The sequence below is a fragment of the Lysobacter sp. 05T417 genome (assembly GCF_056396405.1).
Window position 1 is genome coordinate 344,994 of the sequence record NZ_JBFTLK010000004.1, and the last position, 57,671, is coordinate 402,664.

At 68.4% G+C, this 57,671-nt stretch carries 45 protein-coding genes, 1 pseudogene and 1 riboswitch (1 of these 47 only partly in view); of the genes and pseudogenes, 19 read left to right on the forward strand and 27 right to left on the reverse strand.

Annotated features, from left to right (window positions below; translation table 11 throughout):
• Positions 1–399, forward strand: partial view of an O-antigen ligase family protein gene (locus AC1DER_RS09395; protein WP_477246528.1) — the 3' portion only. Its footprint begins 903 nt before the window's first position; the window shows 399 of its 1,302 coding nt (coding positions 904–1,302); its start codon lies off the left edge, out of view; it ends in the stop codon at positions 397–399.
• 165 nt (positions 400–564) lie between these two features.
• Complete coding sequence (locus AC1DER_RS09400) at positions 565–1,488, forward strand: MBL fold metallo-hydrolase (protein ID WP_477246530.1); 924 nt, start codon at positions 565–567, stop codon at positions 1,486–1,488.
• Positions 1,489–1,512: 24 nt separating this feature from the next.
• Here the strand turns inward: AC1DER_RS09400 and lpxL are convergent, their stop codons facing one another.
• On the reverse strand, positions 1,513–2,448 hold the full coding sequence (lpxL, locus tag AC1DER_RS09405) for an LpxL/LpxP family Kdo(2)-lipid IV(A) lauroyl/palmitoleoyl acyltransferase (protein ID WP_477246532.1): 936 nt from the start codon (positions 2,446–2,448) through the stop codon (positions 1,513–1,515).
• 79 nt (positions 2,449–2,527) lie between these two features.
• Here lpxL and waaA point away from each other — a divergent pair, with 79 nt between their 5' ends.
• Positions 2,528–3,823, forward strand: coding sequence for a lipid IV(A) 3-deoxy-D-manno-octulosonic acid transferase (waaA, locus tag AC1DER_RS09410; RefSeq protein ID WP_477246534.1), 1,296 nt, complete (start codon positions 2,528–2,530; stop codon positions 3,821–3,823).
• A 179-nt stretch (positions 3,824–4,002) separates the two neighbouring features.
• On the opposite strand, the gene AC1DER_RS09415 is transcribed toward waaA, so the two are convergent.
• The 3 genes from AC1DER_RS09415 to AC1DER_RS09425 all read right to left on the reverse strand — a co-directional run bounded on the left by AC1DER_RS09415 (position 4,003) and on the right by AC1DER_RS09425 (position 7,032).
• Positions 4,003–5,427 carry a TolC family outer membrane protein gene (locus tag AC1DER_RS09415; protein ID WP_441816633.1) on the reverse strand — a complete coding sequence of 475 codons (1,425 nt, stop codon included), beginning with the start codon at positions 5,425–5,427 and terminating at the stop codon, positions 4,003–4,005.
• Positions 5,428–5,489: 62 nt separating this feature from the next.
• Positions 5,490–6,137 (reverse strand): protein-L-isoaspartate O-methyltransferase family protein, encoded by a 648-nt coding sequence (locus AC1DER_RS09420; protein WP_477246536.1) that lies wholly within the window; start codon positions 6,135–6,137, stop codon positions 5,490–5,492.
• Between the two features lie 214 nt (positions 6,138–6,351).
• A complete protein-coding gene (locus tag AC1DER_RS09425; protein WP_441816686.1) occupies positions 6,352–7,032 on the reverse strand; it encodes a TetR/AcrR family transcriptional regulator in 681 nt (226 codons plus the stop codon).
• Positions 7,033–7,169: 137 nt separating this feature from the next.
• Here AC1DER_RS09425 and AC1DER_RS09430 point away from each other — a divergent pair, with 137 nt between their 5' ends.
• Both AC1DER_RS09430 and AC1DER_RS09435 read left to right on the forward strand, forming a co-directional pair.
• Complete coding sequence (locus tag AC1DER_RS09430; RefSeq protein ID WP_477246598.1) at positions 7,170–8,237, forward strand: efflux RND transporter periplasmic adaptor subunit; 1,068 nt, start codon at positions 7,170–7,172, stop codon at positions 8,235–8,237.
• Between the two features lie 3 nt (positions 8,238–8,240).
• A complete protein-coding gene (locus AC1DER_RS09435) occupies positions 8,241–11,399 on the forward strand; it encodes an efflux RND transporter permease subunit (RefSeq protein ID WP_477246538.1) in 3,159 nt (1,052 codons plus the stop codon).
• Between the two features lie 10 nt (positions 11,400–11,409).
• Here AC1DER_RS09435 and AC1DER_RS09440 read toward each other — a convergent pair whose 3' ends face one another.
• The 15 genes and pseudogenes from AC1DER_RS09440 to thrA form a co-directional block, all read right to left on the reverse strand.
• On the reverse strand, positions 11,410–12,042 hold the full coding sequence (locus AC1DER_RS09440; protein WP_477246540.1) for a hypothetical protein: 633 nt from the start codon (positions 12,040–12,042) through the stop codon (positions 11,410–11,412).
• Positions 12,043–12,115: 73 nt separating this feature from the next.
• Complete coding sequence (gene leuB / locus AC1DER_RS09445; protein ID WP_441816637.1) at positions 12,116–13,204, reverse strand: 3-isopropylmalate dehydrogenase; 1,089 nt, start codon at positions 13,202–13,204, stop codon at positions 12,116–12,118.
• Entirely contained in the window at positions 13,194–13,802 is a 609-nt protein-coding gene (gene leuD / locus AC1DER_RS09450) for a 3-isopropylmalate dehydratase small subunit (RefSeq protein WP_477246542.1), read from the reverse strand. The genes leuB and leuD overlap by 11 nt, the downstream gene beginning before the upstream one ends.
• Entirely contained in the window at positions 13,802–15,250 is a 1,449-nt protein-coding gene (gene leuC / locus AC1DER_RS09455; protein WP_477246544.1) for a 3-isopropylmalate dehydratase large subunit, read from the reverse strand. The genes leuD and leuC overlap by 1 nt, the downstream gene beginning before the upstream one ends.
• A 75-nt stretch (positions 15,251–15,325) precedes the next feature.
• Positions 15,326–16,912: a 2-isopropylmalate synthase gene (locus tag AC1DER_RS09460; protein WP_477357900.1), complete on the reverse strand. Its 1,587-nt coding sequence runs from the start codon at positions 16,910–16,912 to the stop codon at positions 15,326–15,328.
• On the reverse strand, positions 16,909–18,021 hold the full coding sequence (locus AC1DER_RS09465; protein WP_477246548.1) for a threonine dehydratase: 1,113 nt from the start codon (positions 18,019–18,021) through the stop codon (positions 16,909–16,911). Before AC1DER_RS09465 ends, AC1DER_RS09460 begins: the two co-directional genes overlap by 4 nt.
• Before the next feature lie 4 nt (positions 18,022–18,025).
• Positions 18,026–18,985 (reverse strand): aminotransferase class IV, encoded by a 960-nt coding sequence (locus tag AC1DER_RS09470; RefSeq protein ID WP_477246550.1) that lies wholly within the window; start codon positions 18,983–18,985, stop codon positions 18,026–18,028.
• Positions 18,982–19,218, reverse strand: coding sequence for an ACT domain-containing protein (locus AC1DER_RS09475; protein WP_200608666.1), 237 nt, complete (start codon positions 19,216–19,218; stop codon positions 18,982–18,984). Before AC1DER_RS09475 ends, AC1DER_RS09470 begins: the two co-directional genes overlap by 4 nt.
• Positions 19,202–20,941 carry an acetolactate synthase 2 catalytic subunit gene (ilvG, locus tag AC1DER_RS09480; protein ID WP_477357903.1) on the reverse strand — a complete coding sequence of 580 codons (1,740 nt, stop codon included), beginning with the start codon at positions 20,939–20,941 and terminating at the stop codon, positions 19,202–19,204. Before ilvG ends, AC1DER_RS09475 begins: the two co-directional genes overlap by 17 nt.
• Positions 20,941–21,960 (reverse strand): annotated as a pseudogene (gene ilvC, locus AC1DER_RS09485) (ketol-acid reductoisomerase); the annotation flags it as partial. The gene ilvG and the pseudogene ilvC, both read right to left, overlap by 1 nt.
• A gap of 69 nt (positions 21,961–22,029) precedes the next feature.
• Positions 22,030–23,793 (reverse strand): dihydroxy-acid dehydratase, encoded by a 1,764-nt coding sequence (gene ilvD, locus AC1DER_RS09490; RefSeq protein WP_477246555.1) that lies wholly within the window; start codon positions 23,791–23,793, stop codon positions 22,030–22,032.
• Positions 23,794–23,895: 102 nt separating this feature from the next.
• The gene (locus AC1DER_RS09495) at positions 23,896–24,054 is read right to left on the reverse strand and encodes a hypothetical protein (RefSeq protein ID WP_477246557.1); all 159 of its coding nucleotides are present in this window, start codon (positions 24,052–24,054) and stop codon (positions 23,896–23,898) included.
• An 88-nt stretch (positions 24,055–24,142) separates the two neighbouring features.
• Positions 24,143–25,429, reverse strand: a complete 1,287-nt coding sequence (gene thrC / locus AC1DER_RS09500; RefSeq protein WP_477246559.1) for a threonine synthase — start codon at positions 25,427–25,429, stop codon at positions 24,143–24,145.
• A complete protein-coding gene (locus AC1DER_RS09505) occupies positions 25,426–26,472 on the reverse strand; it encodes a homoserine kinase (protein ID WP_477246561.1) in 1,047 nt (348 codons plus the stop codon). Before AC1DER_RS09505 ends, thrC begins: the two co-directional genes overlap by 4 nt.
• A complete protein-coding gene (gene thrA, locus AC1DER_RS09510; RefSeq protein WP_477246564.1) occupies positions 26,469–29,018 on the reverse strand; it encodes a bifunctional aspartate kinase/homoserine dehydrogenase I in 2,550 nt (849 codons plus the stop codon). Before thrA ends, AC1DER_RS09505 begins: the two co-directional genes overlap by 4 nt.
• 328 nt (positions 29,019–29,346) lie before the next feature.
• A riboswitch (TPP riboswitch) is annotated at positions 29,347–29,448 on the forward strand.
• A 51-nt stretch (positions 29,449–29,499) separates the two neighbouring features.
• Between thrA and thiC the strand changes: the two genes are divergently transcribed.
• The 6 genes from thiC to AC1DER_RS09540 all read left to right on the forward strand — a co-directional run bounded on the left by thiC (position 29,500) and on the right by AC1DER_RS09540 (position 40,186).
• Positions 29,500–31,377, forward strand: coding sequence for a phosphomethylpyrimidine synthase ThiC (gene thiC / locus AC1DER_RS09515; RefSeq protein WP_477357906.1), 1,878 nt, complete (start codon positions 29,500–29,502; stop codon positions 31,375–31,377).
• Positions 31,378–31,485: 108 nt separating this feature from the next.
• Positions 31,486–32,163, forward strand: coding sequence for an ion channel (locus tag AC1DER_RS09520; protein WP_477246568.1), 678 nt, complete (start codon positions 31,486–31,488; stop codon positions 32,161–32,163).
• A 310-nt stretch (positions 32,164–32,473) separates the two neighbouring features.
• Complete coding sequence (locus AC1DER_RS09525; RefSeq protein ID WP_477246570.1) at positions 32,474–34,816, forward strand: winged helix-turn-helix domain-containing protein; 2,343 nt, start codon at positions 32,474–32,476, stop codon at positions 34,814–34,816.
• A 144-nt stretch (positions 34,817–34,960) separates the two neighbouring features.
• The gene (locus AC1DER_RS09530) at positions 34,961–35,869 is read left to right on the forward strand and encodes a helix-turn-helix domain-containing protein (protein ID WP_441816652.1); all 909 of its coding nucleotides are present in this window, start codon (positions 34,961–34,963) and stop codon (positions 35,867–35,869) included.
• Positions 35,870–36,121: 252 nt separating this feature from the next.
• On the forward strand, positions 36,122–39,028 hold the full coding sequence (locus AC1DER_RS09535; protein WP_477246573.1) for a TonB-dependent receptor domain-containing protein: 2,907 nt from the start codon (positions 36,122–36,124) through the stop codon (positions 39,026–39,028).
• Positions 39,029–39,199: 171 nt separating this feature from the next.
• Positions 39,200–40,186: an aspartyl/asparaginyl beta-hydroxylase domain-containing protein gene (locus AC1DER_RS09540; protein WP_477246575.1), complete on the forward strand. Its 987-nt coding sequence runs from the start codon at positions 39,200–39,202 to the stop codon at positions 40,184–40,186.
• Positions 40,187–40,274: 88 nt separating this feature from the next.
• Here the strand turns inward: AC1DER_RS09540 and ppa are convergent, their stop codons facing one another.
• Entirely contained in the window at positions 40,275–40,829 is a 555-nt protein-coding gene (gene ppa / locus AC1DER_RS09545; protein WP_477246577.1) for an inorganic diphosphatase, read from the reverse strand.
• 755 nt (positions 40,830–41,584) lie between these two features.
• Entirely contained in the window at positions 41,585–43,615 is a 2,031-nt protein-coding gene (locus AC1DER_RS09550; protein WP_441816656.1) for a sodium-translocating pyrophosphatase, read from the reverse strand.
• Between the two features lie 257 nt (positions 43,616–43,872).
• Between AC1DER_RS09550 and AC1DER_RS09555 the strand changes: the two genes are divergently transcribed.
• Entirely contained in the window at positions 43,873–44,400 is a 528-nt protein-coding gene (locus tag AC1DER_RS09555) for a hypothetical protein (RefSeq protein ID WP_477246579.1), read from the forward strand.
• 44 nt (positions 44,401–44,444) lie between these two features.
• Here the strand turns inward: AC1DER_RS09555 and AC1DER_RS09560 are convergent, their stop codons facing one another.
• Positions 44,445–45,323, reverse strand: a complete 879-nt coding sequence (locus AC1DER_RS09560; RefSeq protein ID WP_477246581.1) for a hypothetical protein — start codon at positions 45,321–45,323, stop codon at positions 44,445–44,447.
• Positions 45,324–45,442: 119 nt separating this feature from the next.
• Positions 45,443–46,699: a 6-phosphofructokinase gene (locus AC1DER_RS09565; RefSeq protein WP_477246583.1), complete on the reverse strand. Its 1,257-nt coding sequence runs from the start codon at positions 46,697–46,699 to the stop codon at positions 45,443–45,445.
• A 199-nt stretch (positions 46,700–46,898) separates the two neighbouring features.
• On the opposite strand from AC1DER_RS09565, the gene AC1DER_RS09570 reads away from it, so the two are divergent.
• From AC1DER_RS09570 to AC1DER_RS09580, 3 genes are read left to right on the forward strand one after another with little or no spacing between them, the layout of a single operon-like run.
• The gene (locus tag AC1DER_RS09570; RefSeq protein ID WP_441816660.1) at positions 46,899–47,477 is read left to right on the forward strand and encodes an adenylate kinase; all 579 of its coding nucleotides are present in this window, start codon (positions 46,899–46,901) and stop codon (positions 47,475–47,477) included.
• Positions 47,478–47,496: 19 nt separating this feature from the next.
• On the forward strand, positions 47,497–48,918 hold the full coding sequence (mpl, locus tag AC1DER_RS09575) for a UDP-N-acetylmuramate:L-alanyl-gamma-D-glutamyl-meso-diaminopimelate ligase (RefSeq protein WP_441816688.1): 1,422 nt from the start codon (positions 47,497–47,499) through the stop codon (positions 48,916–48,918).
• Positions 48,919–48,946: 28 nt separating this feature from the next.
• A complete protein-coding gene (locus AC1DER_RS09580) occupies positions 48,947–49,546 on the forward strand; it encodes an LON peptidase substrate-binding domain-containing protein (protein WP_477246600.1) in 600 nt (199 codons plus the stop codon).
• Between the two features lie 12 nt (positions 49,547–49,558).
• On the opposite strand, the gene AC1DER_RS09585 is transcribed toward AC1DER_RS09580, so the two are convergent.
• The gene (locus AC1DER_RS09585) at positions 49,559–51,556 is read right to left on the reverse strand and encodes a bifunctional DedA family/phosphatase PAP2 family protein (protein WP_477246585.1); all 1,998 of its coding nucleotides are present in this window, start codon (positions 51,554–51,556) and stop codon (positions 49,559–49,561) included.
• Between the two features lie 75 nt (positions 51,557–51,631).
• On the opposite strand from AC1DER_RS09585, the gene AC1DER_RS09590 reads away from it, so the two are divergent.
• The 3 genes from AC1DER_RS09590 (at position 51,632) to AC1DER_RS09600 (ending at position 54,548) form a co-directional block, all read left to right on the forward strand.
• Positions 51,632–52,309, forward strand: coding sequence for a protein kinase family protein (locus AC1DER_RS09590; protein WP_477246587.1), 678 nt, complete (start codon positions 51,632–51,634; stop codon positions 52,307–52,309).
• A gap of 83 nt (positions 52,310–52,392) precedes the next feature.
• Positions 52,393–53,244, forward strand: coding sequence for an SDR family oxidoreductase (locus AC1DER_RS09595; RefSeq protein ID WP_477246589.1), 852 nt, complete (start codon positions 52,393–52,395; stop codon positions 53,242–53,244).
• A gap of 77 nt (positions 53,245–53,321) precedes the next feature.
• Positions 53,322–54,548 carry an acetylornithine/succinyldiaminopimelate transaminase gene (locus AC1DER_RS09600; RefSeq protein ID WP_477246591.1) on the forward strand — a complete coding sequence of 409 codons (1,227 nt, stop codon included), beginning with the start codon at positions 53,322–53,324 and terminating at the stop codon, positions 54,546–54,548.
• 75 nt (positions 54,549–54,623) lie between these two features.
• Here AC1DER_RS09600 and hemL read toward each other — a convergent pair whose 3' ends face one another.
• Together hemL and thiE are read right to left on the reverse strand one after the other, a co-directional pair.
• A complete protein-coding gene (gene hemL / locus AC1DER_RS09605) occupies positions 54,624–55,907 on the reverse strand; it encodes a glutamate-1-semialdehyde 2,1-aminomutase (RefSeq protein ID WP_477246593.1) in 1,284 nt (427 codons plus the stop codon).
• Positions 55,904–56,584 carry a thiamine phosphate synthase gene (gene thiE / locus AC1DER_RS09610; protein WP_477246595.1) on the reverse strand — a complete coding sequence of 227 codons (681 nt, stop codon included), beginning with the start codon at positions 56,582–56,584 and terminating at the stop codon, positions 55,904–55,906. The genes hemL and thiE overlap by 4 nt, the downstream gene beginning before the upstream one ends.
• A gap of 77 nt (positions 56,585–56,661) precedes the next feature.
• On the opposite strand from thiE, the gene AC1DER_RS09615 reads away from it, so the two are divergent.
• Complete coding sequence (locus AC1DER_RS09615; protein WP_441816667.1) at positions 56,662–56,853, forward strand: rubredoxin; 192 nt, start codon at positions 56,662–56,664, stop codon at positions 56,851–56,853.
• A 19-nt stretch (positions 56,854–56,872) separates the two neighbouring features.
• Here AC1DER_RS09615 and AC1DER_RS09620 read toward each other — a convergent pair whose 3' ends face one another.
• Positions 56,873–57,319, reverse strand: a complete 447-nt coding sequence (locus tag AC1DER_RS09620) for a DUF192 domain-containing protein (RefSeq protein WP_441816668.1) — start codon at positions 57,317–57,319, stop codon at positions 56,873–56,875.
• Positions 57,320–57,671: the final 352 nt, after the last annotated feature.

Below are 57,671 nucleotides of genomic sequence, written 5' to 3' on the forward strand. Positions count from 1 at the left end.
ATCTGGACGGCGGCCGGGTGCATGGTGCGCGAGCATCCGTTCAACGGCGTCGGTGCGCGCGGCTTCCGCGAGGCGTTCCCGCACTGCGATCCGGCACCGGGGCAGGTCGCTGCCTGGGGTACTGGACCTGCGCTGCATGCGCACCAGATCGTGCTCGAAGTGATGAGCGAGACCGGTGTTTTCGGCCTGCTGATGTGGCTGGCCGGTGTCGCCCTGGCCTGGCGCGCGTGGCGCTTCGCCGACGAGCAGGCGCGCGAGCGCGCGCGTCCGGCGCTGTGGGCATTGGCGGCAACGGTATTCCCGTTCAACACCCACCTGGCGTTCTATTCGACGTTCTGGGGCGGGCTGACCCTGCTGCTGGCGGCGTTGTACGCGGGCAGCCTGCTGGCGCGGGAGTAGCGACAGCCCGCGGTGCATGTCAGCGGTGGTCACGCCGAGTGGACGCCCGCCAAGCCGCGCCAAGGCACGTGCAGGAAAGCCACGGAGAATCGCATCCGTGATCGTCATGAGCGTTGATAGCCAATGAGTCCAGCTTTGCGAACTTCCCGGTGGCCGTTGCATACGGTGGCGGCGGCGCTGCTCTTCTGCACGCTTGCGCAACCCGCGCGGGCGAATTCACCGGCCGTTGCGGCGCCGCTGGAGATGGTCGTACTCGGCTCCGGCGGGCCCGGCGCCAGTGGCCGCGCCGGCGCGGGCTACGTCCTGCTGGTCGATGGCGAGCCGCGCATTCTGGTGGATGCGGGTCCGGGAACGCTGGTGCGCCTGGGTGAGGCAAAACTCGACATCCGCCATCTGGACACCGTGCTGTTGACCCACCTTCATGCCGATCACGCGGCCGAACTGCCCGGGATCGTCAAGGCGCGCGCCGTCAGCGCCCGCACCGACATCGACTTCCGGGTATTCGGCCCCGCTGGCGCGCAAGGCGATGGCGACGCCGCCCGGTTTCCATCCACCCGTGACTACATCGGATTGCTGTTCGGCAAGACTGGCGCCTACAGCTACCTGGCCGACTTCGCCGGGACCGTAAGCTTCAATGCCGAAGACCTCTTCCCCGCGGGAGGCGCATCCTCAGCACCCCAGGTCATCCATCGCATCGACGGCCTGGTCATCAGCGCCATCGCAGGCCACCACCGCGATGCGCCTGCGGTGATCTACCGCATCGACTACAAGGGAAAGAGCATCACTTTCAGTGGCGACATCGACGCCCAGGGACATGCCGCCCTGACGCGGATCGCCAAAGGCTCCGGCCTGCTCGTGTTCAACGCCGTCGTCCTCGACCCGCCCGACGCTCCGCCGGCGCTCTATACCCTGCACACCTCGCCTGGCGATATCGGCCGGATCGCGGCCTCGGCCGGGGTCGGCGCGTTGCTGCTCAGCCACCTTTCGGCGAGTGTCGATACGTCGCGCGGGCGCGTCACCCGATCCATTCGCAGGCACTACCAGGGAAAGTTGCAGTTTGCCGAAGACGGGATGCGAATCGAACCCTGACCGGGGCTTCGTTCCGCGTTCAACTCAATCGCGGCGCGCGTACGGCGACGTCATCCCTGGCGGTCGCCGCTTGAAGCGGCGATGGATCCACAGGTACTGGCTCGGCGCTTCGCGCACCATCGCCTCGATCGCGGCGTTGACGCGGGTGCTGTCGACGGTGGCGTCGGCGGACGGGAAGTCGGCCAGCGGCGCGCCAATGCGCAGCACGTAGTCGCCGCCCTCGCGACGGTGGAAGAACGGCACGACCGCGCTGCCGCTCAGGCGCGCGAACTGGTGGGTGGCGGTGATGGTGGCGGCGGCGACGCCGAAGAACGGCGCGAACACGGTGTCCTTGCCGCGCATGTCCTGGTCCGGCGCGTACCACAGGAAGCCGCCCTGCTTGAGGTGGCGTATCGCCGGACGCACTTCCTCGTTGGTGAACATCGCCTTGGCGTAGCGCAGGCGACCGCGCTTGACCGCCCACTCCATCACCGGGCTGCGGTGGCGACGGTACATGCCGGTCAGCGGCAGGTGGTCGCACATCAGCCGGCCGCACATTTCCAGGGTCATGAAATGGCCCGACACCATCAGCACGCCACGGCCCTGGGCGCGGATGTCGTCGAGCAGTTCCAGGCCCTCGATCCGCACCGTGCGCCGCATCGGCGCAGCCGAGCCCCACCATGCGCGCGAGAACTCGAACAGGCCGATGCCCAGGTCGCGGAAGCTGTCGCGGAGCAGGGTCTCGCGTTCGTCCGGCGTCTTCTCCGGGAAGCACAGCGCGAGGTTGATCCGCGCGGCGCGGCGGCGATCGGCGGCGACCCGGAACGCCACTGCGCCAATGCCGCGGCCGAGCCAGCGCTGCAGCGCCCACGGCAGGCGGGCGCCCAGGCACATCGCGGCCAGCGCCAGCCACATCGGCCAGTGTCGCGGGCCGAACGGCGGGGAGGGCGGCGAGGTGGGGGATTCGATGGCCTTGGGCATGGGTGGATTCTAGGCATCCGGGCGCGATTGGTCTGCCCCGCTCTCCTTTCCCTCATGCGCCTTGGTTATCCTAGTGTCGATGTCGACAGACCCTATCGAGCGCGTAATGCGTGGCCTGTACTCGGTCGCGCTCTATCTTTTGGCGCCCATTACGGTCTACCACCTGATCTGGCGGGGCCTGCGCCAGCCGTCGTATTTCCTGCGCTGGCAGGAGCGCTATGCGTTCTACGCCCAGCGACCGGACCTGCGGACGCTGTGGGTGCATGCGGTGTCGGTGGGCGAGGTCAACGCGGCGGTGCCGCTGATCAATGCGCTGCGCCGCACCCGGCCGGACCTGCGCCTGCTGGTCACCACCATCACGCCGACCGGGTCGGAGCGTGTGCAGGCGCTGTGGGGCAACACGGTCGAGCATGTCTACCTGCCCTACGATCTGCCGGGCGCGGTCGGGCGCTTCCTCGCGCACTATCGGCCGCACGCGGCGCTGATCATGGAAACCGAGCTGTGGCCGAACCTGTTGTTCGGCTGCCGCGACCACGGCATCCCGGTGCTGATCCTCAATGCGCGGTTGTCGGAGCGTTCGCTGCGCGGTTACCGGGTGCTGGCGCCGCTGGTGGCGCGCGCGCTGCGGACGGTGCGTACGGTGGCGGCGCAGTCGCGTGCCGACGGTGAGCGTTTCCAGCGCCTGGGGGCGCGTGCCGATCAGGTTGTCGAGGTCGGCAACCTGAAGTTCGACGTGGCGGTGCCGGAAAATATCGCGGTGTTCGCGGCGCAGTGCCGCAGTGAGGCCGGCGCGCGTCCGGTGTGGATTGCCGCGAGCACGCACGAGGACGAGGAGATGGCGGTCATCACCATCCATCGTCGGCTGCGCGCGCTGTTTCCCGATCTGCTGTTGCTGTGGGCGCCGCGCCATCCGGAGCGGTTCCGCATGGTCGCCGACACGGCGCGTGCGGCAGGCTGGCAGGTGTCGACGCGTTCGCGGGCGCAATGGCCGAAGGCAGACGATGCGGTGTTCGTGATCGATACGCTGGGTGAGTTGATGAGTTTCTACGCCTGTGCCGACGTGGCATTCGTCGGCGGCAGTCTGCAGGCGATCGGTGGTCACAATCTGCTGGAGCCGGCCGCAACCGGGACGGCCATCGTCACGGGTCCGCATCTGCACAATTTCGTCGAGATCGCGCAACGTCTGCAGGATGCCGGGGCGGTGCGGGTGGTGAAGGATGCCGACGCGGTGCGCGAGGCGCTGGAGGAACTGCTCGGCGATCGCCAGGCGCGTGAGCACATGGCGGCGGCAGGACGGGCGCTGGTGGAGACGGGTCGCGGTGCGCTGGCGCGGACGTTGTCGCTGTTGCAGCCGCTGTTGCCGCCTGCTCCGTAGTACCTCGGGCGCGTCGGTCTTCGTGGGGGCGGACGACGCTCCAGCGTTTTGTTGCCCGGTCTTCGTCCTCAGCCGTCATTCCCGCGAAGGCGGGAACCCGGCGACGTTGCTTTGATCCGCCCAACAAAAAACCGCCGGAGGTCCGGCGGTTTTTCTTTTGCTGCCGATGTCGCTGCGACTCAGCCCTTCACGTCGCCCGGGGCCACGTACGACTCGGTGTCGAGCGTGAGCAGGCGGTTGATGTCCTGGACGTCGGCGATGTCGAGCGTGCCGGCGGCCTGTTCGAGCAGCAGGCGGTTCTGCAGGTGGTTGTAGCGGGCGCGGGCGTACTCGAGCTGGGCGCGGAAGAGGTTGTTCTGGTTCTGCAGAACGTCCAGCACGGTGCGGGTACCGACTTCCAGGCCGACCTGCGAGGCGTCGTACGCGCTCTTGGCCGAGACCAGCGCCAGGCGGCGGGCTTCGACTTCGCTGACGCTGGCGACCAGGGTCTGGTAGGCGTTGCGGGTGTTGCGGATCAGTGCGCGCTTCTGCGACTCGAGCTCGTCGTTGGCGACGTCGTGGCGGGCCAGGGCCTGGCGCACGCCGGACTGGGTGGCGCCACCGGCGAAGATCGGCACCGACAGGGTCACGCCGACGGCGGGACCGTACTGGCGGCTGTCGTTGTCGCGGGTGATGCCCAGGTCGCGCAGGGTGCTGTCGCCCCAGGCGGTGGAGTCGCCGTAGCTGCCGTTGAGGTACAGGCGCGGCCAGTGGCCGGCGCGTGCGGTCTCGATGTCGGCCTCGGTCGACTGCACCTGCAGGTCCTTGGCACGCAGCGCCGGGTTGTTCTCGATGGCGGTCTGCACCCAGCCTTCGGCGTCGCGCGATTCCGGCAGCACCGGCTGGAAGTCCTTGGGCAGGCCCTTCACTCCGCGCACGTCCTTGCCGGTCAGCTCGGTCAGGCCCTGGTAGGCGTCTTCGAGGATGTTGCGGGCGAGGATCGTGTTGGCGCGGGCGCTGTCGTACTGGGCGCGCGCTTCGTGCACGTCGGTGATCGGCGCCAGGCCGACTTCCAGGCGCTTGGAGGCGTAGTCGAACTGCTTCTTCAGCGCGGTCTCGGCGGCTTCGGCCGCGACCAGCGATTCCAGGGCGATGAGGACGTTGAAGTACGCCGCCGAGGTGCGCGTGATCAGGTCGTTGCCGGCTGCCGCAAGCTGGAAGTCGCTAGCTTCGCTCAGCGCCTTCTGGCTCTTGTGGCGGGTGAAGTTGGCGCGGTCGTAGATCATCTGGCTCAGACGGACCTCGCTGCTGCGCGTGGTCGTGTCGGTCTGGCTGTTGCCGCCGCTGACGGTACCGTCGGGGTTGAGGGCCAGGTCGCCGCGGTTGTGGTTCTCCGAGCGGCCCAGCGATGCGGTGCCGTCGATCTGCGGCAGCATCGCGGCGCGGGTCTGCACCGCGCCTTCCTTGACGGCCAGGCGGCTGGCTTCGGAGGCGGACAGTTGCGGGTCGCTATCGCGCGCCAGCTCGTAGGTCTGCAAGAGGTCTTCGGCGGCAGCCGTGGCCGGCATCAGGGCCGACAGGCCCATTGCAGTGGCGAGGGCGATTACGAGCGGGCGGCGGATCATGCGATGTCCTTGTCCGTGTCTATGAACCGTCGGCATGCATCATGCAGACGTGTGAAGGGGCTTCAGAACGTGAAAGTCGGGGCGGGGGCCGCACCGGCGAGGTAAGGCAGATCGGTTTCGAACAACGATTGGATGCGCGAAGCGTTGACGTCGTTGCGCAGCAGCACCGCTTCCATGACCGGCGAGCGGCCGCGCACGACGAACAGTCGGCCGTCCGGCTGCAGCCAGTCGATGAAGCGCTGCGGGATGGCATCGACCGCACCGGTGACGCAGATCGCGCTGAAGCGGCGATCGGGCGTCCACGAAAAGGCATCGGCGCTGATGACCTGGGTGTTGTCGACGCCCTGCTGCGCCAGAACTGCGCGCGCGCTGTCGGCCAGGTCGGCGTGGCGTTCGATGCTGACCACTTCGCGCGCCAGGCGGCCCAGGCAGGCGGTCAGGAAGCCGCTGCCGGTGCCGATCTCGAGTACGTCGTCGCCCGGGTCGATCGCCAGCGCCTGCAGGGTGCGGCCTTCGACCACCGGCTTCATCATCGCTTCGCCATGGGCCAGCGGCAGGGCCAGGTCGGCGTAGGCCAGGCGGCGGTGTTCAGCGCCAACGAAGGCCTCGCGCGGCAGCGCCGCCAGCACCTCGAGCACGCGCGGATCGAGCACGTCCCAGGGACGTACCTGCTGCTCGACCATCAGTTCGCGTGCCTTGATGTAATCCATGGGGGTCATTGGGGGAAATCTCGCGCGGAAGACCGCGAATTGTACCGGTAATGCCTCATCGGGCCGGTGTCGGCGCGGCGCACAGGATGGCCGAGCGCAGGCACGGGGACTGAGTGCCGGAAGTAATCAACACCAGTCACCCTCCCGCGACAAACCGCCAGATCTGGCCATATCGAGCCTGCAAGTTGCCTCGGCAAGTTGTCACTTTCCGTCATCAACGCGCTGGCCGCGCGGACCGGGCCGGCGCCTCTGCCCGCACCGCGTAGGCGCGCAGGAACAGGTCGACCGACGCGGCCAGGTGCGCTTGGATTTCCTCCGCTTCCGGCCCCGGGCCGCCGAACACCAGGCAGGCATGCGGCTCGCCCTTGAGCAGGGCGAAGAACTGCCCGGCCGCGCGCGGCACGTCGCCGATGTCGAGCTCGCCGGCGCCGATCCGGCGCTCCAGCAGCGTGGCGAAATCGCCCTGCACGCGCATCGGCCCGGCTTCCCAGAACAGCTTGGGCAGCGCCGAGTTGGCGACCTGCGGGGTGCACAGCATGCGGTGCCCGGCAACGGCTTCGGGGGCGCTGATCATGGCGTAGAAGGCGTGGGCGATGGTCATCAGGCGCTCGCGCAGCGGCGTCGCCGGCGAGGGCTCGAACAGCGACGACGGCAGCGACTGCTCGCAATGCGCCTCGATGGCGGCCGCGAACAGCGCGTCCTTGTCGCCGAAGTGGCTGTAGACGGTGAGTTTGGAGACTCCGGCCTCGGCGGCGATCTGGTCCATGCTCGAACCGTCGTAGCCGTGCTGAGTAAACATTCTTTTGGCCGCCTCCAGGATGGCGGCGCGCTTTCCCAGATCCTTGGGACGACCCGGTCCGGTGGACTTCGGGGGGCTGGGCTGGCGTGAAGCGATCATGCTGGAATACTAGACTATTGAGTTTGATATTTATACAGTACCGCCAGGTACATTAATTAACCTCGAGGTCGCCCGCAATGCGCAGCACGCTTGGCCAGGATGCCCCCACCGCTGCCCGACTCGCGATCGCCGCGATGCTCGCCCTGTCGACCCTGGCCCTGGTGGCCTGCGGCAAGGATGCCAAGCCCGAAGAGGAAGTCCGGCCGGTCCTGGTGACCCACCCCGGGGAGTCGAACCAGACCGCTACCGCCTTTGCCGGTGAAGTGCGTGCCCGCGAGGAGAGTCCGCTGTCGTTCCGCGTCGGCGGCAAGCTGATCGAACGCAAGGTCGATGTCGGCGCCCATGTCCGCAAGGGCGACCTGCTGGCGACGCTGGACCCGGGCGACCTGCAGGCGCAGGCACGCGCCGCGCAGGCGCAGCTGACGGCGGCGCAGGCCGAACTCAGCCGCGCCCGGGCCGACCAGGCCCGCTTCGCCCGCCTCGCCAATGACCAGCTGGTCAGCCGCTCCACGCTGGATGCGCAGAACGCCGCGACCCAGGCCGCCCAGGAGCAGGTCAACTCCGCCCGCGCCAACCTCGAGGTCGCGCGCAACCAGGCCGCGTACTCGCTATTGCGCGCGCCGGCCGATGGCGTGATCGCCACGCGCAGCGCCGAAGCCGGGCAGGTGGTCGCCGCCGGCCAGGCCGTGTTCTCGCTGGCCGCCGACGGCGTGCGCGAAGTCGCGTTCGCCCTTCCCGAAGGCATCGTGTCCGACATCAAGCCCGGTCAGCCGGTGCTGGTGGAATCGTGGTCGCAGACTGGAAAGCGCTGGCCCGGCCGCATTCGCGAGATTTCGCCCGCCGCCGATCCGGCCTCGCGCACGTACGCGGCGCGGATCAGCGTCGATGCGCCGGAAGGTGCGCTCGAACTGGGCCAGAGCGCACGCGTCTACCTGCCGGGCGATGGCCAGGGCGGGTTGAGCGTGCCGCTGGCGGCGGTGCAGCGCGGCACCAACGGCAGCGCGGTGTTCGTGGTCGACCCGAAGACGTCGACGCTGAAGCTGCAGCCGGTGCAGACCGGCCCGTTCGGCGAGGATCGCGTACCGGTGATCAGCGGCATCGACGCCGATGACTGGGTGGTCGCGGCCGGTGGTCACCTGCTGCGCGTCGGCCAGAAAGTGCAGCCGGTCGATCGCGACAACCGTCCCGTGGCGGCGAACTGAGCCATGCGCTTCAATCTCTCCGAGTGGGCCCTGCGTCATCGCAGCCTCATCATCTACGCGATGCTGGTGTGCGCCATCGCCGGCACGTTCTCGTACCTGCGCCTGGGGCGCAGCGAGGATCCCTCGTTCACCTTCAAGGTGATGGTCATCCGCACGCTGTGGCCCGGCGCCACGGCCGAAGAAGTCTCGCGCCAGGTCACCGAGCGCGTCGAGAAGAAGCTGATGGAGACCGGCCAGTACGAGTTCATCCGCTCGTACTCGCGCGCCGGAGAATCGCAGGTGATGTTCATCGCCAAGGATTCGCTGCGCTCCAAGGACATCGGCCCGCTGTGGTACCAGGTGCGCAAGAAGATCGGCGACATCCGCCCGACCTTGCCCAGCGACGTCGTCGGGCCGTTCTTCAACGACGAATTCGGCGACACTTTCGGCAACATCTACGCGCTGACCGGCAAGGGCTTCGACTACGCCGTGCTCAAGGACTACGCCGAGCGCGTGCAACTTGCGCTGCAGTCGCAACCCGACGTCGGCAAGATCGAACTGTTCGGGGTGCAGGACGAAAAGGTCTGGATCGAGCTGTCGAACGTCAAGCTGGCCACGCTCGGCATCCCGGCCTCGGCGGTGCAGCAGGCGCTGGACGAGCAGAACGCGATGGTGCCGGCCGGTTTCTTCGAGACCGGCAGCACGCGCGTGCCGCTGCGCGTGGGCGGCAAGTTCAAGACCGTCGAGGAGATCCGCGAATTTCCGATCCGCGTCGGCGACCGCACCTTCCGCCTCGGCGACGTCGCCGACGTGCGCCGTGGCTTCTCCGACCCGCCGGCGCCGCGCATGCGCTTCATGAGCGAGGACGCGATCGGGATAGGGGTCGCGATGAAGGAGGGTGGCGACATCCTCAAGCTCGGCAAGACCCTGGAAGGCGAGTTCGACAAGCTGCAGAAGACGCTGCCGGCAGGCATGCAGCTGCGCAAGGTCGCCGATCAGCCGGCTGCCGTCGAGGAATCGGTGGGCGAGTTCATCAAGGTGCTGACCGAGGCGGTCGCCATCGTGCTGCTGGTGAGCTTCTTCTCGCTCGGCCTGCGCACCGGCCTGGTGGTGGCGCTGTCGATCCCGCTGGTGCTGGCGATGACCTTCGCGGTGATGTCGTTCTTCGACGTCGGCCTGCACAAGATCTCGCTGGGTGCGCTGGTGCTGGCGCTGGGCCTGCTCGTCGACGACGCGATCATCGCGGTGGAGATGATGGCCATCAAGATGGAGCAGGGCTTCAGCCGGTTGAAGGCGGCCGCCTTCGCCTGGGAAAGCACCGCGTTCCCGATGCTGACCGGCACCCTGATCACCGCCGCGGGATTCCTGCCGATCGCCACCGCGCGCTCGAGCACCGGTGAGTACACGCGCTCGCTGTTCGAGGTGGTCACCATTGCACTGGTGGTGTCGTGGATCGCCGCGGTGGCGTTCATTCCGTTCCTCGGCGACAAGCTGCTGCCGGACTACGGGCATGCCGCGGCGCCGCCGAAGCCCGGCTCGCTGCCGGCGCGCTGGCACGGTTTCCGTGAACGCCTGGCCGATCGCTTCCCGGCGTTCCACGACTACCTCGCGCCGAAGCCGCCGATCGATGGGCACGTCCACGATCCGTACGCGAGCAGGTTCTATACGCGTTTCCGCAGCTGGGTCACGTTCTGCGTGCGCCGCCGCTGGCTGGTCATCGGTATCACGGTTGCCGCGTTCGTCGCGGCGGTATTCGCCTTCCGCTTCGTGCCGCAGCAGTTCTTCCCGGACTCGACCCGGCCGGAGCTGATGGTCGACGTCGAACTGGCCGAAGGCAGCTCGTTGCGCGCCACCGCCGAGCAGTCCGAGCACCTCGAGAAGATCCTCGCCGGCCGCAAGGACCTGGCGAGCTATGTCTCCTATGTCGGCACCGGCTCGCCGCGTTACTACCTGCCGCTGGACCAGCAACTGCCGGCGGCGAACTTCGCCCAGTTCGTGCTGACACCGAAGAGCCTGGAGGCGCGCGAGGACATCCGCCACTGGTTGATCGAGGACGTGTTCAAGCGCTTCCCGGACCTGCAGATGCGGGTGACGCGACTGGAGAACGGCCCGCCGGTCGGCTATCCGGTGCAGTTCCGCGTCTCCGGCGAGCACATCGACCAGGTCCGCAAGATCGCCGCGCAGGTGCAGCAGAAGATCCGCGCCAACCCGCATGTGGTCAACGTCAACTTCGACTGGGACGAGCCCAACAAGGTGGTGCGCCTGGTCGTCGACCAGGAGCGTGCGCGCGCGCTGGGCGTGAGCTCGGCGCGTCTGGCGCAGTTCCTGTCGAGTTCGCTGTCGGGATCGCACGTCAGCACCTACCGCGAGGGCAACGAGCTGGTCGAGATGCTGTTGCGCGGTCCGGCCGAGGAGCGCCTGCGCCTGGAGATGCTCAGCAGCCTGATGGTGCCGACGCAAAGCGGCCAGAGCGTGCCGCTGACCCAGATCGCCACGCTCGAATACGGTTTCGAGGAAGGCATCATCTGGCATCGCGACCGCAGCCCGACCATGACCGTTCGCGCCGACATCTACGACGGCACGCAGCCGGCGACGGTGACCGCGCAGATCTCGCCGACCCTGGATGAGTTGCGCGCCAAGCTGCCCTACGGCTACTCGATCGATGTCGGCGGCAGCGTCGAGGACTCCGCGCGTGGGCAGAACTCGATCGTCGCCGGCGTGCCGCTGTTCCTGTTCGTGGTATTCACGCTGCTGATGGTGCAGCTGCGCAGTTTCTCGCGCAGCTTCATGGTGCTGCTGACCGCGCCGCTGGGGTTGATCGGCGTGACGCTGTTCCTGCTGGTGTTCCGGGTGCCGTTCGGCTTTGTCGCGATGCTCGGCACGATCGCGCTGGCAGGCATGATCATGCGCAACTCGGTGATCCTGGTCGACCAGATCGAGCACGACATCGGCGCCGGCGCGGAGCACTGGCAGGCCATTGTCGAAGCCACCGTGCGCCGCTTCCGGCCGATCGTGCTGACTGCGCTGGCGGCCATCCTGGCGATGATCCCACTGTCGCGCAGCGCCTTCTTCGGGCCGATGGCGGTGGCGATCATGGGCGGCCTGACGGTTGCGACATTCCTGACGCTGCTGTTCCTGCCGGCGCTGTACGCGGCGTGGTTCCGGGTGAAGGCGCCCGCTTAGCGAAGGGCGCCTACCAGCCCCACGGTGCCGGCGGCGCAGGCACCGGCCGGGTCAGGTCGAACTCGATGCGGAACCGCCGGCCCGGGCGCGAGCGTTCGTAGGCGGCGATCCGGCCCGGCTCGATCTCCAGCGTCCAGACATTGCTGAGCAGGTCGCTGCGCTCGTTGCGCTGGAACAGCGCCTTGGACTGTGCGTCGATCGGAAACACCTGGCGGGTGGAGCTGCCGCTGTCGACCGTCTTTCCGCCGTACATCGACAGGATGTCCTCGCCACCGTCGCGATGGCGACGGTCGTGGTCGAGGGTGATGCCGGATTTCGTGCGTGTCAGCAACAGCGTGCGCGAGTGGTCGTCGCCAACGTGGAAAGGGATGGCGATGCGGTCGTGCTCGCACTGACGCACATGCATGATCAGCGCCTTGCCGGCGAACGGCGCACCCGGCGTCGGTGGCTCGTCGATCACGATCCGTCCGACGAACGCCTTGCCGCACAGGGTCTGCAGATTGGCGAAGAAGGCGTCCGCGGGCTGTTGCCGCTCGCCGCCGGAGGCAGGCGGCGTCTCCTGCCTGGTCCACGCGGAGTGACACCCCGACAGGACCAGCGCGGTGGCAATGGCTACGGCAGCGAGGCTGAGGATGCGCGTCATGCGCGCACCCTAGCTGCGGGGATGTGACTGCGTGATCACGCTGGCGGCGCCAGGCAATCGGCCAACGGAACCTTCAGTCGCGCATCACGACCGGCTCACATTCGATCTGCAGCTGCGCCAGTACCGCCGCCGTCGCCGCCTGGGTGCCGACGCCACGTCCGGCTGCGGCGATGTCGGCGGTGAACACCCCGGCGTCGAGCGCCGCCCCGACCGCCTTCTCGATGCAACGCGCCTCGCTTTCCAGCCCCAGCGAGTGGCGCAGCAGCAGCGCCGTGCTGAGGATCGTGGCGTAGGGATTGGCGATGCCGCGGCCGGCGATGTCCGGCGCGGAGCCGTGGATCGGCTCGTAAAGTCCGACCCGACCCTCTCCGAGCGATGCCGACGGCAGCAGTCCCAGCGAACCGGCCAGCATCGAGGCCTCGTCGGTGAGGATGTCGCCGAACATGTTCTCGGTGACGATCACGTCGTACTCGCGCGGCTTGGCCAGCAGGTGCATGGCCATCGAATCGACCAGCTGGTGCTCGAGGGTGATGTCGGCGAACTCGTCGCGAACCACGCGCGTCGTCACTTCCCGCCACAACCGCGAAGTCTCCAGCACATTGGCCTTGTCGACCGAGGTGACGTGCCCACGACGCTCGCGCGCCAGTGCGCACGCGCGGCGGACCACGCGCTCGATCTCGGCGACGGTGTACTCGCACAGGTCGCTGGCCGAGGTGTCGCTGCGTTGCTTGCTGCCGAAGTAGATGCCGCCGGTCAGTTCGCGCACCACCACCAGGTCGACACCGTTGAGCAGGTGCGGCTTGATCGGCGATGCGCCGAGCGCGGCCGGATGTGGCTTCACCGGTCGCAGGTTGGCGTACAGGCCCAGGGCTTTGCGGATCGCCAGCAACCCCTGTTCGGGGCGGACAGCCGCCTTGGGATCGGACCATTTCGGTCCGCCCACGGCGCCCAGCAATACCGCATCGGCACGCTGCGCGGCCGCCAGGGTTTCAGGCGGCAGCGGCGAGCCGGTGGCGTCGATCGCGGCGCCGCCGATCAGGTGCTGTTCGAAGCGGAAACTGTGGCCGTAGCGTTGCGCGACGGCGCGCAGCACCTCGACCGCGGCGGCGGTGACCTCCGGGCCAATGCCGTCGCCGGGCAGAACGACGATGTCAGCTTGCATGGGCGAACTCCTGGTGGGATGGCGACTGGCGTTGCGATTCGAAGCCGGTGATGGCCGCGTCCTGGCGCAGCAGGTAGCCGAGCTGGTCGACGCCTTCGACCAGGCAGGTGCGGGCGAACGCATCGAGCGGGAACTCGACGCGGCTGCCGCCGGGCAGCACCACGCAGCGTTCGGCCACCTCGATGCGCAGCTCGATGCCAGGCCTGTCGAGCAGTTCGTCAACGATGGCCTCGTCGAGCACGATCGGCAGCAGGCCGTTCTTCAATGCGTTGCTGCGAAAGATGTCGGCGATCTCGGCGCTGATCACCGCGCGCAGGCCGAGGTCGGCCAGTGCCCACGGTGCATGCTCTCGCGATGAGCCGCAGCCGAAGTTGCGACCGGCGACGAGGATCGCGGCGCCGGCATTCTCGGCCCGGTTGAACGCGAACTCCGGGTTCAGCGAACCGTCGGCCAGGCGCCGCCAGTCGTTGAAGGCGAACTGGCCCAGGCCCTGGCGCTGGGTGGTGGTCAGGAACCGCGCCGGGATGATCTGGTCGGTGTCGATGTTGCGCTCGCGCAGGACGACGGTGCGCGAAGTGAGTTCGGTAAAGGGGCGCATCAGGCCACCTCCATGATGTCGGTGGGCGTGGCCGGTGCGGTGGTCAGGTACGGGCGCGGGTCGGTGATTTCGCCGGCGACCGCGCAGGCCGCGGCGGTCAGCGGCGAGGCCAGTACCGTGCGCGCGCCCTTGCCCTGGCGGCCCTCGAAATTGCGGTTGCTGGTCGACACCGCCAGCTGCCCCGGACCGACCAGGTCGCCGTTCATGGCGATGCACATCGAGCACCCGGGCTCGCGCCATTCCGCGCCGGCGGCCCGTACGACCTGGTCGATGCCCTCGGCCTCGGCCTCGCGCTTGACCTGTTCCGAGCCCGGCACCACCAGCATGCGCACGCGGGGATGCACACGGCGGCCACGCAGCACGCTCGCGGTTTCGCGCAGGTCCGACAGGCGCGAATTGGTGCAGCTGCCAACGAAGACGACATCGACCGGGCGACCGGCCAGCGCCGCGCCGGCCTGCCAGCCCATGTAGTCGCGCGCCTTGGCCTCGTCGCCGCCGCCGCCGGAAGGTACGTGAGCAGCGATGGCGGCGACCTGGCCGGGGTGGGTGCCCCAGGTCACCGTGGGCTGGATGTCGGCGGCATCGATCCGCACTTCGCGGTCGAAGCGGGCACCGGCGTCGCTGTGGAATTGCCGCCATTGCGCCACGGCCGCATCGAAGTCGGCGCCTTGCGGTGCGCGCGGGCGCCCGCGCAGGTAATCGAAAGTGACGTCGTCCGGTGCGACCAGACCGGCGCGGGCACCGGCCTCGATCGACATGTTGCACACCGTCATCCGCTGCTCCATCGACAGCGCACGGACCGTGGAGCCGCGGTACTCGATGACATGGCCAGTGCCGCCGTTGACGCCGATCACGCCGATCACGTGCAGGATCAGGTCCTTGGCGCTGACGCCTGGTGCAAGCGCACCGTCGATGGTGATCGACAGCGTCTTCGCCTTGCGCTGCAGCAGGCACTGCGTCGCCAGCACATGGCCGACTTCGCTGGTGCCGATGCCGAACGCCAGCGCGCCGAATGCGCCGTGGGTGGCGGTGTGGCTGTCGCCGCAGACGATGGTCTGGCCGGGCTGGGTCAGGCCCAGCTCCGGTCCCATCACGTGGACGATGCCGCGCTGCGGGCTGTCGTAGTCGAACAACTCGACACCGAACTGCGCGCAGTTCTCACGCAGCCGTTCGACCTGCGCGCGCGCTTCGTCGTTGACGTACGGATGCTGACCATCGGCGCCGGCCGGCAGCGTCGGCGTGGAGTGGTCGAGCGTACCCTTGGTGCGCTCCGGGCGACGCACCGCCAGGCCGCGCTCGGCGAGTTCGGCGAAGGCCTGTGGCGTGGTGACTTCGTGGATCAGGTGCAGGTCGATGTAGAGCGTCGCCGGCGCGGTCTCGCTCTCGGGCGTGACGACGTGGGCGTCCCACAGTTTGTCGAACAAGGTTCTGGGTGCGTGGCTGGTCATTGGCTGGCTTGTAGGTGTGTTTTCAAAGCCCTTCTCCCGCATGCGGGAGAGGGTTGGGATGGGGGCGTTCTTGCGCTAGGCGATCGCAGCCGTCCTGCGCTCGGGCTCCACCTCGCCGGCCGCTCGCGTGCGCGTCACCCGGTTGGCGATATCCAGCCATGCCAGCGCGCTGGCCTCGAGGATGTCGGTACTGGTGCCGGACCCGGTGACCTCGACGCCGTCGACGCGGGCGATCAGGCTGGCCTGTCCCTGCGCGTCGTCGCCGGTGGTGACGCTCGATACCTGGTAGCTGTCGATCTCCAGCGCCAGTCCGGTCGCGCGCGCAAGCGCGGCGAACAGCGCATGCACCGGGCCATCGCCCACTGCCGCTTCGCTGACAGTCGTGCCGTCGGCGTCCACCAGCTGCACGCTGGCGGTCGGCAGGCTGTCCTGGTTCACACCCGTGCTGACGTGCAGGCGGGTGAGGCGATGGCCGCGGGCCGCGCGCGCATCGGCGCCGAGCACGAGCGCCTCCAGGTCGGCGTCGAATACTTCGCGCTTCTTCTCCGCCAGCGCCTTGAAGCCGGCGAACACCGAGTTGAGTTGTACTTCGTCGAGGGCGAAGCCCAGCGTCTGCAGGCGGTCGCTCAGCGCGGCGCGGCCGCTGTGGCGGCCCATCACCATCTGCGACTGCGCCCAGCCGACATCCTCCGGCCGCATGATCTCGTACGTGCCGCGGTGCTTGAGCATGCCGTGCTGGTGGATGCCCGATTCGTGCGCGAACGCGTTCTGGCCGACCACGGCCTTGTTGCGCTGCACCGACATGCCGGTGATGCGCGACAACAGGCGCGAGGTCGGCACCAGTCGGCGGCTGTCGATGCGGGTCTGCGCGCCGTAATACTCGCCACGCACGCGCAGCGCCATCACCAGTTCCTCGAGCGCGCAGTTGCCGGCGCGCTCGCCGATGCCGTTGATGGTGCATTCGACCTGGCGCGCGCCGCCTTCGATTGCGGCCAGCGAGTTGGCGACAGCCAGGCCGAGGTCGTTGTGGCAGTGCGCGGAGAACACGGCCTGGTCGGCGCCCGCCACATTCGCGCGCAGGTACTCGAACAGCGCACGGATCTCGCTGGGGGTGGTGTAGCCGACGGTGTCGGGGATGTTCAGCGTGCGCGCGCCGGCGGCCACTGCGGCGCTGCAGATCTGCGCGAGGAACTCCGGCTCGGTGCGCAGCGCGTCCTCGGCCGAGAACTCGACGTCGTCGGCATGCCTGCGTGCAAGTTCGACGCCCATGACCGCGCGTTCGAGCACCTGTTCGCGGCTCAGTCCGAGCTTGTGCTCGCGGTGCAGCGGGCTGGTCGAGATGAAGACATGGATGCGTGGGGCCAGTGCGCCTTCGAGCGCACGTGCGCAGGCTTCGATGTCGCCCTCGTGGCAGCGCGCCAGCGTCGCCACGGTGGCGCCACGCACTTCGCGGGCTATGGCGCGCACGGCGCCCATGTCGGCCTCGGAGCTGGCCGGGAATCCGGCCTCGATCACGTCCACACCCAGTTCCGACAGCGCATGTGCGAAGCGAAGCTTCTGCGCCGGCGTCATGCTGCAGCCGGGCGACTGCTCTCCGTCGCGCAGGCTGGTGTCAAAGATGCGGATCCTGGAGGCCGGTACTCGGGAAGCGGGGTCGTTCATGCGGTGAGCTCCTCGTTGCGGGTGCGCACGGCAACGGCGCGAATGGGTGGGTTGGATTGGGTGGCGCGTCGGAGCGAGACGATGGCCGGCTCCGGTGACGCCTGCGCTGGCTGCTCGCGATGGCGGCGGCGCGGACGTCGCGGCGCACGCGGGCGGACTTCGGAAAGCAGTTGCGCCAGCACGACGGCATCGAGGTTGCCGCCGGAGACCACTGCGCACTTGCGTTTGCCGGCAACGCGACGCCCGGCGGCCAGGGCCAGCGCGCCGGCGCCTTCGGCGATGACGTGTTCTTCCAGGGCAAGGCGGACCAGGGTTTCGCGCAGCTCGGCCTCGCGCACCACGACCACGTCGTCGAGGTACTGCGCCAGCAGCTGGCGGGTCAGCTGGCCCGGCACCTTGACGCGCACGCCGTCGGCCAGCGTCGCTGCCGGTTCGCGCAATGTGTTGTCGCCGCGCAGCGCGCGCAGCATCGAATCGACGCCCTCGACCTGGGCGCCGATCACGCGCACACCCTGGGACTTCAACGCCAGCACCACGCCGGAGGCCAGGCCGCCGCCGCCAATGGGTACCAGCACCACGTCCGGGGCCAGCGCGGCCAGCTCCAGGCCGACCGTGCCCTGGCCGGCAATCACGTCGGGATCGTCGAACGCCGACAGCACGCGGTAGTCGTTCTGCAGGGCCAGTTCGGCGGCGAATGCCTTGGCTTCGTCGTAGCTGTCGCCGTGCAGGCGCACCGTCGCGCCCCAATGGGCGACGCCGGCGATCTTGGTCTGCGGCGCGCAGCGCGGCATCACCGTGATCGCCTGCACGCCGAGCCGATAGGCCGCCCAGGCCAGGCCCTGTGCATGGTTGCCAGCGGACGCGGCGATGACCGTGCGATGGTCGCCGCGTTCGCGCGCAGCCAGCAGCGCGTTGAGTGCACCGCGCACCTTGTAGGAGCCGGTGCGCTGCAGGTTCTCCAGCTTCAGCCAGCAGCCGAAGCGCTCGGCGTAGTGGAGCGGGGTCGGCGGCAGGTAGCGGCGCAGGCGTGCCTGCGCGGCCAGCACATCGCCTGCGTCCACGGTCTGTGCATGGGAGATGGCCTCTACGTGGCTTACGTCGCCGTCCATGGCATCAGACCGCCGTCAACCAGCCGGCATGCGCCGGCTCTTCACCACGAACCACGCGCGCATACAGCGCCGAGATCTCGCGCGTCACCGGGTTGTCGCCGAACTCGCGACGGTCGAGCGCGCTGATCGGCGCCGCCTCGGCGGCCGTGCCGCAGACGAACACTTCGTCGGCATCGAGCAGCTCGTGATGGGTGACCGTACGCGACTGCGCTCCGGTGAGCCTGATCAGCGTGTCGCGGGTGATGCCCGGCAGCGCGTCGCGGTGCTCGACGGCAGTGACCTGGCCATTGCGGACCATGAACACATTGGCTCCGGTGCACTCGACCACGTTGCCGTCGTCGTCGACGAACAGCGCCTCGTCGAAGCCGCGCGACTTGGCTTCGCGCTTGGCCAGGATCGAGTTGACGTAGCCACCGCACAGTTTCAGCGGCGGCAGCGCGCTGGCTGGATTGCGCCGCCACGGAGACACCGTGAGGCGGGTGCGGTCGCCGGCCAGGTGCACGCGCTGGGCCATCGTCGCGACCATGAAGTGCTGGGTCAGCAGCGACACGTCCAGACCGATCGAGCCGGTACCGAACCACGCCAGCGGGCGGATGTAGGCGTCGCGATGGTCGTTGGCGCGGAGCGTTTCCAGCGTCGCCTCGAAGGCGCGGTCGATGTCGAAGTCCAGGCCGATCAGCTCGGCGCCCTTGCGCATGCGCTGCAGATGCTCGGTCAGGCGGAACACGGCGGCGCCGTTGCGCGTGGCGTAGCTGCGGATGCCTTCGAACACGCCGGTGCCGTAGTGCATCGCGTGGGTGGTCAGCGGCGCCTGCAACGCGTCGGCGCTGGCCAGTTCGCCATCGAACCACAGCATCGGGATCGTATCGGTCGGAGTCTGGCGACGACGCGCGTCGTCCAGCATCGACAGCGGCATGGCGGTGCCGCGCTGGCGCGTGCCCTGTTGACTCTCGGTGACGGTCATTGACACGGCGACACCTCCACCGAGAGGCAGTCGTAAAGCTTGGCGAGCTGGGTCTGCAGGCTGGTGTCGGCGCGATCGCCTTCGACGGTCAGGCGCAGGTACCAGCGGTCACCGTCGGGCTGTGCCTCGCCATCGACGGCAAGCGGGCGGAAGCCGCGACGTTCGGCGGCGCCCAGTACACGCGCCAGCGCACCTTCGGCCTGACGCAGGGTGAGATCAAGCTGGTATCGCATGGCGGGGGTCCTCGGCGGTGGGGGTGGCAATGGCATTGCGCGCGTCCGCTTCCGGATCGAGCATCTGCGCGTTGTTGTGGTTGGGCGGCACCAGCGGCCACACGTTCGCGGCCTGGTCAATGGCCACGTGCAGCAGCGCCGGGCCGGGCGCGGCCAGCAGCTGTTGCAGGGCGTCCTCGACGCCATCGGCGCGATCGACGTGCAGCGCCTGCACGCCGAAGGCGGCGGCAACGGCGACGAAGTCGGGGTTGTCGGACAGGTCGATCTCGGAATAGCGGCGCTCGAAGAACAGCTCCTGCCACTGCCGGACCATGCCCAGCGCCTGGTTGTCGAGCAGCACTATCTTCACCGGCAGCCCGTAGCGGCGCAGCGTCGCCAGCTCCTGCACGTTCATCAGGAACGACCCGTCGCCGCTGACGCACACGACCTGCGCCGACGGCTCCTGCATCTGCGCGCCGATCGCCGCAGGCAGGCCGAAGCCCATCGCGCCGAGCGCGCCGCTGGTCAGGTGCTGGCGCGGATGCTTCATGCGCCAGTGCTGGGCGACCCACATCTGGTGTTGGCCGACGTCGCAGGCGACGACGGCGTGGGGCGCCAGCTCCGACAGGCGCTTGAGCAGCGCCGGCGCGTAGACCGTTTCACCGGGCGCGTCGTAGCGCGCGGCATGGTCGCGTGCGCGCTGCTGGCAGGTCGCGCGCCAGGCGCGGCGGGCGATGCCGTTGCGGCCATGCAGGTGCGCCGCGCACGGCAGGGTCAGCGCGGTCAGCGTGGTGCCGATGTCGCCGCGCACGCCGACGTCGGCATGGCGCAACTTGCCGATCTCGCAGGCGTCCAGGTCCATGTGGACGACGCGTGCGTTCGGTGCGAACTCGGCCAGCTTGCCGGTGGCGCGGTCGTCGAAGCGGGCGCCGACGACGATCAGCAGGTCGGCTTCCTGCACCGCCAGGTTGGCGGCACGGCTGCCGTGCATGCCGAGCATGCCCAGGTTCAACGCGTGGCCCGACGACAAGGCGCCCAGGCCTTTCAATGTCAGCACCGTCGGGATCTGGGTGGCATCGACGAAGGTGCGGAACGCCGCCACGGCATCGCCCAGTGCGATGCCGCCACCGCCATAGACCAGCGGCCGCTGCGCCTGCGAGATCAACGCCAGCGCCGCGTGCAGCGAGGCGTCCATCGGCGCCTCCACGTCGTCGATCTGCGCCGGCACGTGCGCCGGCAACTGCGAGGCATCGCCGAACTGCACGTCCTTGGGCAGGTCGATCAGCACCGGCCCCGGGCGACCGGAGCGGGCGATGCGGAAGGCCTCGGCGACCATCCGCGGCAGGTCTTCGACCCGCCGCGGCAGAAAGCTGTGCTTGACGATCGGCATGGTCATGCCGAACACGTCCAGCTCCTGGAAGGCATCCGTGCCCATCAGCGCGGTCGGCACCTGGCCGGTGATGACCACCATCGGCACCGAGTCGAGCATCGCGTCGGCGATGCCCGTCACCAGGTTCGAGGCGCCAGGACCGGAGGTGGCGACGCATACACCGACCCGCCCACTTGCTCGTGCATAGCCATTGGCCGCGAATGCCGCGCCCTGTTCGTGGCGGACGAGCACATGGCGCAGGTCCGACCCGTGCAGGGCGTCGTAGAAGGGCATGATCGCGCCGCCCGGGTAGCCGAAGAGCGTGTCGACGCCTTCGGCCGCCAGAGCCTGCACCAGCCAGCGGGCACCGTTCATCAGGCCGCCTCGGTCTGCGCCGGGCGCGCGGCGGTGGCCGCTGCCGGTTGCTGCGAGGAAGACCCCAGCCACTTCATGTTGGCGCGCAGTTTCTTGCCGACTGCTTCGATCGGATGGTCGAGGTCGGCCTGCTTGAGCGCCTTGTAGTTGGCGTTGCCGGCCGCGTACTCGGCGATCCACTGGCGCGCGAATGTGCCGTCCTGGATCTCGGTCAGCACCTGCTTCATCTGCGCGCGGGTGTTGTCGTCGACGATGTAGGTGCCGCGGGTGAGCGCGCCGTACTGCGCGGTCTCGCTGATGAACTCGTGCATGCGGGTGATGCCGCCTTCGTAGAACAGGTCGACGATCAGCTTCAGTTCGTGCAGGCACTCGTAGTAGGCGACTTCCGGTTGATAACCGGCTTCGACCAGCGTTTCCCAGCCGGCCTGGACCAGTTTGGTGGCGCCACCGCAGAGCACGGCCTGCTCGCCGAACAGGTCGGTCTCGGTCTCTTCCTTGAAGGTGGTCTGGATGGCGTTCTGGCGTGCGCCGCCGATGCCGGCGCAGTAGGTCAGCGCCAGCTGCTCGGCGTTGCCGCTGCGGTCCTGGTGGACGGCGTAGACCGACGGAACGCCGCGGCCGATCTCGTACTCGCGACGCACCAGCGCGCCCGGGCCCTTGGGCGCGACCAGCACCACATCGAGGTCCTCGCGCGGCGTGATCTGGCCGTAGTGGACGTTGAAGCCGTGCGCGAACAGCAGGCAGGCGCCCGGCGCGATGTTTGGCTCGATCACTTCGCCGTAGAGCTGCGGCTGGACCATGTCCGGGGTGAGCACGGCGACGAGCTGCGCGTTGCGGACCGCCTCGGCCGGCGTGGTGACGGTGAAGCCGTCGGCCTTGGCCTTGATCTCGGTCGGGCCGCCCGGTCGCAGGCCGATGGTGACGTCGAAACCGGAGTCGCGCAGGTTCAGTGCATGGGCGCGGCCCTGGCTGCCGTAACCGACGATGGCGACGCGGGGTTTGGAGCTGGTGGTCATTGCAAAGTCCTTGTGGTGTTCACGAGCGGGATTGGAGGGAGCAGATGAAGGGCAGGGACGAACGACTTCAGTTCAGGCCGGGACGGGTTCACGGGGTGCAGCGGCGTTGCTCCCGCCGGCATCGATCAGCTGGCTGGCGATGCGGCGGTCATCGAGCGGACCGGGCGCGGTAACTGCGCCGCGCGAGGCCGAGCTGACCAGACGCGCGTACTTGGCCAGCACGCCGGTGGTGACACGCGGCGCAATGCGCGCAGCGGTGCGCGCCGACAGATCGGCATCGACATCGATGCGACGCGTGCCGACATCGATCCGCACCCGGTCGCCTTCGTGCAGCTTGGCGATCGGGCCGCCGTGCGCGGCTTCGGGCGAGATGTGGCCGACCATGAAGCCGTGCGTGGCGCCGCTGAAGCGGCCGTCGGTGATCAGGGCGACATCGTTGCCCAGGCCCTGGCCGACCAGCGCCGCGGTAACCGCCAGCATCTCGCGCATGCCCGGTCCGCCGGCCGGGCCCTCGAAGCGGATCACCACGACGTCGCCGGCATTGACCTGCCTTGCCTGCACCGCCGCGAACGCCGCTTCCTCGGAATCGAACACGCGCGCGGTGCCTTCGAAATGCTCGCGGCCGTGACCGGCCAGCTTGACGATGCAGCCTTCAGGGGCGAGGTCGCCGTAGAGAATCGAGTAACCGCCGCGCGGCTTGATCGGGTCATGGATCGGGCGCACGACATCCTGCGTCGCCGGTGCGGGGATCTCGTCGAGTTCGGTGAAGAACGAACGGCCGGTGACGGTGGGGATGTCGTCGATCAGGCCGGCCGCGCGCAGCTCGCGTGCGACCAGCGCAGTGCCGCCCTGCTCGAACATCTCCGCGGCGGTGTAGCGGCCACCGGGCTTGAGGTCGGCGATCACCGGCGTCATCCGTGACGCCTCTTCGAACTCTTCCAGGCCGAAAGCAACGCCGGCTTCGTGCGCGATCGCCAGCAGGTGCAGTGCGGCATTGGTGGAGCCGGCAGTGGCCGAGACCGCGCGGGCCGCGTTGCGCAGCGCAGCTGGGGAGAGGATGTCGCGTGGTCCCGGCCCGCCGTTGCGCAAGCGGTCCATCACCAGCGCGCCGCAGGCCCGCGCGGCGGCGGGCTTGTCGGCGTGGATCGCCGGGATGTCGTTCAACTGCAGCGGCGACAGGCCGAGGAAGGTCAGCACCATCGCCATCGTGTTGGCGGTGAACTGGCCGCCGCAGGCACCGGCGCCGGGGCAGGCATGGGATTCGATGCGGTGCAGCTCGGCGTCGTCGATGCGGCCGGCCGAGTGCGCGCCGACGGCCTCGAAGACGTCCTGCACGGTGAGGGGGCGGTCGCTCTCGCCCAGGCTGGCTTCGCCCTGCCTGGACGGGCAGTGGCCCGGCATGATCGTGCCGCCGTAGAGGATCACGGTGGGGATATCCATGCGCGCCGCCGCCATCGCCGCGGCCGGGATCGTCTTGTCGCAGCCGACCAGCAGCACCATCGCGTCGAGGCAGTGGCCGTTGACCGCCAACTCGATCGAGTCGGCGATGGTCTCGCGCGAGGCCAGCGAGGCGCGCATGCCGTCGGAACCCATCGCGATGCCGTCGGTCACGGCGATGGTGTTGAACTCGATGGGCGTGCCGCCGTTGTCGATCACGCCGCGGCGCACGTCCTGCGCCAGGTCGCGCAGGGTGAAGTTGCACGGCGACACGTCCGACCAGGTGTGGACGACGGCGACGAGCGGTTTGGCGATCGCGGCGTCGTCCAGGCCGGTGGCGCGCAGCATCGCGCGCGCCGGTGCGTGTGCGGGGCCTTGCTTGATGGCGTTGCTTCTCACGAACTGGCGTCCTTGATGGATTCCAGGCCCGTAAAAACAAAAACCCCGCGCCGTTTCGGGCGCGGGGTCTTGGTGTTTCAGACCTGGGTGGTGTGGTGTTGCTTACACGAACCCGTACCCCGCGCTGGCATGCCCGGTAATAAGTACGAGTACAAGAATGAGCGCCGCCGATGCGGTCAGGGTCAACGCAAGTCGCAGCGACTCGACCGTGCCTTGCGGCCGGGCCTGAGCGGTCTGCGGGTGGTTGTTGCGCTGCGTCATGGAACTGAGGGAAACATGCCCGGCGCGGGCATGTCAACAGTTTCGTTTGAAACGGCGCATGACATGGCGCGAGGGCGTGACGGGATGCTCATCGCCTCAGAAGACGCTCGCGCAACGCCGCATAGTCCACTGCCAGAGGCTCGGCAGAGGCCGGCAACGACAGCGTCCGGGCCAGCTCCGGCGGTGGCTCGACGGCATGGCCGACGAGCGGCTCGACGATGCTCTCGAACTTGGCCGGATGGGCCGTGGACACGACCGCCCAGGGCCGGCGGTCGCCCTGTGTGCGGATGCCTTCGAGCACGTGCAGACCGGTGGCGGTATGCGGGCAGGGCACCACGCCATGACGCTGCGGCGCCTCGCCGATGGTGGCGGTGATGGTGCTGTCGTAGACCGCCTGCGCGCGCATTGCCGCACGCAACTCCATATCGCTGTCATGCCAGTGACGCAGCCGTTCGAAGTTGCTCGGTGCGCCGACGTCCATGGCGTTGGCCAGCGTTGCGCGCGTCGTCTGCGGTGCGTAGTCCTCGCCCGCGAAATAGCGCGGCAGCACGTCGTTGGCGTTGCTGGCCAGCACCAGGTCGCCGACAGGCACGCCCATCCTTCGCGCCAGAAACGCGGCGCAGGCATTGCCGAGGTTGCCGGTGGGCACGATGAAGTTCAGCGCCTGGCCGTGCTGTGCGTGGTAGGTCAGGGCGGCATGCGCGTAGTAGCCCACCTGCGGCAGCAAGCGGCCGAGGCTGATGCTGTTGGCCGAGCTGAGCGACATCGACTGCCGCAACGATTCGTCCGACAGCGCCTGCTTGGCCAGCCGCTGGCAGTCGTCGAAACTGCCGGCTATCCGGTAGGTGCGCACGTTGTCGCCCCAGCACTCCAGCCCATGCGCCTGTCGCGGCGAGACGCGACCCTCGGGATAGAGGATCACCACTTCGAAACCCGGGCGGCGGTGGAAGGCTGCCGCGACGGCGGCGCCGGTATCGCCGGAGGTCGCCACCAGGATGGTGGTCGGCGCGGCGCCATCGGCGCGCAGACGCGACAGCGATTCGGCGAGAAAGCGCGCGGCGTAGTCCTTGAATGCCGCGGTGGGCCCATGGAACAGCTCGAGCAGGTAATCGCCTTCGCCCGACATCGGCCGCAGCGGGGCTGCGAAGGAGTAGGCGTGTTCGCAGATCGCCGCGAGTGAACCGTGCAGCGACGAGTCATCGAAGTAGGACGCCAGTGCGGCGTGCGCAGTGTCCGCCAGCGTCGCGCTCGACTGCAGTTGAAGCAACGGGACGCTCTCGGGCACGTACAGGCCGCCATCGGGTGCAAGGCCGGCGACAAGGGCCTGGTCGATGGCGGAGGAGGGCGTGTTGCCGCGGGTGCTGGTGAAGTTCATGCCGGCAGCGCGATCAGATCGGCCCGCGGCCCCGCCACCGGCGTCACGTACGCGCGCGAGCCGTATCCGGCCAGTGCAAACGCCGCCTGCATCGCCGGCGCCGCCGCCTCCGCTTCGGCCTTGGATGCGAACCAGGCGAACGTGCTCGGGCCGGCGCCGGAGATGCTCGCGCCCAGTGCGCCGTGCTCGAGCGCCGCCGCCTTGGCCTCGACGAATCCGGGAATGAGCGGCGCGCGCCGCGGTTCCACCAGCAGGTCGTGCAGTCCTTCGCGCAGCAGCGATGCATCGCCGCGTTGCAGTCCGGTCAGGAACAGCGCCAGGTGCGAGCTCTGCTCCACGACCAGCGACAGCGGATACGGTTCGGCCAGCACCGCGCGTGCGCGGCGCGTCTCCAGCACCTGGTCGGGGTGCACGACCACTGCATACAACCATTCGGGCACCGCCAGCGGGATCATCCGCGTGGCCGTGGCCATGACGACGCCGCCGAGCAGCATCGGTGCGACGTTGTCGCCGTGGCGGCTGCCGCTGGACACCGACTCGCCATCCAGGGCGAACTCGTAGAGCGCCTCGCGCGGCAGAGGTGCATCCAGCAGCGCGTTGGCCGCGACCAGTGCGGCGACGCACGACGCGGCCGAGCCGCCCAGGCCGGAGCCCAGCGGTATGCCTTTCTCCAGTTCCAGCTCGAAGCCGTGGTCGAGGCCGAGCCTGGCCCGCAGCGAGACCAGCGCCTGCCCGGCGGTGTTGCGCGAGGCTTCGAGAGGCAGCGATGCGGCGCCGGCGACATCGCCGCGGATCGCCGCGATGCGGACTTCGGCAGCGGGGATGCGGCGGACCAGGGCGACATCGCGCACGCCGGCGATGGTATGGCCGAGCAGATCGAAGCCGACGCCGATGTTGCCGACGCTGCCGGGTGCGAACGCGCGGCACTGCAGGCGCTGGCCATGCCCGGCCCGGTCATGCCCGGCCCGGCCATGCCCAGCCCGATCATGCCCAGCCCGATCATGCCCAGCCCGGTCCGGCGATGCCTCGATGTCGACGTTCATGCGCGCGCCTCGGCCGGTACGCCGGCATGCAGCAGCGGCATCCCGCACGGCGATCCCAGCGACTGCGCGATCGCCAGCACATCGCCGAAGACGCCGGCGGCGGTGACGTCCGGACCGGCGCCAGGGCCCTGCACGACGAGCGGATTGTCGGCGTAGCGGCGCGTGCTGAACTGCACCAGGTTGTCGGTCAGGCGGGTATGGCAGCAGGCGTGCTCGCGCGGCAGTGCGACCAGGCCCACGCTGGCGCGACCGTCGCGGTCGAGGCGGGCGAGATGGCGCAGCGCCCGCTGCTGCGCATCGGCTTGGCGGAAGCGCGCGAGCATCGGTGCGTCCATGTCCTCAAGCCGGGCCAGGAACTCGTCCCGACTGACCGCGCGCAGCGCCTGTGGCACCAGGTTCTCCACTTCCACATCCTCCAGCGACAACGCGCGACCGGCTTCGCGCGCCAGGATCACCAGTTTGCGCGCGACATCGAGGCCGGACAGGTCGTCGCGCGGATCGGGTTCGGTATAGCCCAGCGCCTGCGCCTCGCGCACCAGCTGCGAGAACGGCACGCTGCCGTCGAAACGGTTGAACAACCACGCCAGTGTGCCCGAGAGCATGCCGTCGATGCCGAACAGTTCGTCGCCGGTGTCGAGCAGGTTGCGCAGGGTCAGCATCACCGGCAGGCCGGCGCCAACGGTGGCCTCGTAGCGGAAACGGCCGCCGCCGCTGCGGCTGGCGTCCTGGATGGCGGCGTAGCGGGCCCAGTCGCCGCTGCCGGCATGTTTGTTCGGGGTGACCACATGGATGCCGGCGGCCAGCCACTGCGGGTACAGCGCGGCCACCGCCGGGCTGGCGCTGCAGTCGACGATCAGGGCATGCGGCAGGTGTTCGCCGCGGACGTGCTGGGCGAAGCGCTCGAGGTCGACCGGCTCGGCTGCGCCGCCGTCCAGATGCGCCACCGCGTCGGCCGGCTCGATGCCGCGTTCGTCGAGGTGCATCGCGCGGCTGTTGGCGAGCGCGCGCAGGCGCAGGTCGAGGCCCGAGCGCCTGCGCAGCTGCGGCAGCGCCGCCGACAGCTGCGACAGCAGCGCGCGGCCGACCTGGCCCGGGCCGATCACGCCGACCGACAGGCTCTGCGGCGACAGCCAGAACGCGGCATGTGCCGCACGCAGCGCGCGGGTGGCGTCCTTGTCGCCGATGGCGACGGAGATGTTGCGCTCGCCGGCGCCCTGGGCGATCGCGCGGGCATTCACGCGCGCCTGGGCAAGGCCGCCGAGCAGCCGCGCCGCCACGCCCGGCGTGCCGACCATGCCATCACCCACCGCGGCCAGCACCGCGATGCCGTCGGTGAGGGTGACGCCCTGTGCCTGGCTGTCGGCGATGGCATCGGCGAATGCGCTGGCCACGGCATCGCGCGCACGCGGCGCCTGGTCGGCGCGGACCACGCAGCAGATGGAGTGTTCGGAAGAACCCTGCGAAATCATCGTCACCGATACGCCGGCGCCGCGCAGCGCGCCGAACAGGCGCTCGGCCGCGCCGGGCACGCCGACCATGCCGTTGCCGACCAGCTCGATGATCGCCATGTCGCGGACCAGGCTGAGGCCTTTCACCGGCGCGCCATCGGGGTCGCTTTCCGGGCTGATCAGAGTGCCCGGCAGCTGCGGCCGGCGGGTGTTGCGGATCCGCAGCGGGATGCCGCGCTCCTGCACCGGCGCCAGCGTCTGCGGGTGCAGCACTTTGGCGCCGAAATACGCCAGCTCGCAGGCTTCGGCGTAGGACATTGACGGCAGGCAGACCGCTTCGGGCACCAGCCGCGGGTCGGCCGAGAGCACGCCGTCGACATCGGTCCAGATGGTCAGCGCGTCGGCATCGAACAGGTTGGCGAAGATCGCCGCGGAGTAGTCGCTGCCGTTGCGGCCCAGCGTGGTGGCGCGTCCCTGCGTGTCGCGGGCGACAAAGCCGGTGACGACGACGTGGCCGCTGCCGTGCTGCGCGCGCCAGTCCGCCAGTCGCGCGCGGCTGGCGGCCCAGTCCACCGCCATGCCCATTTCACCGGGGTGCACGACCAGTACATCGCGAGCGTCCAGCCGCAGCCAGCCCTGGCCGGGCGTGGCGACGGCGGCATGCATGAGTCGCGATGACCAGACCTCGCCCCATCCGGGCAGCGCAGTCGCGGTCGGGTCCGCATCCGCGCCGTTGCCGGCCACGACTGCGAGCTGTCCACGGACCGACTCGAAGTCCTCATCCAGGGCCGCCTGCAGTGCCTGCGCGCCGTCGCCGCCGAGCGCGTCGGCCGCGACGCGGTGGCGCTGTCGCAGTGCTGCCCATGCCGGCGCCCAGTCCTGTCCGGATCGCGCCCCGGCCACCAGCGCGATCAGCGCATCGGTGACGCCCTGCATCGCCGAGACCACCACCACCCGCGTGCGGGCCGGCCCATCCAGCAGGCCGGCGGCGACGCGATACAGCGCGGCGTCGGCGAGGCTGCTGCCGCCGAACTTGTGGACGTGGCAGTGCGTGGAGGGTTTCCGGGGAACAGGCGGTGCAGCATCGGCGGAAGGCATCGGTCGGGCTCCTTGTGGGCCCCGCTTCCGGTCCGGGTGCCAGGCCAGCGCACCCGGGTCGGGTGCGGAGGCGTGGTCTGGTTCAGCTGGACACGCCCGTCCGCACCCCGAAAGGAGTGGTACCGGTACCAGTGGTAATCGCAATGGCCACGACGGCGGCGGCCTGGTCATCGACCAGGCTGGGCGGCGTCTGTGGCGGCATGCTGCGATGCGTCATGGAAGCGAGAGAACCACGCGCTTTCCGTGGCTGTCAACAGTTGCAAACGAAACCTGCGCTGGCGCTCGGCCGCCCCGTGCTGGCCCGCATCGCGTTCGCGTGGTCAAATGCGCACTGAAGCGGGGGTACCTGCGCCAGGTGGCGCCGGTTGAGACAGACCCTTCGAACCTGATGCGGTTGAGACCGCCGTAGGGAAGCTTCGCGACACCGCCATCGCCGCGGTGCGCGCCGCCGCTTCGTCCCGCCCCCATCCGGACGAACGTCATGAATGCAGTCCCCTCCGAGTTGATCCGCCAGGCCGAGCAGTTGTCCGGCGACGTCACCCGCCCGATCCCGGGCTCGCACAAGATCCATGTCGAGGGCTCGCGCCCTGACATCCGCGTGCCGATGCGCGAGATCGCGCTGGCGCGCACGCCGACCATGTTCGGCGGCGAGGACAATGCGCCGCTGGCCGTGTACGACACGTCCGGTGCGTACACCGACAGCAACGCGGTGATCGATCTCGCCCAGGGCCTGGCGCCTTTGCGCGCGCAGTGGATCGCCGAGCGCGGCGATACCGAGGCGCTGACGGGGCTGTCGTCGGAGTTCGGCCGCAAGCGCGAGCACGATCCCAGGCTCGATGCCGTGCGTTTCGGCAACCGCCCGCTGCCGCGCCGCGCGATCGCAGGCGCCAACGTCACCCAGATGCACTACGCGCGCCGCGGCATCGTCACGCCGGAGATGGAGTTCATCGCCATCCGCGAGAACCAGCGCCTGGAGTCGATCCGCGAGGCGCATCTGTTGCGCCAGCACGCCGGCGAGACCTTCGGCGCCAACATCCAGCAGATCATCACGCCGCAATTCGTGCGCGACGAAGTGGCCCGCGGCCGCGCCATCATTCCCAACAACATCAACCACCCGGAAAGCGAGCCGATGATCATCGGCCGCAATTTCCTGACCAAGGTCAACGCCAACATCGGCAATTCCGCGGTCTCCTCGGGCATCGCCGAGGAAGTCGAGAAGCTGGTGTGGTCGATGCGCTGGGGCGCCGACACGGTCATGGACCTGTCGACCGGCAAGCACATCCACGAGACCCGCGAGTGGATCATCCGCAACTCGCCGGTGCCGATCGGCACCGTGCCGATCTACCAGGCGCTGGAAAAGGTCGACGGCCGCGCCGAGGAACTGACCTGGGAGATCTTCCGCGACACGCTGATCGAGCAGGCAGAGCAGGGCGTGGACTACTTCACCATCCACGCCGGCGTGCTGCTGCGCTACGTACCGCTCACCGCCAAGCGCGTCACCGGCATCGTCTCGCGCGGCGGCTCGATCCTGGCCAAGTGGTGCCTGGCGCATCACCGCGAGAATTTCCTCTATACGCACTTCGAGGACATCTGCGACATCATGAAGGCGTACGACGTGGCGTTTTCGCTCGGCGATGGCCTGCGTCCGGGCTCGATCGCCGACGCCAACGACGCTGCCCAGTTCGGCGAACTCGAAACCCTTGGCGAGCTCACCAAGATCGCCTGGAAGCACGACGTACAGACCATGATCGAAGGCCCCGGCCACGTGCCGATGCAGCTGATCAAGGAGAACATGGACAAGCAGCTGCGCGAGTGCGGCGAGGCGCCGTTCTACACGCTCGGGCCGCTGACCACCGACATCGCGCCGGGCTACGACCACATCACCAGCGCCATTGGCGCGGCGATGATCGGCTGGTTCGGCACCGCGATGCTCTGCTACGTCACGCCCAAGGAGCACCTGGGCCTGCCCAACAAGCACGACGTGCGTGAGGGCCTGATGGCCTACAAGATCGCCGCCCATGCCGCCGACCTGGCCAAGGGGCATCCGGGCGCGCAGGCGCGCGACAACGCGATGAGCAAGGCGCGTTTCGAGTTCCGCTGGGAGGACCAGTTCAACCTTGGCCTGGATCCGGAGCGTGCCCGCGAGTACCACGACGAGACGTTGCCCAAGGATGCGCACAAGGTCGCGCACTTCTGCTCGATGTGCGGCCCGCACTTCTGCTCGATGAAGATCACCCAGGATGTGCGCGACTACGCCAAGGAGCACGGCGTCGACGAACAGGTCGCGCTCGACGAGGGCATGGCCGAGAAGTCGGCCGAGTTCCTCGCCCAGGGCGCGCAGGTCTACCACAAGGCCTGATCGCCCCCGGGGAGTGTCGTCACCGCGGGCCGTCACCGCGCGCCATCACCACGCGGTGGCGCGCGGTTGGGCTACGCTCTGCCGCAATCACACGGACGAGGTGAGCAGATGGCCGAGACCCACATGGGCTGGTTGCGCTGGCGGGTGCGGGCGCGCCGCAATCCGTCGGCGTTCCTGCTCGGCGTGCAGCTGCTGAGCCTGGCGCTGTACCCGCTGTTCGACGAGATGCGCGCCGGCCGTGTCTTGTTCAGCGCGTTCGGCGTGGTGGTGATCGTGCTTGCGGTGCTGGTGGTCAACCACAGCCCGGCCAAGAACTGGATCGCCTGGGTGCTGGCGGTGCCGGCGCTGTTGCTGTCGATCATCGGCGTGCTGATCGACGACCACTCGCTGGTGACGGTGTCCGCCGCGCTGGAAGCGTTGCTGTACCTGTATGCGGCCACCAGCCTGATCTCCTACATGCTCGGCGACCACAAGGTGACCACCGACGAGTTGTTCGCTGCCGGCGCCACCTTCACCCTGCTGGCCTGGGGCTTTGCCTACGTCTTCTTCGTCTGCCAGGCGCTGCATCCGGGCAGTTTCACCGGCGCGGTAAACCCGGGCCAGCCGCGGCCATGGCTGGAGTTGCTGTTCCTGAGCTTCACCACGCTGTCGGCGACCGGCCTGGGCGACGTCCTGCCGATCTCGTCGCCCGCGCGGGTGCTGGTGATGCTCGAGCAGTTCGCCGGCGTGGCCTATATCGCGGTGGTGGTGTCGCGCCTGATCGGACTGACGATCCTGCGCAAGTGAGGCGCGCCGGCTGGGCAGCCTGGCCGTTCCGGGGAGCTCCAGCCCGCCGCGGCGGCCTCGCGGGGGCGCAGCGGGCAAAAAAAACGCGCCGAAGCGCGAATGGTGGAACAAAGAATTCTGTAGGACGTCGGCGAGAGAGGGCCTGGAGCCACCCCAATGAATGGGGTTAAGCCTCTCAGACGTTAGAATGTCTTCCTGAGCAGCGCTTTCCCTATAGCGCCCACGCGATTTGCCGCATCGGTCAATTGGAAGGATCCAGACCGAACGGCACATGACGGCTGTTCAGTTTGCTGTCCACCATTTCGGATCCATGCCCCGACCCATCGAGCCAATATCGCAACCGCTACCGTCTGATCGGTTGCGCGTGGGCGATTGTCTGGTGGACGTGCCGCTACGCGAGATCCGGGCGCCCGGCAAACGGCGGCCGCTGCGCATCACTCCCAAGTCCATGGCCGTCCTGCTGGTGCTCATCGAGCAGGCCGGCCGGGTGGTCAGCCGTGACGCACTGATGGCCGAAGTGTGGCCGGACACGCTGCCGACCAATGACGTCGTCACCCAGGCCATCACCCAGTTGCGCAAGGCCTTCGATGACGAGCGCGGCAATCCGCGCTACATCGAGACCATCGCCAAGAACGGTTACCGCCTGCTGGCACCGGTGGAATGGTTGTACGCGCAGGCCGCGGCGATGGCCGCCGAGCAGGCCGATGCGCGCTGGGCAGATCCGTCGCGGACCACATCCAAGTACCCGGCGATCGCGCCGGCCGATCCCAGTGAACCACTGGCGCCGGTGCCGCTGCCGGCGTCATCGATGCCGCGCGGCAACTGGGTCTCGCTGGCGGCAGCCGTCGGTGCGGTGGCGGTGCTGGTGTCGGCGCTGCTGGGCTGGGCGCTGTTCCGCGATGGCAAGAACCTGCATGGCGGCGCCGCGGCGGCACCGCCCGCGGTGTCGCAGGGGCTGCGGATCGAGCGACCGTACCGCCTGATCACGTCGATGCCGGGCTTCGAGCTGTCGCCGACGCTGTCGCCCGACGCCGGAATGGTCGCCTACGTTGCCCTGCCCGAAGGCCAGCGCGGCACCTCGATCATGGTCCAGACCACCGAACAGACCCAGCCGCGCCTGCTGACCCGTCCGCCCGAGGGCGCTGACGACAGCGCCCCGGTGTGGTCGCCGGACGGGCGCTGGATCGCCTTCATCCGCACCGCCGGCACTACCTGCAGCGTCCGTGTGGTCACCCCCAACGCGCGCGGCGAGCACGAGGTGGGCAACTGCGACTATCGCAGCCCGCCCACCTTCGACTGGACGCCCGATGGCAATGGCCTCTTGTTCGGTGGCATGCCCGGCGATCGCGGCAGCCTCGGCCTGCGCCTGCTCGACCTGGACAGTGGCGACTGGCGCGCGCTGCCTTACGACCACGACGCGGATGATCTGGATTCGTCGCCGCGCTATTCGCCCGACGGCCAGTGGATCGTGTTCGTGCGCAATTCGCCGCTGGGAGATTTCTGGCGCATCCCCGCCGCCGGCGGCAGGGCCGAACGACTGAGCCACCTGCGCGCCGACATGCGCGGCTGGGACTGGCTGCCCAACGGCCAGACCCTGTTGTTCAGCGTGATGATCGACGGCGACTACCGGATGTTCCAGCTCGACAGTGGCACCGGCGAGGCGCAGCCGATGGGACTGGATGACGCGCAGTCGCCGGTCACCGCCAAGGCCCGCCGGGCCATGGCCTTCGTCCAGCGGCGGCCATACTTCGGCCTGTACCGGGTCGCCCTGGCGCCGGAAGGCAAGGGCAGCGTCCACGTGGTCGAGCCGCTGTTCGCCTCGACCTCGCGCGACCTGCTGCCGACCATCGCGCCGGACGGCCGCCAGCTCGCCTTCGTTTCCGACCGCTCCGGCAGCAATGCCCTGTGGTGGGGCGACCTGACCCAGCCCGACACGCTGCGGATGATGAGCGGGGTGCGGCCGGGCACGCGCTACGCCCCCTCCTGGTCGAGTGACAGTTCGCGGATGCTGGCCACCGGTGTCGATGCCACCGGCCACGGCGTGCTGCACGAAGTCACCCCCGCCAATGGCCGCGTGGTCCGTCTCGAGCTGCCCGAACCGGACCCGCTGCAGGCCCGCTACACCCCGGACCCGAAGCGCCTGCTGGTGCTGTCGGCCAACGCCGACGGCCACCCGCAGCTGCGGCTGTACGACCGCAGCCTGACGCCGTGGCGGTCGCTGGCGCGGATCAGTGGCGTCTCCAACTTCCAGGTCGATGGCGAGCGCAACCGGATCCTGTTCACCCGCCTCACCGAGAGCGGCCTGTGGCAGGCCGACCTGGACCTGAGCGCCGCCAGCGTCACCCGTATCGACGAAGTCGAGCCGACGTCCGACCGCTATCGCCTGTGGGCGCTGGCGCCCGACGGAGAGGTCCGCTACCTGGAGCAGTTGCAGGGTTGCGCGGCCAGCCTGCGCCGGATCGTCCCGGCCGACACCGCCGCCGTGGCGAGCTGCATGGACCAGACCCGGCGCTCGGCGATCAACGGTTTCAGCCTCGGTGGCCCGCGCGGAGATGTGGCCTACGTCGCACTTATCGAGTGGGACGGCGCCGATATCGGTTACATGGAGCTGCCGGAAGAACCGAAAGCATTTGTCCCCGGATGGGGCAGGTGATTGAAAGAAAAGAGGAAAGTGCTTTCGGAAGTCCTTCGGTTAATCGTTCGGTGCGAATTCGTATAAGTCTCCGCCAACTTTCCTGATGTAGACGCCCGTCTCAGGCAAATCCATTAGCCATTCTCGGCACATGAGGTGGACCAAATGGAGCAAGTGCAATGGGCGGACCGCGGGCAGCTACTGCAGCTCGACACGCCGGAAGGCGCGGTTCAAGGTGGTTGCATCGGCGTTTCGCGCCTGGGCAGCGTGCAGCTGGCGGGCGGCTTCTCGATCTGGGTGCAGATGCATGGCAGCTCGTGGGTCGAGGCGAAGGAAGGCAAGTTCCGGCTGCGACGCGGTGACTGGATCGCCTTCGAGAAGGATTCCAAGCCCAACGTCCAGGCCGACCGTTTCGGTGTCTGCGTGGGTCTCACCCTGTCCGGAGATGCCCTGCGCGAAATGACCCGGTTCGCCGATCGCGGCCTCTATGCCGGCCGCGGCAGCATGCCGCGCCGCGATGCCCGGATCGCCCTGCACCTGTGGCGCGAGGCTGCCGCCCGCCTGGCCGACTCGTCGGCTGCGACCCTCGATACCGCCTCGCTGCGGCCGATCCTGCTGCACCTGGCCGGCGTCCAGGGCGAACTGGCCGCGCGCATCCCGCGATGCCCGGGCCGCTCGCGCAGCCGCAAGCGCCAGGTGTTCGGACGCCTCCAGCGTGCGCGCCTGTACCTGGAAGGCAATTGCGACCGCGTGGTCCGCATCAGCGAGCTGGCCGAGCTGACCAGCTTCTCCAGCTGGTACTTCTCCAAGACCTTCCACAGTCTCTATGAGGAAAGCCCGCAGGCGGCCTCCGCGCGCATGCGCCTGGAGCACGCGGCCGACCTGCTGACCAGCACCTCGATGATGATCGGCGAAGTGGCCGCGGCCAGCGGATTCGACAACTGCTGCAGTTTCGCGCGCGCCTTCCGTGCCCGTTTCGGCCAGTCGGCAAGCCGCTACCGGAGCGCTTCCGTTCCGGCGCGGGTCGCTGCCGCGAAGTCCAGCAGCAAGGCGCTGGGGCGCACCGGTACCTGACCGGCCACGCGCCTGGCAGCACACATGTCCACGCGGTCTTGCCAACGTTGGCGAGACCGCCAACGGCATGCCACACGATTCCCAGGCGGCCGCAACGGCCGCTTTTCTTTTATGCCTCCCGGACTGCGGAAGTGCCCTCGCAGACCGATTGAGCAAAGTCTCTCAGCGCTACCCGCAAAGCGGCAGAGCCTCCCGGAACGTAAGTTTGATCGGCGTTTAACACGCCCATAACAGTTATCTGGAGAGAGATAAATGAATCATCGCAATCTGCGCACCGCGATGCGCGTCGGCATGCTGCCGGCAGGCATCGCGATCGCATTGGCGCCGGCGTTTGCCAGCGCCCAGGAAGCTGCCGCCGAGCAGCAGGGCGCTACCACCCTTGATCGCATCGAAGTCACCGGCTCGCGCATCCGCCAGGTCGACCTCGAGACCGCCGCACCGGTGCTCCAGCTCACCCGCGAAGATATCGAGAACCAGGGCTTCAGCTCGGTTGCCGACATCCTGCAGAACATCACCGCCGTCGGTTCGCCGGCGATCAGCCGTACCTCGCCGCTGTCCTCGGGCGAAGCCGTCGGTGGCCAGTACATCGATCTGCGCAACCTCGGTGCCAACCGCACCCTGATCCTGGTCAACGGCAAGCGCCTGGGCATCACCAACGACGGTCTGCAGGACGTCGCGCAGATCCCGGCGTCGATGGTCGAGCGCATCGAAGTCCTGAAGGACGGCGCTTCCACCATCTACGGTTCCGACGCCATTGCCGGCGTGGTGAACATCATCACCCGCAAGAACTTCGACGGCGCAGAAGCCAATGCCTACATGGGCCAGTACGGCCAGGGCGACGGTACCCGCCAGGTCTATGACTTCGTCATGGGCTTCACCGGCGACCGCGGTTCGGTCACGGCCGGCGTCGAGTACTCGAAGGAAGATCCGGTGTGGGCGCGTGACCGCTGGTTCAGCCAGGTCCGCTTCCCGACCGGCGAGAAGAGCACGCCGCGTCCGGGCGGCCTGTCGGCCACCAACCAGTTCGGCACGATGATCCGCGCCGACGGCAGCCGCTGGAACCTGATCCGTGACGGACAGGACCGCGATGCTTCCGACTTCGCCAACTACCGTGCGCGCAACGGCACCGACGTCAGCAACCCGAACGAGCAGTCGACCGTCTATTCGGGCATCGAGCGTCGTTCGGTGTTCTTGAACGGCACCTTCGACATCACCGACAACATCCATTTCGACACGGATGTGCTGTACACCGACCGCGATTCGTTCGCACAGAACGCCGGTTACCCGTACCAGTCGGTCGATCCGGGTGGCAACTGGCACACCCCGATCTCGGCTGACAGCTACTACAACCCGGTCGGCAACCGCGCCAACCCGGGTGCTGGCGAAGACGTCGAGTTCATCCGCCGTGGCTGGGACGTGCCGCGTGAAGTCAACAACAGCCTGACCACGTTCCGCTTCACCGGTGCGTTCAGCGGTTCGTTCCAGACCGGCGAGCACTTCTGGGACTGGGATGCCGGCTACCTGTACAACCAGAACGAAGGCAAGCAGATCAGCACCGGCAACCTCAACACTGCCGCTGTTGCCAAGGCTGTGGGCCCGTCGTTCCTCAATGCACAGGGCGTCGTCCAGTGCGGTACCGCTGCTGATCCGATCCCGCTGGGCTTCGGTCCGGGCGCGTGCACGCCGTGGAACCCGATGGTTCCGGCCGGCGTGACCGGCCAGGGCGGTCTGGCTGACCCGGGCGTGCAGGCATTCCTGTACCTGCCTGGCCAGGCACTGTCGGAAACCGAGACCAAGAGCTACTTCGCCAACATCTCCGGCACGCTGTTCACCCTGCCGGCCGGCGACGTCGGCGTTGCAGTGGGTTACGAGTACCGCAGTGAAAGCGGCTACTTCTCGCCCGACGCACTGGCCCAGACCGGCATCTCGACCGACCTGGCTTCGGGCCCGACCAGCGGTGGCTACTCGCTCGACGAAGTCTATGCCGAGTTGAGCATCCCGCTGCTGGCCGACCTGCCGTTCGCGAAGGAACTGAGCGTCAGCCTCGCAACCCGTTACTCGGATTACGACACCTTCGGCGACACCACCAACAGCAAGTTCGGCTTCACCTGGAAGCCGCTCGACCAGCTGCTGGTGCGTGGTACCTGGTCTGAAGGCTTCCGTGCTCCGACCGTGGCCGACCTGTACGGCGGCGTCTCGCAGAGCTTCGAGGACTACACCGACCCGTGCGATACGTCGTTCGGTTCGGCCGCAGGCAGCGCAGCATGCGTGGCCGACGTTCCGGCCGGTTACCGCCAGCCGGCGCAGTCCGGTGGCGTCGCCGCCGGTCCGGGTGAGCAGTCGCCGATTCCGTTCCTGTCCGGTTCCAATCCGAACCTGACGCCGGAAACCTCCGAGTCCAAGACCCTGGGCTTCGTGTGGAGCCCGACGTTCGCCGAAGGTCTGAACCTGACGCTGGACTGGTGGAACATCCGCATCGACAACACGATCGTGCCGGATAGCCCGACTGACATCCTCAACGACTGCTACATCCGTGGCATCGGTTCGCGTTGCCAGAGCGCCACCACGTTCATGCGTGACCCGAACACCGGTGAGCTGACCTTCCTGTCGTTCGGCGGCCGCAACGCCGGCTTCCAGGAGACCGAAGGCTTCGACTTCGACGTCAACTACAGCCTGGCGACCGACTACGGCAAGTTCTCGGTGGCATGGCTCAACACCTACGTCAGCAAGAACGAGCTCAAGACCGACAGCCTGGAAGGCGCACCGCAGCAGCTCAACGGCTTCGACGGCAACTTCCGCCTGCGTTCGAACATGAACCTGACGTGGGAGAAGGGTGCATTCGGCGTGAGCTGGGGCATGCGCTACTACTCGGGCACGAAGGAAGATTGCTACTTCGACGACCGCTGCAGCCTGCCGAACTACCAGGCTCCGGACACCAACGGCACCGTCGTTCCGATGAACGAGCTGGGTTCCAACACCTTCCACGACCTGCAGGTCCGTTGGAATGCACCGTGGAACGCCACCGTTGCAGTGGGCGCGAACAACGTGTTCGAGCACTACGCAGCTCCGGCCTACAACCAGCCGAACTCGGGCTTCTCGTACTACGGCGGCTTCGACATCGGTCGCTTCATGTACCTCAAGTACCAGCAGCGCTTCTGATAGGCTGAAAAGCAAGACGCAAGACCACTACGGCCCCGAAAGGGGCCGTAGTTCTTTCTGGCCCCGTGCCGAGTCCCTGGGTCTGGCGATGCGCTGGATGCTGGCAGGCCAGGTCTGCCGGCGGGCGCTGCGGACGGTACGATAGCCGCAGTCTTTCCGGCCGGATCCGCAATGAAACTGCAGGTGCCCTTCATCCAGTTGCCCCTGGTCTTCGACGCCGGCGTGCTCGCCGCGGAGATCGCCGCCCTCGGCGAGGGCCCGTGGCGACCGCACCCGCAGGGGTTTCCGGGCAACTCGATGCTGCCGCTGGTGGCGGTCAACGGCGATGCCGGCAATGAAGCGTTCTCCGGCCCGATGGCGCCCACGCCCGAGCTGCAGCGCTGCCCGTACCTGAGCCAGGTCTTCGCCAGCCTGGGCGTCACCGCCGGCCGCAGCCGCCTGATGCGCCTGTCCGGCCACGCCGAGGTCACCCGCCACGCCGACCAGGGTTACTACTGGGCCGAGCGTGTGCGCGTGCACATCCCGGTGGTGACCCAGCCGACCGTGCGCTTCGAATGCGGCGATGCCGCGATCAACATGGCGGCCGGCGAATGCTGGATCTTCGACACCTGGCGCCAGCACCGCGTGCTCAACGACGCCGTGGAATCGCGCGTGCACCTGGTGGTAGACACGGTCGGCGGCGGCCAGTTCTGGGAGATGGTCAACCGTGGCCGTCCGCACGATGCGCCCCGGCTTGGCTGGCAGCAGCAGGCCGTGCCGATACAGCCGGGCGTGGTCGCCCGCTTCCCGTGCGAGACGGTCAACGTACCGGCGGTGATGACGCCGTGGGAGCTCAACGATCACCTCGGCCTGCTGTTCGCCGACGCCGTGCCGCATCCGAACCTGGCGCAGGTCCGGCAGATCACGACACGCTTCGCCAGGACCTGGCAGGGCCTGTGGTTCCAGTACGGCGATCGCCCGGAAGGGCACGCAAGCTACCGCGCGGTGCTGCAGCGCTTCATCGAAGAGATCAAGACGCCGGCCCAGCCGATGGTGCTGAAGAACGAACTGCGCTGGTACAACGCGCTGATGACGATTGTGTGCAAGTTCGCCGTCAGCGCCGAGCAGGCGCAGGCGGAATCGGCCGCGCAGCAACGCGACGTCGGCGACAACGCCTAGCGCACGCGCGCTGCAAGCCACGCGCCGCACCAAACGAAGAAGGCCGCCTTGCGGCGGCCTTCGCTGCTCACGGCCTGGTGGGCCGCGCTCAGAACTTCGGCTTGTCTTCTTCCGACGTCGCGTTGTAGCGCGCGATCGCGTCGTTGAGGATCGACTTGGCTTCGACGGAATTGCCCCAGCCTTCGATCTTGACCCACTTGCCCTTCTCGAGATCCTTGTAGTGCTCGAAGAAGTGGCCGATGCGATCGAGCCAGTGCTGCGAGACCTGCTCGATGTCGGTGATGTGGGCGTAGCCGCCGAAGATCTTCGGCACCGGCACGGCAATGATCTTCTCGTCGCTGCCGGCCTCGTCGCTCATCTTCAGCACGCCAACCGGCACGGCACGGATGACCGAACCGGGCACCAGCGGCAGCGGCAGGATCACCAGCACGTCGGCCGGGTCGCCATCGCCACACAGGGTGTGCGGGACGTAGCCGTAGTTGCACGGGTAGCGCATCGGCGTGGACAGGATGCGATCGACGAAGATCGCGCCCGAAGCCTTGTCGACTTCGTACTTGACCGGCTCAGCATCCTTGGGGATTTCGATGATGACGTTGATCTCATCCGGCGGGTTCTTGCCGGTGGGGACGAGGTCCAGACCCATGCGTTGCTCCAACTTCTGATGGCCGCGCCAGGACGGCGGGGCGGGGGATTTGATGTGCGGGCCGGGCATTTTACGCGGCTGGCTGCTGCGGCGCAGCAGCGGGGGCTTCAGGAGCCCGCGAGGCGGGCAGGCCGGGGTTGAGCCCCCAGGAGCGGGCTTCCGTCTGCGGAGCGGCGCCGTCCGCCGGGCCGGGGATTGCTCCGCCCCTTGATCGGACATCCATGTCCGACGCGGGGCGCGGGACATCCATGTCCCGCTGCGGATCAATCCCCGGCCCGTCGAACGACGCTCCAGCAATTCATTGCCCGGCCTTCGTCCCAACGCCGTCATTCCCGCGAAGGCGGGAACCCAGCGTCGTGGCTCCTCAGTGGTTTTAAAACCACCTGATCCTTTCGCGGGCGTCCGGGCCCGAGCTCACCGAGCGGACGCGCGAATGAGTAGGGCACGGACCCCGCCCTGTGTCTCTGCAGCTCGAGTCCCAACCTTGCAGGCGCATCACGCGCACAGCGCAAGAGCACCAACACGCGAAGTCAATAAAACGGCTGCAGCTTCGGAAAGGAGGGGGTGGGGTGTATTCCGCGAACGATTAACGGAGCGAAGCGGAGGTTCGCGGAATACGCCCCACCTCCTCCCCCATCAACCACCAACCACCAACCACCAACCAGGCGCACAAATGAAAACGGGCCGCGTCGCGGCCCGGTTTGCCCTCACCCAACCCCTCTCCCGCGAGCGGGAGAGGGGGCTAAATCAAGCACTCAGAGCAGCGGCACCATCAGCAGCGCCACGATGTTGATGATCTTGATCAGCGGATTGATCGCCGGGCCAGCGGTGTCCTTGTACGGATCGCCGACCGTGTCGCCGGTGACCGCCGCCTTGTGCGCATCGGAACCCTTGCCGCCGTGATGACCGTCCTCGATGTACTTCTTGGCGTTGTCCCACGCACCACCGCCGGTGGTCATCGAGATCGCGACGAACAAGCCTGTCACGATCGTGCCGATCAACAGACCACCCAGTGCCGTCGGACCCAGCAGCAGCCCGACCACGATCGGCACCGCGACCGGCAACAGCGACGGCACGATCATTTCCTTGATCGCCGACTTGGTCAGCATGTCGACCGCCTTGTCGTACTCCGGCTTGCCCGTGCCTTCCATGATCCCCGGGATCTGGCGGAACTGGCGGCGCACTTCCTCGACCACCGCACCGGCGGCGCGACCGACCGCTTCCATCGCCATCGCACCGAACAGGTACGGAATCAGGCCGCCGATCAGCAGACCGATGATCACCAGATGGTCCGACAGGTCGAACGCGAACGTCGCACCCTGATGGGTGGCCGACAGGTTGTGCGTGTAATCGGCAAACAGCACCAGCGCAGCCAGCGCCGCCGAACCGATCGCATAGCCCTTGGTCACCGCCTTGGTGGTGTTGCCGACCGCATCGAGCGGGTCGGTGACGTTGCGCACCTCGGGCGGCAGCTCCGCCATTTCGGCGATGCCACCGGCGTTGTCGGTGATCGGGCCGTAGGCATCGAGCGCGACGATCATGCCCGCCATCGACAGCATTGCCGTTGCGGCGATGGCGATGCCGTACAGGCCGGCCAGCGCGAATGCACCCCAGATCGCCGCGCACACCGCGACCACCGGCAGCGCGGTCGACTTCATCGACACGCCCAGGCCGGCGATGATGTTGGTGCCGTGGCCGGTGGTGGAAGCGGCCGCGATATGGCGCACCGGACCGTACTGCGTGCCGGTGTAGTACTCGGTGATCCACACGATCGCACCGGTCAGCACCAGGCCGATCAGCGCGCACCAGTACAGGTTCATCGCACCGTGGCTGTTGTCGGCCATCAGCTGGGTGGTGATCGGGTAGAACGCGATCGCCGCCAGCACCGCCGAAACAATGACGCCGCGGTACAGCGCGCCCATGATCGAGCCGCCTTCCTTCACCTTGACGAAGAACGCGCCGATGATCGAAGCGATGATCGACACGCCGCCGAGCACCAGCGGATACAGCACCGCGTTGTGGCCGGCATCGGCAGCCATCAGCCCGCCCAGCAGCATCGTCGCGATCACGGTGACCGCATAGGTCTCGAACAGGTCGGCGGCCATGCCGGCGCAGTCGCCGACGTTGTCGCCGACGTTGTCGGCGATCACCGCCGGATTGCGCGGGTCGTCCTCGGGAATACCGGCTTCGACCTTGCCCACCAGGTCCGCGCCGACGTCGGCGCCCTTGGTGAAGATGCCGCCGCCCAGTCGCGCGAAGATCGAGATCAGCGACGAACCAAACGCCAGGCCGACCAGGGCGTGCAGCGCCGCTTCACCGGTGACGCCCAGGTGGCGCGTCAGCACCACGTAGTAACCGGCCACGCCGAGCAGGCCCAGGCCCACCACCAGCATGCCGGTGATCGCACCGCCCCGGAATGCCACGTCCATTGCCGGGCCGATGCCCTTGCGCGCGGCTTCGGCGGTACGCACGTTGGCGCGCACCGAAACGTTCATGCCGATGTAGCCGGCGGCACCTGACAGCACTGCGCCGATCAGGAAACCGATCGCCGTGTACCAGCTCAGGAAGAAGCCGATCAGCACGAACAGCACCGCGCCGGCTATGGCGATGGTCGTGTACTGGCGATTGAGGTAGGCGCGGGCGCCTTCCTGGATCGCGCCGGCGATCTGTTGCATTCGTTCGTTGCCGGCGGGTTGCGCGCTGATCCAGCGCGCGGAAATGATCCCGTAAAGGATCGCGATGACGGCGCAAACCAGCGCCAATGCCAAACCGTACTGCTCCAGCATGAACCCCTCCCCTTAAGAGTGGACACATCAGGAATTTCGAGTCGATCACCTTGAGTTGTAGTGCTGCACGGGCCGTGGGGCCTCCGCCGCAACGGTCCGACTATCGCACAGACCCTGCGTCGCCCGCACCCTCGCACGCCGGTTGGCACGCATATCGGCGCGCGGGGGCTGTGACCTCCGTCGCAGCCGTGAATTCGTCGTTCAGCGCCGCCATGCCAGCCTTCTGGGCCTGTGCCACCAAGGGGGCTGCCCCTGCCATGCGACTGTTGCCCGTAGTGTTGTCGACCAGCCTTGCCCTGATCTGCGGGCAGGCGCTGGCGGCCCACCCCAAGACCGACGCCAAGCCCGAGATCACGCGCGAGCCGGCCCAGCCGCAGGCCCTCAACAGCGTGCACACGCTGCGCCAGATCCCCGAGGCCTGCGCGCGCCTGGAAGGCATGTTCACCGGCCAGGCCAACGACCCCTACGCCTTCGCCGTGGTGCGCACCAGCGAGACCTGCCAGCCGCGTGCGCGTTTCGTCGATGCGGCCAGGGTCAAGCCATCGGAAAAGGCCGGCTGGAAACTCAACGACCTGATCCGCGTGCCCAGCGCCGCCTGCGGCACGCAGTTCGCGGTGGTGAAGGTGTGGCGCAAGCCGGCCAGCGTGGCGACGCCGACGCTGGATGCCCAGGGGCGTTCGCGAATCTATCTTGAAGAGGCGCGCCAGCAGGCGCAGACCGGGCAGATGGCGGCGGTGCCGATGTTTGCCGCGGAGATGGCGGTTGAAGGCACGCCCTGCCGTTAGGCCAACAGGCCAGGGCCGCATGCGCGGCCCTGGCATGACGTTGCTTAGTGGTTGCTGCCGCCGGCGCTGGCGTCCGTGCTGTCGCCAGTGATTTCCTTCACGGCTTCGACAACAGGTGCCGATGCATTGGCGGGTGCTGCAGCCGTGGCGTCGGTCGCCGGCGTCGGCGCGGCGTTGGCAGCAGCCACCGTTGCCGCCGTGGCGGTCTCGGCGGCCACGCCCAGTGGATCGGCGAACTGCGCCGGCGTTGCGGCAACCTTGTCGGACGGGATGCGGAACTCGTCCTTGGCCAGCAACTGCGTGCAGGTCCAGCCCAGTGCGGCCGTCACGTCCTTGAGCAATTGCGCGTTGTCGGCATGCAGCTGCTCGCGGCTCGGCGGATGCTTGTTGTCGCGGGTGTGCGTGTTGCAGGCGGCATTGGCCAGCTGGCGGCCGCTCTTGTCGACCAGCTGTACCTGGGCGCTGTAACCGACCCAGTACGTGCCCCACTGCGTCGGGAAGTAGGCATACATCCACCCGGCCGAGCGCACGTCCAGCACGTAGTCGGCTTCCGGATGCGTTGCCGCGACTTCCTTGGCCTTCTTGGCTTCGCTCGGCGTGGTGTCGGCGGCCAGCACGTTGGCGCCATAGGCGCTGGCCAGCGATGCAGCAAGCTGCGTGCGGACGATCTCGGCCGGGTCCTTGATGTCGTTGTCCCTGACCAGCGTGTTGCCCGCCGAGTACATCGCGGCGGCACCGAGCAGGCCGAACGTGGCCTTGCCCGCGGTCATCGCCGAGAAGCCCGGGCGCTCGTGGATGGTCACGGCAACCGATTTGCCCTGCATCGCGGCGGCATCGGTATCGGAAAGCGCAATCAGCTTGTCCTTGGCACTCGCCGACATGGCGAACAGCATCAAGGCGCTCGCAAGCGTCGTCTTTGTCACTGTGGTTTTCCCCTGTGTGATGGTTTGGCCGCGCATCGATTGCGCAAACGGGCACGACGCGGCCAGGCGTTGTCCCCCGACAACGCCCGCCGATTTGAGCACGCAGCCAATCGGCTTAGCTAGTCGCGCAGGGGAGAAAGTTTCTTGGTCACCGCGACATTCTTCAGCACCACGTACTTCGGGATGCCATCGCGGCCGTACGGCGGCGGTGCTTCGCCGCGGATCAACGGCTCCAGGTAGCGACGTGCCGCGGCGGTGATGCCATAACCATCCCTGCGGATGAACCCCGCCGGCATCTTCTTCTCGTGGTTGGCGACCTTCGACAACGGCGCCGCCTCGATCTTCCACCGGTACGGCGAATCGCTGCTGCGCACGATCACCGGCATCACCGAATTCATGCCCTTGAGCGCGAACTCGACCGCCTTGCGCCCGACCGCCTGCGCCTGCTCGAGATCTGTCTTCGATGCCAGGTGCCGCGCTGAGCGTTGCAGGTAATCCGGCAGCGCCCAGTGCACCTTGTAGCCCAGCGAGTCCTTGACCCGGCCGGCGAGGAACGAAGCGACACCGCCGAGCTGGGTATGGCCGAAGGAATCCTTGCCGCCGCCGGCGTCGGCAACGAAGCGGCCGTCCGCCGTCTGGATGCCTTCGCTGGCGACGACCACGCAGTAGCCGACGCGTTCGACGGTGGCTTTGACCTTGGCGAAGAAGTCCGCCTCGTCGTAGGGACGCTCGGGGAACAGGATCAGGTGCGGAGCGTCGTCGACGCCCTGGCCGGCCAGCCCGGCGGCCGCCGCCAACCAGCCGGCATGCCGCCCCATGGCTTCGTAGACGAACACCTTGGTCGAGGTGTCCGCCATTGCCGCGACATCGAGCGCGCACTCGCGCACCGACACCGCCGTGTACTTGGCGGCCGAACCAAAGCCGGGGCAGCAGTCGGTCACGGCCAGGTCGTTGTCGACGGTCTTGGGCACGCCGACGCAGGTCAGCGGGTAGCCGAACTCGGCGGCCAGCTGCGAGACCTTGAGGGCGGTGTCGGCCGAATCGTTGCCGCCGTTGTAGAGGAACCAGCGCACGTCGTGGGCCCGGAAGACATCGAGCAGGCGCTCGTAGAGGGCGCGGTCCTGATCGAGCGACTTGAGCTTGACCCGGCACGAGCCGAACGCGCCGCCGGGGGTATGGGCCAGGGCCCGGATCGCCGCGGCCGACTCCCGCGAAGTATCGATGAGGTCCTCGCGAAGGGCCCCGAGGATGCCGTTGCGGGCGGCCAGCACCTTGACCTTGCGGGCCCGGGCGGTCTCGATGACGCCGGCGGCGGTGGCGTTGATGACAGCGGTGACACCGCCAGATTGCGCGTAAAGCAGGGTTCCGGAGGGCATGTCCATTCCTGGGGTGTGGGGACAGGACCAGGCCGGGATGCGGTAAGCTGACCGCACTATTTGCCCGGCGGGGCTGGGTCGAAGCGAGTGTAGCGCCGCCGCGGGCAGTCGCCCGAAGGCCGGGCCGCACGGCCGATTCTCTCAGGCCGCGAGCCACGACGGGCCACCAGGAAATTTTCCCGTTCTAGGAGTGATGTTGATGCGATTGGTACTTCTGGGCGCGCCCGGTTCCGGCAAGGGCACGCAGGCCACGCGCCTCAAGGAGCATCTGCAGGTGCCGCACATTTCCACCGGCGACCTGCTGCGCGCCGAAGTGGCGGCCGGCAGCAAGCTCGGACTCGAGGCCAAGGAGGTGATGGCATCGGGCAACCTGGTCAGCGACGAGATCCTGCTGGGCATGCTCGAGGACCGCTTCTCGCGTCCCGACACCCGCGACGGCTTCATCCTCGACGGCTACCCGCGCAACCTGGCCCAGGCCGACGCGCTGGACAAGCTGCTGACCCGCATCCGCCAGCCGATGGACTACGCGGTCCAGCTGGACGTGCCGACCGACCTGCTGGTCGAGCGCATCGCCGGCCGCGCCAAGGCCGAAGGCCGCGCCGACGACAGCCCGGAATCGGTGCGCACGCGCCTGAAGGTCTATGACGACCAGACCGCACCGGTGATCGAGTTCTACCGCCAGCACGGCCAGCTGACCGTGGTCGACGGCGTGGGCTCGCTGGATGATGTGTTCAACCGCATCATCGAGGCGTTGGTGCCGGCGAAGGAAGTGGGCTGACTTCGTTTAGGACGACCTGATCTTGAAGATTCATATTCTGGGGATTGCCGGCACTTTCATGGGCGGCGTCGCCGCACTCGCCCGCGAACTGGGCCATGAAGTGGAAGGCAGCGACCAGGCCGTCTACCCGCCGATGTCGACCCAGCTCGAGCAGCTCGGCATCGACCTCAAGCAGGGTTACCAGCCGCAGCACATCAGCGCCGACTGCGACCAGATCGTCGTCGGCAACGCACTCTCGCGCGGCAACGCCGCGGTCGAGCAGGTCCTCGACGACGGCCGCAGCTACACCTCCGGTGCGCAGTGGCTCAGCGAGAACCTGCTGCCGGGCCGCGATACGCTCGCCGTTGCCGGTACCCACGGCAAGACCACCACCACCACCATCCTGACCTACCTGCTGCAGGCCGCCGGGCGCGAGCCGGGCTTCCTGATCGGTGGCGTCGCCGAGGACTTCGGCGTGTCGGCGCGCGTTGGCAGCGGCCGTGAGTTCGTGGTCGAGGCCGACGAATACGACACCGCGTTCTTCGACAAGCGCAGCAAGTTCGTCCACTACCGTCCGCTGGTGGCGATCCTCAACAACCTCGAGTACGACCACGCCGACATCTTTCCCGACGTCGCCGCGATCCAGCGCCAGTTCCACCATCTGGTGCGCACCGTGCCGCGCCGCGGCCGGTTGATCGTCAACGGCGAAGACCACCACCTGGCCGAAGTGCTGGCGATGGGTTGCTGGACGCCGGTGGAAACCTTCGGCCTTGATGCCAGCCTGGCGCCGCAGCCGCAGGGCCACGGCGACCGCGCCGACGAACGCGCGGCCGCAAGCGCCAGCTTCAACTGGACCGCGCGCATGATCGAGGAAGACGGCAGCGCATTCGCCGTCGTCCACGATGGCGTCGAGATCGGCGAAGTGCGCTGGCCGCTGCTGGGTCGCCACAACGTGATGAACGCGTTGGCTGCGCTGGCGACGGCGCACGCCATTGGCGTCGACATCGGCCCCGTGCTGCCGGCGCTGGCGCAGTTCCGCAGCGTCAAGCGCCGCTTGGAAATCATCGGCCAGGCGCAGGGCGTCACCATCTACGACGACTTCGCCCACCATCCCACCGCGATCGCCACCACGCTCGCGGGCCTGCGCGCGAAGGTCGGCTCGGCCCGGATACTGGTGGCGATGGAGCCGCGCAGCAACTCCATGCGCCTGGGCGCGCATTCCGACGCGCTGGCGCCGTCGCTGGACCTGGCCGACACCGTGGTGTTCCTGCACCGGCCGGAACTGGCCTGGGATGCCACCCGGGTGGTCTCGGCGTTGCGCGGCGAAGGCGTTGCGGTGGCCGACGCCGATGCGCTGATCGCGGCGTTGCGCGAACGCGTGCGCAGTGGCGACCACGTCGTGTTCATGTCCAATGGCGGCTTCGATGGCGCGCCGCGACGGTTCCTCGCCACGCTGGCATAGCGGGAAATGGTCGGCAATTCGTCCTAGACTGGCGCCAATGCCGGCAGACGACGCCCTCACCCAGTCCCTGGGATTGTTCCCGCTGCACGCGGTGCTCTTGCCCGGTGCGGCGATCGGCCTGCGCGTGTTCGAGCCGCGCTACCTCGACCTGATCCGCGAATGCGGCCGCAACGGCAAGGCGTTCGGCATCTGCCTGATCATGCACGGCGAGGAAGTGGGCGCGCCGGCATCCGCGGCAGCGTTCGGCACCGAAGCGGTGATCGAGGATTTCGGCCGCGGCGACGATGGCCTGCTGACCCTGCGCGTGCGCGGTGCGCGCCGCTTCCATGCGCGGCGGGTGCGTGTCCGCGACAACGGCCTGCAGGTTGCCGAGGTCGAGTGGTGCGATCCCGATCCAGACGACGTCGTGCGCCCCGAACATGGCCTGCTGGCTACGCTGCTGCAGCAGATCATCGACCAGGTGGGAGGCGAACACGCCAAGGCGCCGCAGGCGAGGTTCGACGATGCCGCATGGGTCGGCTGGCGACTGGCTGAACTGTTGCCGCTGGAACCCGAACAGCGACAGGCCCTGCTGCAACTCGACGATCCGCACCTGCGGCTGGAGCGGTTGCTGTCGCTGCTGCCCTGATCTGCCGGCTGGTTATTGCTGGCGGCCGTCCGTCTTGACCCGTATCACCATCGTCGCCCCGTGCGGATGATGCGACTGCTGCAATTCCATTCCCTCCAGCGCCTCGGCGACGAGCGTGTGCGCGCGGCCGTCATCGCTGGCCGGCAGCCATAATGCGGCGGCGCCCAGCGGGCGGGTCATGTGCAGGGTCTGCGTGCTGCCCAGCCACAAGGGGGTACCGTCGTCGAGCAGGACCGGCGCCGGCCACAACCGCAGGGCGTACTGCTCGTCGTCGTTGCTGCCCGGGTGCAGCATCAGCAAGGTTTCGGCCTGCGCATCGAGCGTAGCCGGCAGCACCGGTTGCCGCAGCGTCGGCTTGCCGTCGTCGAGCAGGCCGACGGTGGCAACCCAGTCCGCCTGCGGCTGCACGCGCCAGCCCCGCGCCTGCAATTGCGCCTGCAGCGGCGCCAGCGGTCCGGCGACCTGCAGGTCCAGCGGCCAGCGGCGGCGCTGGTCGCGCTCGTTGCGCTGCGCCGGCAGGCTCGCCCAACGGCCCTGCCACCAGTCGGCCTGGTGCATCACCGTGGTCGGCTTGGCCGTCGCGAACTTGGCCAGCAGCGCATCGGCCGCGCGCGGTGCATGCCACGCCGCGGCAATGACGAAGGTCGTATAGAACAGCCACGCCAGGGGCCGCATCCAGAACGAACGCGCGACGTGGCGGCGATAGGCGATGCCCAGCACCAGCAGCCACAGGATGCCGAACAACGTTCCGCCGACCAGGTCGCTGGGCCAGTGCGCACCCAGGTACAGGCGGGCGAAGGCGACCGCGGTCGTCACCACGCCGGCGAGCAGGTACGGCCACACGCGCGTGCGCCCCGGCAGTTCGCGCGCGATCAGCACGGCGAAGAAGCCGAACACGATTGTGCACATCGTCACCGCGACCGACGGAAAGCCGAAGCCGGCCGGTGCGGTAGGCGGACGTGGCATGTCGATCGCCGCTTCCAGCAATGAGGTCAGGGTCAGGCCGAATACCAGCGCCGCCAGCCAGTGCGCCGCCGCCATCCAGCGTTTGCGCCACAGCAGGTACGCCAGCGCCACCGCTGCGGCCGGGCCGAGCACGGCGGCATCGCCCACGCTCGCCAGCCCCGCCATCATCCGGTCGGCCAACGGGTTGCGCAGTCCCCACATGAATTCGTGGATGGTGTGGTCGATGGCGAGCGGGCCACCGCTGGCGAGCAGCGATGCCAGCAGCGTGAACCACGCCCAGCTGATGCCCAGCAGGCACACCGCCAGCATCAGCAGCGATGGCGACTCGGGACGGTTCGGATCGATCAGTGCCGCGGCATAGCGGCCCAGGTGCGGGTGGTGGCGGGTCCAGTACAGGGCGCGCGCCAGCAGGTTGTCGGCATGCGCGGCGAACCAGCGCCAGGTGTAGAGCACGCAGGCCCAGACCAGGCCGATGGTGAGCACCAGCGCGGCCAGCACGAGCGCCAGCCGGTCGGCGACGGCGGCGACCGCGTCATAGGATTTGCCCAGCGCCCAGCCGGGCGCGAGGAAGGCCAGCGACCAGACCAGGCACGCGGCCAGGCTCGGCAGCGCGTAGCGGCGCATCGGCATGTGCAGCATTCCCGCGATGGCCGGCACGAATGGACGCACCGCGCCGACGAAGCGCGCGATCACGATGCTCATGCTGCCGTGGCGACGGAACAGCGCTTCGCCGCGGTCGAGCCATTGCGGATAGCGCGAGAACGGCCAGCGGGCGCGCAGTTGCGGGCCCCAGCGGTAGCCGACCCAGTAGCTCAAACCATCGCCGATGAAGGCGCCCAGCGTCGCGCAGAGCAGCGCATAGGGCCCGCTGATGTGGCCCAGCCCGACCAGCGTGCCGACCGCGAACAGCAATGGCAGCGCCGGCACCACGATGCCGACGATGACCAGGGCATCGCAGAAGGCAATAAGGAAGATGACAGCGCCGGCGGCGATAGGGTTTGCCGCGATCCATGCGGTCGCGCTTTCGATCCAGGCCGGTTCCATCGGCCGATTATAGGCAGCCGGCCCATGACGGCGCGAGGTGGCCATCGCCGGCAAACGATTCCGTACACTGGCGCGATGCCCGCACGCACCACCACCGACGACGACGCCATCGAAGTCCAGGCCCTGAAGGCCGACAGTTTCGGCCGCATCGCGCTGATGCGCGGCGCCGATGGCCTGTTCGTGCGCCGCGACCTTTGCCACGTGCCGCTGTGGCTGCGCCTTCCGGCGTGGTGGCTGGCGCGGCGCGAGGCCAGGGGCCTGGAGTGCGTCCACGGTCTGGGGGCAACGCCGCAACTGCTCGGCTGGGACGGCCGCCGGCTCGATCGCAGCTACATGGCCGGTGCGGCGATGTACCAGCGACCGCCGCACGGCGACCTTGCCTATTTCCGCCGCGCGCGACGACTGCTGCAACAGTTGCACCGGCGCGGCCTTGCCCACAACGATCTGGCCAAGGAAGCCAACTGGCTGGTGTTGGCCGACGGCGCCCCGGCGATCATCGACTTCCAGCTCGCCGTTCGTGGCCGGCCGCGTTCGCGCTGGATGCGCCTGCTCGCGCGCGAGGACCTTCGCCACCTGCTCAAGCACAAACGCACGTACTGCCCGCAGATGCTGACGCCGGTCGAACGGCGCGTGCTCAAACGCCATTCGTGGTTGCGCCAAGCGTGGTTCGCGACCGGCAAACCGGTCTACCGCTTCATAACGCGCAAGCTGTTGAAATGGGAGGACAACGAAGGGCAGGGGCCGAAGCCATGAACCCTGCCACGACCAGCAACCCGCCTGCTCCAGGCGATGCGACTGCGTCGGGCTGCCTGCCCTGACCCCTGGAGGAAACCGTCATGCGTACCCTGTCCGGAAAGACCATCTTCATTACTGGCGCGTCGCGCGGCATCGGCCGTGCCATCGCCTTGCGCGCCGCGCAGGACGGCGCGAATGTCGCCATCGCGGCGAAATCGGCCGTGCCCAATCCGAAGCTGCCCGGCACCATCCACAGCGTCGCCGCCGAGGTTGAAGCCGCAGGCGGCAAGGCATTGGCGCTCAAGTGCGACATCCGCGAAGAGGACGAGGTGAATGCCGCGGTGGCGGCGACGGTCGACCTGTTTGGCGGCATCGACATCCTCGTCAACAACGCCAGCGCGATCTGGCTCAAGGGCACGCTCGACACGCCGATGAAGCGTTACGACCTGATGCAGCAGGTCAACGCGCGCGGCAGTTTCCTGTGCGCGCAGGCCTGCCTGCCGTACCTGCTCAAGGCGCCTGATCCGCACATCCTGTCGCTGGCGCCGCCGCTCAACCTCGATCCGAAGTGGTGGGCGCCGCACACCGCCTACACGCTGGCGAAGATGGGCATGAGCTTCGTGACGCTGGGGCTCGCGGCCGAGTTCGGCCCCCAGGGCGTGGCCGTCAATGCCTTGTGGCCGCGGACCGTCATCGCCACCGACGCGGTCAACATGATCCCGGGCGTGCGCCTGGAAATGTGCCGCAAGCCCGAGATCGTCGCCGATGCCGCGCACGCGGTCCTGGTGCGTCCGTCGGACGATTTCTACGGCCACTTCCTGATCGACGACGACGTGCTGTTCGCCGCCGGCGTGACCGATTTCGCCCAGTACGCAGTGAATCCTTACTGCGAGCACCTCATTCCGGACCTGTTCCTGACCGACTCGCAGCTGGCTAAAAAGCCGCGCAGCTGATCCGCATCGCCCGTCATCCGATCGCTGCGATGAGCGACAATGGCCGCTTCCCTCCACACACCCGCCACAGCCCCACCATGACTGCCTCCAGCTCCGACCTGTTCTCGCTCTCCGAACGCTATTACCTGCCGGTGTACCGGCCGCGCCGGATCGTGCTCGACCATGGCCGTGGTGCGCGCGTGTGGGATCGTGAAGGCCGCGAATATGTCGACTTCGGCGCCGGCATCGCCGTCAACGCGCTCGGCCACGCCAATCCGCTGCTGGTCGCCGCGCTGACCGAGCAGGCGGGCAAGCTCTGGCACACCAGCAACGTCTTCGTCAGCGAACCGCCGCTGCGCCTGGCCGAGGAGCTGGTCACCGCATCGCGCTTCGCCGAGCGGGTGTTCTTCTGCAACTCCGGCGCCGAGGCCAACGAGGCGGCGATCAAACTCGCCCGCAAGTGGGCCAGCGCGCAGGGTCGCGACCCCGGCCGTCGCGTCATCCTCAGCTTCCGCGGCAGCTTTCACGGCCGCACACTGGCCGCGGTCACCGCCGGCGCGCAGCCCAAGTACCACGAAGGCTTCGAGCCGCTGCCGCCGGGCTTCCGCTACAGCGATTTCAACGACCTCGCCGCCGCCGAAGCGGCGATGGCCGCCGGCGACGTCTGCGCGGTGCTGGTCGAACCGGTGCAGGGCGAGGGTGGCGTCACGCCGGCGACGGAAGAATTCCTGCTTGGTCTGCGCGCGCTGTGCGACCGTCACGGCGCGTTGCTGATGCTCGATGAGATCCAGTGCGGCATGGGCCGCACCGGTCATCTGTTCGCCTGCCACGGCTACGGCATCACGCCCGATGTCGTCACCCTCGCCAAGGCGCTGGGCAGCGGTTTCCCGATCGGTGCGATGCTGGTCGGCGCAACGGCCGCGGAGTCTATGCAGTTCGGCGCGCACGGCACCACCTTCGGTGGCAATCCATTGGCCGCCGCCGTGGCGCGTGCGGCGTTGCGCGAGATCTCCTCGCCGCAGGTGCTGGCCAATGTCGAGCGGCAGTCGCTGGCGATCCGCGATGCGCTTGCCGCGCTCGATACCGAGCTGGGCCTGTTCTCGGAGGTCCGCGGTTGCGGCCTCATGCTCGGCGCGCAACTGCGCGAAGTGCACGCCGGCAAGGCCGGGTTGATCCTCGACCTGTGCGTGGAGCAGGGCCTGCTGCTGCTCCAGGCCGGTCCGGACGTGCTGCGATTCGTGCCCGCGCTGAACATCAGCGACGCCGATATCGCCGAAGGCCTGGCGCGCCTACGCGCCGCGCTGATCCAGTTCGTCAACGCCTGATGCGCTGATGCAAGTCCCTCTCTCCCCGCGCGGGAGAGGGGATTGGCGTGAGGCGCGCTCTCAAGAGGCGCGCCCTTAAAGCGTCGCGAACGACGCCCGCGCCGCCTCGATGGTCAGCGCGATCTCCGCTCCGCCATGCGCGCTCGACACGAACCCGGCCTCGAACGCCGACGGCGCCAGGTACACGCCGCGTTCCAGCATTGCGTGGAAGAAGCGATTGAAGCGCGCCGTGTCCGACGCCTTCGCATCCTCGAACGTCTCCACCGGGCCTTCGCGGAAATACAGTCCGAACATGCCCGGGGCGCGTGTCGTGTGGAAGGCGATGCCGGCTTCGCGCGCTGCGGCCTCGAGTCCATCGCACAGCACATTCGTGCTGCGTTCGAGCGCATCGTGGAAGCCCGGCGCCTGGATCAGCTCCAGCGTCGCCAGGCCCGCGGCCATCGCCACCGGATTGCCGCTGAGCGTGCCGGCCTGGTAGATCGGCCCGCTCGGCGCGACCTGCGCCATCAGGTCGCGACGGCCGCCATAGGCGCCGACCGGCATGCCGCCGCCGATGATCTTGCCGAAGGTCGACAGGTCCGGGGCGATGCCATAGCGCTGCTGCGCGCCGCCGAGGGCGACACGGAAGCCGGTCATCACTTCGTCGAAGATCAGCAGCGCGCCGTGCTTCGTGCACAGCTCGCGCAGGTGCTGCAGATAACCGTCGCGCGGCAGGATGCAGTTGGCGTTGCCGACGATCGGTTCGATGATCAGGCCGGCGATCTCGCCGCCGATTTCATCGAACAGCTTCGTCGCTGCATCGAAGTCGTTGTAGGCGATGGTCATGGTCAGGTCGGCCAGCGCCGATGGCACGCCCGGCGAATTCGGCAATCCCAGCGTCATCACGCCGCTGCCGGCCTTCACCAGGAAGCTGTCGCCGTGGCCGTGGTAGCAGCCTTCGAACTTGACGATGCGGTTGCGGCCGGTGGCGCCACGCGCGACGCGGATCGCCGACAGCGTCGCCTCGGTGCCGGAGTTGACCATGCGCACCATCTCGCAGCTCGGCACGATCGCGGTGATCGCCTCGGCCATCGTCACTTCCAGCGCATTGGGCACGCCGAAGCTGAGGCCATCGCGCATGGTCTTCTCGACGGCAGCCAGCACTTTCGGGTGGGCATGGCCGGCGATCATCGGACCCCACGAGCCGACGTAGTCGATGTAGCGGTTGCCATCGACGTCATGCAGGTAGGGGCCTTCGGCGCGCTGGGCGAAGAACGGTTCGCCGCCAACCGACTTGAACGCGCGCACCGGCGAATTGACGCCGCCGGGAATCAGTTCGAGGGCGCGGGTGAACAGCTCATGCGATTGCGATTGATTCATGGGGAACTCGTTTGATCCCCTCTCGCGCTTGCGGGAGAGGGCTGGGGTGGGGGCAGGTCGAAGCAGTCGAGGTACCGTCGCACTGCCGCGGCCGGATCTACAGCATCGAATACGCCGCTGATGACGGCGAGCAGGTCGGCGCCGGCTTCGACCAGGGACCGTGCATTGTCCGGGGTGATGCCGCCGATCGCCACTCGCGGCAATTGCAGCGACGCCGAGTCGCGCAGCAGGTCCAGGCCGGCCCGACGGGCGTTGGGCTTGGTCGGCGACGGGAAGTACGCGCCGAAGGCGATGTAGTCGGCGCCGGCCGCGGCGGCGCGCCGGGCCAGGGCGAGGTCGGCGTAGCACGAGGCGCCCAGGATCGCGCCTGCGGGCAGTACGGCCCGGGCGGCGGCCAGCTCACCGTCGTCCTCGCCCAGATGGGCGCCGTCGGCACCGATCTCGGCTGCCAGGCGCCAGTCGTCGTTGACGATCATCGGCACGCCATGGCGCCGGCACAGCGCCAGCAGCTCGCGCGCCTGCAGTCCGCGCAGGTCGTCACCGGCAGCCTTGTTGCGATACTGGAGCCAGGTGGCGCCGGCGGCCACGACCGTTTCGACCCGGTCCAGCAGGCGCGGGGTGTCGTTGTCGTCGGGGGTAATGGCGTACAGGCCACTCCGCGGGGACGGCGGATTCATCCAGAAAGCTTCCGTGGGCGCGGGCGCGGTGGGACAATGCGCGTTCCGCAATCCCAGCATTATCAGCCCAATCCCCCATGTCCGAGATCGCTGCCGCCACCACTTACCGCACCTGGATGTGCGTCGTCTGCGGCTTCATCTACGACGAGGCCCAGGGCCTGCCGGAAGAGGGGATTGCGCCGGGCACGCGCTGGGAGGACGTGCCCGACACCTGGACGTGCCCGGACTGCGGCGTGACCAAGGACGATTTCGAGATGATGGTGCTCTGACGCTCGTCAGGGCTTGCCGTCAGGGCTTGGCCAGCCCCGGCCCGAACGTCAGTTCGGCGCCATCCTTGAGGCCCAGTTTTGCCGCTTCGCCGGCATTGAGTTCCAGCACATAACGCGCGGGCGCGGTGCTGGGGTACGGCGGGCAGCCGTCGCCGAGGGAGCACGGCGGTGTGTCGCGACGCTGCGACACCAGTTTGCGGTCGCTGTCGAAGTACAGGATATCCAGCGGAATCTTGGTGTTCTTCATCCAGTACGACAGTGGCTCCTGCTGCTCATGGATGAACAACATGCCGTGGTCGTCGGCCATTTCCTCGCGGAACATCAGGCCGCGCGCGCGTTCGGCGTCGTCATCGGCCACTTCCACCTGGAACTTCTGGCCGCCCAGTTCGACCCAGGGGCCGGACCCCATGGCACAACCGGACAGGGCGAGGCCGCAGCAGGCGACCAGTAGACGGGGCAGGAACATGGTGGAGCTCCTTCAGGCGTTGATCCGGGCCGTGGACGGCCAATGCGCGACGAACATCGTGCAGGGATGAATGCGAGTCAAGCGGAAACGCTTCGAAACCCGTTTGGCGCCGGGGTTTTGGGGCTTTGGGGCGTTGGGCGTCGGAGCGTCGGAGCGTCGGAGCGTCGGAGCGTTGGGGCTTCGGGGGGGCGTCGTCCGCCGGGCCGGGGATCGCTGCGCCCGGCAGACGACATCCTGTCTTTATGCCGGGCGTGGGCCATCCATGGCCCACTGCTCCGCAATCCCCGGCCCGGCGGACAACGCTCCACCGCTTCGTTGCCAGGTCTTCGTCTTTTGCCCGTCATTCCCGCGA

What these genes read in the sequence shown, in the direction of transcription:
- lpxL (WP_477246532.1), bottom strand. Translation starts at nt 2,448, where the DNA reads ATGCCCAAGGCCATCGAATCCCCCACCTCGCCGCCCTCCCCGCCGTTC.
- waaA (WP_477246534.1), top strand. Translation starts at nt 2,528, where the DNA reads ATGTCGACAGACCCTATCGAGCGCGTAATGCGTGGCCTGTACTCGGTC.
- AC1DER_RS09415 (WP_441816633.1), bottom strand. Translation starts at nt 5,427, where the DNA reads ATGATCCGCCGCCCGCTCGTAATCGCCCTCGCCACTGCAATGGGCCTG.
- AC1DER_RS09420 (WP_477246536.1), bottom strand. Translation starts at nt 6,137, where the DNA reads ATGGATTACATCAAGGCACGCGAACTGATGGTCGAGCAGCAGGTACGT.
- AC1DER_RS09430 (WP_477246598.1), top strand. Translation starts at nt 7,170, where the DNA reads ATGCTCGCCCTGTCGACCCTGGCCCTGGTGGCCTGCGGCAAGGATGCC.
- AC1DER_RS09435 (WP_477246538.1), top strand. Translation starts at nt 8,241, where the DNA reads ATGCGCTTCAATCTCTCCGAGTGGGCCCTGCGTCATCGCAGCCTCATC.
- AC1DER_RS09440 (WP_477246540.1), bottom strand. Translation starts at nt 12,042, where the DNA reads ATGACGCGCATCCTCAGCCTCGCTGCCGTAGCCATTGCCACCGCGCTG.
- leuB (WP_441816637.1), bottom strand. Translation starts at nt 13,204, where the DNA reads ATGCAAGCTGACATCGTCGTTCTGCCCGGCGACGGCATTGGCCCGGAG.
- leuD (WP_477246542.1), bottom strand. Translation starts at nt 13,802, where the DNA reads ATGCGCCCCTTTACCGAACTCACTTCGCGCACCGTCGTCCTGCGCGAG.
- leuC (WP_477246544.1), bottom strand. Translation starts at nt 15,250, where the DNA reads ATGACCAGCCACGCACCCAGAACCTTGTTCGACAAACTGTGGGACGCC.
- AC1DER_RS09460 (WP_477357900.1), bottom strand. Translation starts at nt 16,912, where the DNA reads ATGAACGACCCCGCTTCCCGAGTACCGGCCTCCAGGATCCGCATCTTT.
- AC1DER_RS09465 (WP_477246548.1), bottom strand. Translation starts at nt 18,021, where the DNA reads ATGGACGGCGACGTAAGCCACGTAGAGGCCATCTCCCATGCACAGACC.
- AC1DER_RS09470 (WP_477246550.1), bottom strand. Translation starts at nt 18,985, where the DNA reads ATGACCGTCACCGAGAGTCAACAGGGCACGCGCCAGCGCGGCACCGCC.
- AC1DER_RS09475 (WP_200608666.1), bottom strand. Translation starts at nt 19,218, where the DNA reads ATGCGATACCAGCTTGATCTCACCCTGCGTCAGGCCGAAGGTGCGCTG.
- ilvG (WP_477357903.1), bottom strand. Translation starts at nt 20,941, where the DNA reads ATGAACGGTGCCCGCTGGCTGGTGCAGGCTCTGGCGGCCGAAGGCGTC.
- AC1DER_RS09495 (WP_477246557.1), bottom strand. Translation starts at nt 24,054, where the DNA reads ATGACGCAGCGCAACAACCACCCGCAGACCGCTCAGGCCCGGCCGCAA.
- thrC (WP_477246559.1), bottom strand. Translation starts at nt 25,429, where the DNA reads ATGAACTTCACCAGCACCCGCGGCAACACGCCCTCCTCCGCCATCGAC.
- AC1DER_RS09505 (WP_477246561.1), bottom strand. Translation starts at nt 26,472, where the DNA reads ATGAACGTCGACATCGAGGCATCGCCGGACCGGGCTGGGCATGATCGG.
- thrA (WP_477246564.1), bottom strand. Translation starts at nt 29,018, where the DNA reads ATGCCTTCCGCCGATGCTGCACCGCCTGTTCCCCGGAAACCCTCCACG.
- thiC (WP_477357906.1), top strand. Translation starts at nt 29,500, where the DNA reads ATGAATGCAGTCCCCTCCGAGTTGATCCGCCAGGCCGAGCAGTTGTCC.
- AC1DER_RS09520 (WP_477246568.1), top strand. Translation starts at nt 31,486, where the DNA reads ATGGCCGAGACCCACATGGGCTGGTTGCGCTGGCGGGTGCGGGCGCGC.
- AC1DER_RS09525 (WP_477246570.1), top strand. Translation starts at nt 32,474, where the DNA reads ATGCCCCGACCCATCGAGCCAATATCGCAACCGCTACCGTCTGATCGG.
- AC1DER_RS09530 (WP_441816652.1), top strand. Translation starts at nt 34,961, where the DNA reads ATGGAGCAAGTGCAATGGGCGGACCGCGGGCAGCTACTGCAGCTCGAC.
- AC1DER_RS09535 (WP_477246573.1), top strand. Translation starts at nt 36,122, where the DNA reads ATGAATCATCGCAATCTGCGCACCGCGATGCGCGTCGGCATGCTGCCG.
- AC1DER_RS09540 (WP_477246575.1), top strand. Translation starts at nt 39,200, where the DNA reads ATGAAACTGCAGGTGCCCTTCATCCAGTTGCCCCTGGTCTTCGACGCC.
- ppa (WP_477246577.1), bottom strand. Translation starts at nt 40,829, where the DNA reads ATGGGTCTGGACCTCGTCCCCACCGGCAAGAACCCGCCGGATGAGATC.
- AC1DER_RS09550 (WP_441816656.1), bottom strand. Translation starts at nt 43,615, where the DNA reads ATGCTGGAGCAGTACGGTTTGGCATTGGCGCTGGTTTGCGCCGTCATC.
- AC1DER_RS09555 (WP_477246579.1), top strand. Translation starts at nt 43,873, where the DNA reads ATGCGACTGTTGCCCGTAGTGTTGTCGACCAGCCTTGCCCTGATCTGC.
- AC1DER_RS09565 (WP_477246583.1), bottom strand. Translation starts at nt 46,699, where the DNA reads ATGCCCTCCGGAACCCTGCTTTACGCGCAATCTGGCGGTGTCACCGCT.
- AC1DER_RS09570 (WP_441816660.1), top strand. Translation starts at nt 46,899, where the DNA reads ATGCGATTGGTACTTCTGGGCGCGCCCGGTTCCGGCAAGGGCACGCAG.
- AC1DER_RS09585 (WP_477246585.1), bottom strand. Translation starts at nt 51,556, where the DNA reads ATGGAACCGGCCTGGATCGAAAGCGCGACCGCATGGATCGCGGCAAAC.
- AC1DER_RS09590 (WP_477246587.1), top strand. Translation starts at nt 51,632, where the DNA reads ATGCCCGCACGCACCACCACCGACGACGACGCCATCGAAGTCCAGGCC.
- AC1DER_RS09595 (WP_477246589.1), top strand. Translation starts at nt 52,393, where the DNA reads ATGCGTACCCTGTCCGGAAAGACCATCTTCATTACTGGCGCGTCGCGC.
- AC1DER_RS09600 (WP_477246591.1), top strand. Translation starts at nt 53,322, where the DNA reads ATGACTGCCTCCAGCTCCGACCTGTTCTCGCTCTCCGAACGCTATTAC.
- hemL (WP_477246593.1), bottom strand. Translation starts at nt 55,907, where the DNA reads ATGAATCAATCGCAATCGCATGAGCTGTTCACCCGCGCCCTCGAACTG.
- thiE (WP_477246595.1), bottom strand. Translation starts at nt 56,584, where the DNA reads ATGAATCCGCCGTCCCCGCGGAGTGGCCTGTACGCCATTACCCCCGAC.
- AC1DER_RS09615 (WP_441816667.1), top strand. Translation starts at nt 56,662, where the DNA reads ATGTCCGAGATCGCTGCCGCCACCACTTACCGCACCTGGATGTGCGTC.
- AC1DER_RS09620 (WP_441816668.1), bottom strand. Translation starts at nt 57,319, where the DNA reads ATGTTCCTGCCCCGTCTACTGGTCGCCTGCTGCGGCCTCGCCCTGTCC.